Origin of the sequence: Streptococcus sp. HMSC066E07 (assembly GCF_001814695.1) — a bacterium.
GTDB lineage: Bacteria > Bacillota > Bacilli > Lactobacillales > Streptococcaceae > Streptococcus > Streptococcus hominis.
Genome location: NZ_KV817415.1, coordinates 1 through 46,890, shown reverse-complemented (window position 1 = coordinate 46,890; position 46,890 = coordinate 1). Strand labels below are relative to the sequence as shown.

The following is a 46,890-nucleotide window of genomic DNA, read 5'->3' as shown; positions in this document are numbered from 1 at the left end:
AAATCCTATTGGCTTATAATTTGAGCTATTTTGAGTTTAACTAGCACCATGGGTAAGAAACTATATTTTAGAATCTCACAATCACACTAGCAAAGAAAAAGATTACCAATATAACGATTAAAACCAGTAAATAGATAATCCGTTGTTTCCTCATTTGAAGTTCTTCTTTTTCTTCTGTCGTCATGGAAAAAACAGCCTTGTTTCGGTTTAATAAGTACAAAATCAAGCCTTCTCCCCGTTGACCGCCAGCTGCCAAAACTCCCCAGAACTTAGGATGCTTCATCCCACGCGAACTGCAGCGTCTAATTCAACTAGTTTAAACAATTGATACACAAACAGCCCATTTGTTACGACGAGTAAACCAATCAAGGTCAGCAGATAACTCTTAGAAATTGGAATGATAAAAATAAAGAAAAGAAACAAGAGACAAATATTACATATAAAGGCCAGCAAAATCTTTTTGTTGCTCTTTACAACGTTTGTCGAATCCTCTAAGTGCTGAATCATGCGCTCATATCCTTTCAGCAATTCATCCAAACTAACCTGATACAAATCACTTAACTGCAAAACATACAAAATATCCGGATAAAATTTTTCTGTTTCCCAATTTGAGATGGTTTGTCTAGATACATTTAATTTTTCTGCGACATTTTCTTGTGTCAAACCACTCATCTGACGTGCTTCTTTTAATTTTTTCCCAATTTCCATTATCCCTCTCCTATCTTTCTACCTTTATTTTACTATTTTCGTTTATAAAATCTAGCAAAATTTTTTACATTTAGAAAAAATCCTGCCAAATAAATTTGACAGAGGATGTAATGCTTAAAGCTTTAAACTAATTTTGATTGCTTTTTCCATCGCCTTTTAAAATATTCATCAAAAAGGAGCAAAGCGGTGGCCAGAACCAGTGAGACAAGTACGTAATTCACCCAGATCCGGTCTCCTTTTATAAGCGGAGGATGAGTCATCAATCCATAATTTCCACCAGTTACGGCATTGACACCAACTAAAAACAAATCCAAAGCAAATGTGTAGCCCACAATCTCATACTTCTTCAACAGCTGCTTGTCATAGTGGTTGATAAGATAAACCAGCGAATTAACCAGCAGGCAGTAATGCCCCAGAAGAAATGAAAAGCTGGTGAGATGCGGAAAATCATAAGGGTCAAAAACTGGGTAACCAATTGCAAAAATCGCCCCGCTGACACCTAAAAGTGCAAAATACTGCTTGCTTCGGCATTTATCTGGCAGCAGCAACATGGCAAACATAGCTAAGCGGCAATGATAAAAAGGCAGATTATTTACAAATGAAATATGGAAACCAAAATACCAAGAATAAAGTATAACTAATTGAAAAGCTTGTAAATATTTAAAAGTTTTCTGATACAGTGGGTTTTGCGCATAGCGAACTGAAATGTAAATGAGGAACAAGAGAATTCCTATCATCGTCACATAGCTCATAGCAGAAATGGGAGGTGGTGCTGTCTTTTGAGTTGTTAAAAAATCATTCAGATTCAGCACAGCTTAATTTTCCTGTCTTACTGTTTCTTCTTGTTCTTGTCTAATTTGTTTAAAAATCAAAGAAACCACGAAAATTGCTAAAATCAAGGTCAATGAAACAAAAATATAATTAGCAATCATTCCATGATTTCCAACTAAAGGTGGTACTTTCAAAAAACCATAATTTCCGCCACTCACCAGATTTACAAATATCAATAAAAGATTCATACTAAAGCTAATCTCTACAATTCGCCGTAAATTCAACTGCTCACTATCATAATGATTCAGCAAATACGTAAGAGAATTTCCCAAAAGAGCATAATGACCAATCAAATAGGAGACTAAAGTGATGTGAGGAAAAGCAAATGGGTCAAATAAAGGATAGACCAATGCACAAATAGGTCCAAACACTCCTAAAAGCGCAAAATACTGTTTATAGGTTGAAGAATCAGGCAGAAACAAAATAGCAAACATCGCCAATCTGCAATGATAAAAAGGAAGTGATTCAGAAATTGGTGACAAGGTCACAATATACCAGCCATAAAGCACTAAAATTTGTAAACCTTGTACAGCTTTCAAAAAGTTCTGATAGCGCCTGTTTTTATGATATTTTACAGCACTATACATGACATAAATGATTCCTAAAAACATCATTCCATACCAAAATGGAGTTAATTGAGGGGCCTCCGTTTTATGACTTGTAAAAAATTCTTGTAGATTCATCTCCTACTCATCCATCCTATTACTTAATTCTTTAATAACACTCAGCTTTCTTGTTGTGGCGACAATACCTAACTTCTTTTCAAGAAAATTATTATTTAACTTCTTTTTTCTGGCAGCTCTTGGTAAATACATATAAAGGCAAGCTTCTCCAACTGCAAATATTTCGTCTGTAAAGTTCATTGCTTGTAGTTCTGCCAATTGCTCCGTTGGAATGTGATTGTTTGTAAAAACGAGATGAATCCGTGACGAATCCAACTCCTCAGAAAAGGGATTTCCTAAAATAGCATTTTCTAAATCGGACTTTTCTTTTACGATAATGGATAAATTTGCACCAATGTTTTCCAATATCACCTGATGCATGTGTTGGGCTAATTCTTCAGCTGGTAGGCTTGTTTCGCAAATCACATTGCCTGATTGAATATAACTTGAAACATTATCTAAACCAGATTGTTCCAACATTTGAACCAAATCACTCATCTTAGGAATCCGATTTGGTCCTGTTGGCATCACGCCACGAAGGAGGGCAAGATACTGTACTTGACGGTTACTCTTCATTCTCCAATTTCTCCACTAGACTGGCTAAGTTCATAGAGTTACTTCCTTTTATCAGCAATTGGTCCGTTGGTTTGAGTGCTTCTTTAACAGCCTTGACTAAGTCAGAAAATTGATCTTTTTCAGCATTTTTTACAAAATAATGGGCTTTTCCAGGCGGGAAAATTTCCTTAGCATAGGCAAATAGAGCAGCCATGTCCTCTCCATAAAGGAAAATTTCTGAGAGAATTTCTGGATTTAGGCTAGTTATCATGGCACCGTGCATTTGTTTAGAATCAGCCCCCAATTCTTTCATATCAGCTAAAACTGCCAGTTTCCGACCTTTTTCATTAAACGGAATCGTTGAAAATGTCTCCAAAATCAAGCGCATAGCGGTTGGATTGGCATTGTAAACATCTGAAAGGATATCTGCACCATTTTTAGCTTTCTTCCATTCGGTTCGATTTCGTGTTAATTCAAGCGTGGCAAATGCTTTTTGGATCTTATCTTGTGTTACTCCTTCTTTCAATGCCACATAAGCTGCAATCATGGCATTTGTTGCATTGTATTTCCCAGTTACTGGAAGGTCAATGGCGTTATCTAAGAAATTGGTTTCAAAAGTTAAACTATCTTTTCGTTCTTCTAATTTCGTTAGGAAAATATCTTCGTCTGGACCAAAACGGACTACATTTTGCTGGCTCGGTAGAAAATCATTGATAATCTTGTCCGCTGGAACGATTAAAAGACCCCCCTCTTTCATGCCGTTGGCAATTTGCATTTTTCCTTTTGCAATTTCATGACGACTTTTAAAGAATTCTAAATGCGCTTCGCCAATCAGTGTCACAATACCTACTTTTGGCTGAGCAATTGTGGACAGAAGGTGAATATCCCCCATGTGATCTTGTCCCATTTCCAAAACCAATTTTTCGGTGTCATCTGGCATGTGTAAAACCGTATAAGGAAGACCAATTTCATTATTGTAGTTTCCTTGCGTTTTATAAGTCTTGTAAGTTGTTGACAAGAGGTGAGACAGCATATCTTTGGTCGTCGTCTTACCGTTAGAACCTGTGACCGCAAAGACATCTACCTTCATTTTTTCCAGATAATACTGTGCCAAACGCTGCAACGCTGCCAATACATCATCAACTAAAATATAAGGATAGTCGTCCAATTCTTTTTCTGACAAGGTTGCCACAGCACCATTTTCAAATGCTGTCGCAATAAAGTCATGCCCGTCACGTGCTCCTTTAAGAGGCAAAAATAAATCCCCTTCTTCAATCAATCGGCTGTCAAATTCTACATTTCTAAATGTACAATTCGGAAATTGATGAACATCATTTTTGGCTTTCAATACAGAAGCTACTTCATAGAACGTTAATTGCATTTTTCTCACCTATATGTCTTAAATTTCTCTAACTCTCTCATTATACCACAGAATAACCTACTTTTACACATACTAGCTAAAGACATACTAAAACAATAGAAAAAAGAACCTTTCGGCTCTTTCAATCTTGTCTTACAACAAATGTTTTTCATGTTTTGTAAACGTTTCTTGGGCTAAAAGGACTAATTTCTCAATCAAATCCGTATAAGAAATGCCCATATTTTCCCAAAGCAGCGGATACATCGACCATTGAGTGAAACCTGGCATCGTATTTAGCTCATTAAGGAGAATCTCGCCCTTATCAGTATAAAAGAAATCGCAACGAGATAAACCAACACCGCCGATAGCATGAAATGCTTTTTCAGCATATTGACGCATAGTGGCAATGACATCTTCTGAGAGTTTTGCAGGAATATCCATGGTGATTTTGTTGTCAATGTACTTGGCTTCGTAGTCATAAAAAGCAACATCTTTCACTACCTCACCTGGCAAACTGCTTTTGACTCCTTTATTTCCAAGCAAACCGACTTCAATTTCACGCGCATTGACACCTTGCTCAATTAAGACACGGCTATCATATTTGAAAGCCAGCTCAAGAGCAGAGCGCAATTCATCTTGATTTTCAGACTTAGAAATGCCGACGCTAGAACCCATATTGGACGGTTTGGTAAAAACTGGGTAGGTCAGATTGGTCTCTACTTCTGCAATCTTTTCGTCTATGTTTTCCCCTTCAATCACTGCTACATAGGGAACTTGCGGAATGCCAGCAGAAGCTAATACACGTTTAGTCGTGATTTTATCCATAGCCACACTCGACGAAAGAATATTGCAGCCAACATAAGGCATTTTCAACACTTCAAGAAATCCTTGAATAGACCCATCTTCTCCCATTGGACCATGAAGAACTGGGAACACAACTGCCCCTTCTTCGTAAACGTCACTCGGCTTAATTTTTTGACTCTCAATGACGGTATCATTGGTCATCAATTTTTCATCAGCAGCCGGTTTCTTTGAAAATTCTTGTGTCTTGATGAAATCACCTGCTTGTGTGATGAAATAAGTCTTCACAAAGAATTTATCATAGTCAATCGCACGCATGACACTCTCAGCTGATAAGACAGAGACCTTTCTTTCCGCACTGCGACCACCGTAAAGGAGAATAATTTGTTGTTTTGCCATTTTTATACCTAACCTTCTTATCTTAAAAGAAATCTACAAATTTAATCGCTTTTTAGTATATCATATTTTAGATTGTTTTTGAATAGAAAAAGAGCTTCCATTTTCTTTTAAAGGAAAGCTCTATTTTCTTTTTTACAATTCTGTGCGATTCTCAATAGCCCGAAGCAGCGTCACTTCGTCTGCATATTCAATGTCAGAACCAACTGCTAATCCACGAGCCAGGCGCGTTACCTTGATACCAGCTGGTTTTAACACCCGCGAGATATACATGGAAGTCGCTTCACCATCTGCTGTCGCATTGGTTGCCACAATTACCTCTGTTACCTCACTATCCATCAACCGTGTAATGAGACTTTTCAGATTGATGTCATCAGGCCCAACACCATTCATAGGAGAAATCAATCCCTGCAAAACATGGTACAAGCCATGGTATTCTTGAATATTTTCCATAGCAGAAACATCTCGGCTATCTTCTACAACCAAAATAGTAGATTGATCACGTGTCTCATCGGTGCAGATAGCACAAGGATCATCATCTGTTAGATTACCACAAATAGAACAATAGGTCAGCTCACGTTTTGCTGCAAGCAAATTTTTAGCAAATTCATTGACATCATCATCACTCATACCAATCGTATAAAACGCCAAACGCGTTGCTGTTTTTATACCAATTCCTGGTAATTTAGAAAAGCTATCAATCAATTTTGCAATCGGTGTTGGATAAAGCATAGTATCCTTTCTAATTCATTGGATGTTGTTGTTGATACAAGTTAATAATATCACGAGTTATACTATGGCTAACGGTTGACGATAAGTTTGTATTATGCGGGAACACAACTGCCACTGCAATCTGCGGGTTGTTACTTGGCGCATAAGCCACTACATTCGTATTAATGGCTTCCTTTCCACCCGCAAAGGTTTCTGCTGTCCCTGTTTTGGCGCTAATCGGCACTGCTTCACCTTGTGACAAAGTACGCCCTGTAGTAAATCCGCTTGTACCATGAACTACTTGATAAAAACCTTGTCGAATCAAATCCATATTCTCTTTTGAAATATCAACTTTATTCAGCTCTTTGGTTGACTTGGATTCAATCAGCTTTCCAAGACCACCCGTCTCATTATTGTCATAAATTCCTTCTACTAAGTGTGGTGCAATACGAGTACCGCCATTAGCCACCGTTGCAGCATATTGCGCCAACTGCATTGGAGTATAGTTATCAAACTGCCCAAAAGCATTGGTTAAGTAGTTCGCAAACGTATATTTCTTAGGTGTGTAACCTTCTGATTCACTTGGTAAATCAATTCCTGTAGATGCTCCCAAACCATATTGAGCAAAAGCTTTACGCAATTTGTCCATAGAGGAATCCAAATTCGTCAAATCAATTGCCATATTGGGCGTATAAGGCGTTCCCATCATATTTAAAGCTAGCTGAACCATATAAGTATTGGATGAATATTCTAGTGCCTCTAAAGCCGTAATTTGGCGAGCCCCATATTGTGTGAACCAAGAAGTGATGGCAGAGGAGCCTCCAAAAGAAATCGGTTGATCTGTCAGAACTTGGTTACCTGTGATAGCTCCAGATTCCCAGCCAGCTGTTAAAGTAGCTCCTTTCACCACAGAACCCGGCACAAAGTTGTTCATAATCGTTCCAAGAGAGTCTGTTGTTAGTTCTCCTGTATTGGTATCGTGCTTCAGACCAGCCATGGCTAAAATAGCACCCGTTTTAGGATTCATCGCAACAGCATAGACCCCTTCAGAATATGTCGCATTTCCGCTCGCTAATTCCGCACTAAAATACTTTCTCAAAATGTCTTCTACACCGTTCAGAAAAGCTAAATCTGTTGTTAATTTTAGATTATTTCCTTTACTACCATTGGAAATATTTTTCACGCTTTCCATATTTCCATTTTTATCAAGATTGATTTCTTTGACTGCGCGTTTTCCTTGAAGTGTAGATTCATATTGTTTTTCCAAATAACTCGTTCCAACACGATCATTAAGAGAATAGCCTTTTTTCAAATAAGCATCCACTTCTTCTGCGGGTAGCCCTGCCTTTTCACTTGAAACACTTCCGATGATAGAAGCCAAAGAAGTATCCAACACTTTCCTGTCCCAGCTAGTGGTAATACTGATACCAGACAGTTCTTTCGAGCTAGAGGCGATTGTCGCAATCTGATCAGCTGATAAATTATCCGTACGAATATTTCCCGTTTCAAAATTAGAAATAGCATTCATCTGACTAAACAAATAAATAGCTTTTTTATCTTCATCTGAGTAGTTTAACTTTGCTACATCAACATTCTTAACGGCATTATTATAAATCTGAGACTCTGCCAAACGATTTCCATCTGTACCATATTTTTTATTTTTAGGCAGCTGATTAACGACCTTCTTATAAACCTCGCTGTCTGCCAAATAATAATCTACTTGTTGACGCTCAGTAACATCTGCGTTGGAAATAGAAACCAATGGAAGCAATTTTTGAGCAATTTCTTTAATCTTTGCAGCCGTCATTTTGTTACTACGTGTGAAAGAAACGACTTGCTTGGTTGTATTCTCAACCAACGGTTTCCCACTCGAATCATAAATCTGCCCCCGAACCGAGCTGGTCGTCACCTTAGTCTTACTAGCTGTCGCTAATTTTTTTGTATAAAAATTCCTATGGACAACCTGCATATAGCCCAAACGCACAATCAAACTCATAAACAGTAAAATCACAATTCCAAATAATAAATTCAAGCGTCGTGGGATTGAATGGCTATTAAATGTTCTTTTTTTCTTAGACATGGTATCTCTCATTCTAGTCAAAATGCTATCTTTTATTGTACCATAAATCCACCTAAATGAAGTCGTGGAAAATGGAAAAAATTGATAAAATACACAGCTAAAAAATGAAAGCTTTGCATGATATTAAAAAGCCCTGCTTACGCAGAGCTTACAATATTTTATTGGGCTTATTTCCCAAGATAGTATTCGTTGACAAGATTCAATTTTTCATCAAATTCAAATACAAGCGGTGGGAAATTAGGAATTTCCACATTCATGATTTCATCATCTGATAATTGTTTGATATGTTTTACAAGGGCACGGATAGAATTACCATGTGCACCTACGAATACATTTTTACCGTCTTTCAAAGCTGGAGCGATTTTATCTTCCCAGAATGGAAGAGCACGTTCCAAGGTTACTTTCAAGTTTTCTGCATCTGGAATAACAGAGTCATCAAGGTTTGCATAGCGACGGTCAGTATGTGCTGAATATTGATCATCTTTTGCCATAGCTGGTGGCAATACATCATAAGAACGACGCCAAATATGAACTTGTTCGTCACCCCATTTTTCAGCTGCTTCAGCTTTGTTTTGACCTGTCAAACCACCATAGTGACGTTCATTCAAGCGCCATGATTTTTCAACTGGTACCCAAAGTTGATCTGCTGCTTCAAGAGCAAGATTTGTTGTTTTAATAGCACGTGTCAAAACAGATGTGTATGCTTGGTCAAACTCAATACCAGCTTCTTTAATCAATTTACCAGCATCAATAGCTTGTTGCGTTCCCTTTTCAGACAAATCAACATCAGCCCAACCTGTAAAGAGGTTTGCTTTGTTCCATTCAGACTCACCGTGGCGAGCAAAAACTAATTTTACCATTAGAAATTCTCCTTTGATTTTTGAAAACTGTCTCACAGTCACTACTATATTTTACAAAATTTTTTCAAAAAAATCCAGTATCAGTGGGAGAATATTTGATTTTTGATAATTTACTTTATTCAAGCGTATACATCAATTCCTTAACTATTTTTCGAGCACTCATGACAAATTCCGTACATCAAGACTTGTGTCTTTGTAATTTTATAACCTGTTTGTTCTTCAGCTTCGCGCTTCAAATCAGGTATATCTACATCTTCAAAGTCTGCAATTCGACCACATTTTTCACAGACAACATTCAGATGTTCGTGCCCCATAAAATCAAAATAAGTCGTTTTATCATGGCTAATCTTAATTTCTTCTACAAAGCCCTCTTCCACCAAAACTTTGAGATTATTATAAACTGTTGCTAAACTCATATTAGGAAAGTCAGGAAGTAAATCATGATAAATTGCTTCCGCACTTGGGTGTTCATGCGTCCGAATCATATAGTCAATGACTGCCTTTCTAGTCTCTGTAATACGGACTCCCTTTGTTTTCAATCGTTGAATAACGTTTTCATAATCACCTTGAACCGTGAGTTCTAAATAAGGATGTGACTTCATTTCCTACCTGCTCATAATTTTTTCCTTTATTATATCACGAAAATAGGAAAATGCGTATTTAGAATGATTGCAAATAAATGCAAATGATAAAGTTAGTCTCCTTATCTGCCCTTTTACAAGAAAAAAACCTATTGTTCAACGCCGAAACGTTGAAACAATAGGTTTTTTTAAAAATTGCATTATTTAACAGCGTCTTTAAGAGCTTTACCTGCTTTAAATGCTGGTACTTTAGAAGCTGCAATTGTGATTTCTGCACCAGTTTGTGGGTTGCGACCTTTACGAGCTGCACGTTCACGAACTTCAAAGTTACCAAAACCAATCAATTGAACTTTTTCACCAGCTGCAAGGTATTCAGTTACTGCTGCAAATACAGCGTCAACTGCTGCTGCTGAATCTTTCTTAGTCAATTCTGTAGCTTCTGCTACTTTTGCAATCAAATCTTGTTTGTTAGCCATTTAACAAATCCTCCAAAAAATTTTATGAGTTAGCAGTTACTAACTCTAACAAGTATTATCATATCTAAAAATTACTATTAGGTCAAGCACAAAACGAACTTTTTTCTATCTTTCCGAAAATATCCAACTTATTCATAGCGAATAAGAACTGCCCAAGCATTTTCCCCAGTATGTGTTTGGATAATAGAACCCGTTTCTAAAACAGGAATCGGAGCTGTCACAAATTGTTGCAACACCTGTTTCATCTCATTTGCCAACTCAGCAGTCCCTGCATACGAGATTCCAATCTCAGCCACTTTTTTATCTTTTAAGCCTTCAGCTAAATCATTGACCCATTTTTTAAAGGTTTTTACACCACGCCCCTTAACAATCGGTTGTAATTCGTGGTTTTTCATTTGCATAACCACTCGAATATTAAGCAGCGAACTGAGAAGACCAGTCACACGACTAATACGACCGCCTTTTACAAGATTTTCAAGCGTTGAAACACCAATATACAATTCTGTTTTTTCGCGCACTTCTTCGATTTTTGCTAAAATAGCATCAAAGTCTGCACCTTCTTTTGCTAGTTTTGCAGCTTCAACCACTTGAAACTTCAATGCTTGATCCGTAAAGGAGCTATCAATCACTGTTACATCCACATTTGCCAAGGTTGCACCTTGACGTGCAGCTTCGACCGTTCCAGATAAAGCATGCGACATATGAATAGATATGATTTTATCGGCAGTTTCTCCGAGTGTTTCAAAGATTTCTGCAAAAACACCAACTGGTGGTTGACTGGTCTTCGGTAGATTTTTACTTGACTGCATCAAATGAAGAAATTCTCCTTCTTTTAAGTCAGCGTCTGAATAAACAACACCGTCTACCATTACAGACAAAGGGACGATTGTAATCTCTAAATCCTCTACAACTTGCGGTTCAATCGTAATAGATGAATCCGTTACAATTTTGATTTTTGTCATGGTTTTCCTACTTTTATAAATTTTATCTATTTAATTTATTATATCAAAAAAATAACTTTTTGTGGAATAATTTTTCTGGATAAAATATGTAAAAGTTGTGTAAGAACCTCTTACTTTTCTAAATAGACATAATTATTAAATTTTCAGAAAATAATTGACAGTCTTTTATTTTTTTGTTAGCCTAGTGATGTATCATGCTGAAGCAATTGCTTTTAAGAAAGGGTTGATAAATGAAACAGACAAAATTTTTAGGAATTCTTTGTCTTGCTCAGGTTATGATTTCAATTACAGTTGGTTCTAGCCACTTTTCGTGGTGGCAACTGCTATATGGAGATAAGCAGACCGGGCTGCTATTTTGGGAGTCACGCTTGCCAAGGACAATTAGTATTCTCCTAGCAGGCTTTAGTATGAGCATTGCCGGGCTTCTTATGCAGACTGTTACACAAAATCATTTTGCTGCTCCTAGTACAGTTGGAACGGTCGAGGCTGCGAAATTTGGTATGTTGCTCAGTTTATTTTTCTTTCCGTCAGCCACATTAGCGCAAAAAATGCTATTTGCTTTTGTATCTGCTATTTTTTTTACAATTATTTTTATTAGATTTATCAGAAAATTCTCATTTAAAGAAAAATGGTTGTTACCGCTTGTCGGAATTATTTATAGTGGGGTGATTAGCGCAGCTGGAGAAATCATTGCTTATCGTTTTGATCTTGTCCAAAGCATGACTTCATGGACACAAGGCTCTTTTTCCATGATTCAGAAACATCAATATGAATGGTTGTTTTTAAGTTTAATCATCTTGATTGCGGTATGGAAACTATCAGCCACGTTTACCATTATGAATCTAGGGGAAAATGCCAGTCATAATCTAGGCATTTCCTTTTACCAAATGGAGGGAATGACGTTGTTTCTCATTGCATTGACAACAAGTGTGACGATGATTACAGTCGGCTCTCTTCCATTTATCGGAGTCATTGTTTCAAACATCATTCGGAAATTTTATGGTGACCATATCACGCGCATTAAGGGACTGACCGCATTAACTGGTGCCTGTCTCATCTTAGCCTGTGATATTGTAGCGCGTCTAGTCATTCGTCCTTACGAAGTCTCCGTCAGCTTGATTTTAGGAATTTTGGGTAGTTTGGCGTTCGTGTATCTTTTGTGGCGAGGTGCTGCTCATGAATAAAATGAAGAGTCAAACAAGAAATCGCTTACTTTTATTGCTTTTGGTAGCTAGCTTGAGTGGCTTGTTATATCTCATGCCAATGGACTATCCTTTAACAGGTTTTATTATGAAATTGCGCTTGCAAAAGTTACTAGCCTATCTCTTAGTCGCCATAGCTGGAAGTCTTGCTACAATCAGCTTTCAAGCAATCACAGAAAATCGTTTTTTAACACCAAGCATTCTTGGAATGGAATCTCTCTATGTCTTTATGCAGACGATTTATCTTTTCTTTGCTAGCAAATTCATCGGCAATACCAGTCACCCTTTGCTTGAGTTTATCTTAGTCTTACTCATACAGTGCGGCTTCTTTTTCTGCCTGCAACCTGCATTAAAAAAGCTACTCCAGCAAGGATTTCTATTTATTTTATTGATTTGTATGGCACTAGGGACGCTATTTAGAAGCGCTAGTACATTCTTGCAAGTGCTAATGGATCCTAACGAATATGATAAACTGTAGACAAAACTTTTTCCTTCCTTTCAACGAATGAATATGGATATTCTATCTGTCGCTACAATCATCATTGGACTAGCAGGTTTGTATTTGTTAAAGAAGAACGCTATTTTGGATGTTTTTCATTTGGATAAAAAGACAGCGACTATTTTAGGTGTAGAAGTTGAAAAAGAGCAAAAAAAGATACTATGGGCAATTGTTTTGCTGACTTCAACGACAACTGCTCTCGTTGGACCCATGATGTTCTTCGGCTTTATGATGTCCAATTTAGACTATCTGTTAATCAAAGAATACCAACACAAATGGTTGTTCTCAGTAGCAATTTTACTCAGTTTTCTTTCTCTGACCACTGGGCAAATGCTGGTAGAGCGCGTCTTTCAGCTCCAAATCAATGTCAGCATGGTCATTGAGCTTGTCGGAGGGCTATTCTTCTTTTATCTTTTAGCTAAGGAGGCAAAACGCTAGAATGCAATTTAAAAATGTTGGCAAATCATTTGGAAATCAAGCAATTTTAGAAGATATTCAACTGAATATTTCACCGAGCAAATTCACCGCCTTTATTGGACCAAATGGTGCTGGAAAATCAACGCTGCTTTCTATTATGAGCCGTTTGCTCAAGAAAGATCAGGGGTTTCTCAGTATCAAGGGAAAAGAAATTGAAGCGTGGAACTCAAAAGAGCTCGCCAAAGAATTAACCATTTTAAAACAAAAAATCAATTACCAATCTAAATTAACGGTTGAAGAATTGGTTTCTTTCGGTCGCTTTCCTTATAGTCAGGATCGTTTGACAAAAGAAGATTTCAAAAAAGTAGAGCAAGCACTTGAATATCTGGACATTCTTGATTTAAGAGACCGTTTTATTGATACACTATCCGGAGGTCAATTGCAGCGCGTTTTTATCGCTATGGTGCTCACTCAAGACACTGATTTTATCCTTTTGGACGAGCCACTAAACAATCTAGATATTAAGCAAAGTATTTCTATGATGAAAATCTTGCGTTCTCTCGTTGATGACTTAGGAAAAACGATTATCATTGTCATTCATGACATCAATATTGCCAGTCAATATGTTGATGAAATTATCGCCTTTAAAGACGGAAAAGTCTTTTACCAAGGCACAACCAATCAGGTCATGAGAAAAGAAATTTTAGATCCATTGTATGAAATGGACATTACCCTTGGTGAAATCAATGGTAAAAAAGTTTGTATTTATCTATAATATTAATTTTGGAGGATTTCTAATGAAAAAGAATACAAAAACACTACTTCTATCTCTCTTCACAGCTATTGCAGTTGTGCTACTCGCTGCTTGCGGAGCCACTAAACAGACCAATTCAAAAACGACAAATTCTTCATCTGCTTCTAGTGAAGTCACTGTCAAAACAGCAAATGGAGATGTGAAAGTCCCTACCAACCCTAAAAAAATTGTAACACTAGATTTAGGTGCAGCTGATACCATTCGTGCTTTAGGTAAAGAAAGCAGCATTGTCGGTATGCCAAAGAAAACTCTTCCTGCTTACTTAAAAAATTTACCAAGTAGCATTAAAAATGTAGGTAACATGAAAGAACCAGATATGGAAGCTATCGCAGCTTTAAAACCAGACTTGATTATTGCTTCTGGTCGTACAGCTCAATATGTCAAGAAACTCAAGGAGATTGCCCCTACTGTATTATTCCAAACAGACAACAAAGACTACTGGGGTTCTACCAAGAAAAACATCCTTTCTTTAGCAAGTATCTTTGGGGAATACGGAACCAAAAAAGCTAAAAGTGAATTAGCTAAATTAGACAAAGAAATTCAAACTGTTGCTGCTGCCAATGAAAAATCAAATAAAAAGGCTCTGACGATGATGTTAAATGAAGGTGCAATGTCTGCTTTCGGAGCTAAATCACGTTTTTCTTTTCTTTACAGCACTTTGAAGTTCAAACCAACAGATGCTAAAATTAAGGAATCAAGACATGGACAAGAAGTCAGCTTTGAAAGTATCAAACAAATCAATCCAGACATTATCTTTGTTCTGAACCGCACTCTTGCTATCGGTGGGGACAATTCGGCCAATAAAGACTTACTGAATAACTCACTGATCCAAGAAACAAATGCAGCTAAAAATAAAACTATTGTAAACTTGACATCTGACCTTTGGTACCTCAGCGGAGGCGGACTCGAATCAACAAAATTGATGATTGAAGATGTAAAAAATGTAGCTGGGAAATAATATAAAAGAGCTGAAGAAAACCTTAAATGGATTTCCTTCAGCTCTTTTATCGTCCCCAACTTCTAATCATCTTCTACCGCGAAACCATCATTTGTGATGAAATGATGTTCTAAAATTCCCTCATTTCCAAATAAAACTCCGTGGAGAACACCGCCATAGACAGCTCCGCCATCCATACCAATTTTTTGATCCTGCGTTTGCCAAAGGCGACTTGTCCCAGGCATCTCAGAAAAAAGATAAAAAGTCGGAGTATGCCCAAATACAATTATTTTCCCTGTTTGATTGAGACCTTGATGAAAGGGCTCACGTATCCAAACTTTTTGATAATCGCTTGTTTCATGCCAATCTTTTAAAGTTAAGTCAACTCCAGCGTGTACAAAAATATAGTTATCTGTTTCAACAAAGAAAGGCATCTGACGAATAAAAGACACGAGGTCTGGCGCCTCTTCCGACACGCGCTTTGCGTCTTCAACTCCATCAACAGGAGTATCTAAAGGTCGCCCCAAAATGGAATTGATTGTTGTATCTCCACCATTGCGACGATAATGAGCATAGCCACTCTCAGGATTGTCCAACCAAGTTAAAAACATGTATTCGTGATTTCCAGAAATACAAATCGCTCCTTGCTTTTCAACAAGTTCTTTCACACACTCCAAAACAGCGCGGCTATCTTCCCCACGGTCAATCAAATCCCCTAAAAAGATGAGTTGGCTTTTTCCATCCCATTTTTTGAGTAATTCTTTTAGCATTTTTGCTTTTCCATGTACGTCACCAATTACAAAATAATTTGTCATGATTACCTCCTGATAACAACTCATTTAGCACAAGCCAAAAGGTGTTTCATTTTTTCAAGAGCTCTCTAGCCTGCGTGAGGGCTGCTTGGGTCACATTTTCACCCGCCAACATTTTGGCAATTTCTTCGACACGCTCCTCATCTGATAACAAACGAACAGTTGAAACAGTCGAATGTTCATCAGATAATTTCTCAATGAAAAATTGATAATCCGCAATGGCAATCACTTGTGGCAAGTGCGAAATTGCGAGGACTTGTCCGTTTGAGCCAATTTTATGAATCTTTTGAGCAATAGCTTGTGCAACACGTCCCGATACGCCTGTGTCCACTTCATCAAAGACAATGCTAGTCTTGCCTTCCTTACGAGAAAAAGCAGATTTGATTGCCAACATCAAACGAGACAATTCACCTCCTGAAGCAACCTTAACGAGTGGTTTGTAATCTTCACCGGGATTAGTCGAAATATAAAATTCAACGTGTTCATTTCCTTCACGACTAAATTTCCCTTTGGTAAATTGAACTCGAAAATTCGCCTTTTCCATATAGAGGTCTTGCAGTTCTTGCTGAATCTCTGCTTCTAACTGCTGGGATAATTCGTGCCGAGCCTGACTAAGACTGCTTGCTAGAGAAACCAAGTCTTTTTCCAGCTTTTTCAGCTCTTTGTCCAAATCATCTGATGAAAGATTTTTCCCAGTAAGTAGAGCATATTCTTTAGAAATCTGCTCAAAGTAAGCTAGGACATCATCTACTTGACCACCGTATTTGCGAGTAATACTATAGATTAAATCTAGGCGATTTTCTACTTCTAAGAGACGGCCACCATCAAAATCCAAGTCTTCTAGAATATCCTCCAAACGCTTTGTCACCTCTTCCAACACATAGTAAGATTCAGAAAGGTTGGTCGCAATTTCTTTGTAAGTGGCGTCGTAGTCTTCAATAGCTTCCATGTCATTCATGGCAGATCGAACATTTGCTAAACTAGAAAATTCTTCATCATCCAGCATGGCATAAGCATTGGTCAAAGTGTCTGCAATCTGCTTATGATTGAGCAACTTATCACGTTCTTGATTTAAAGCTAAATCTTCACCTGCTTTTAAATTAGCTGCTTCAATCTCTGCAATTTGATATTCCAGCATGTCAATCCGCGCTTTATTTTCTTCTTGATTCTTTTGAATCGTCAAGACCTGCTTGCGCAACTGACGATACTGATCAAAAATCTGTTGATAATCAGTTTTGAGCTTGAAAAATGCGTCATCTCCAAACTCGTCCAACATGGCAATATGCAGCTGCGGTCGCATGAGTTCTTCTTGGTCGTGCTGACCGTGAATATCCACCAAATGCTGTCCAACGGCTCGTAAGACAGACAAATTAACCATTTGACCATTAATACGACTGACACTACGTCCATTTTGAAAAATTTCCCGCCGAATAATCAGCTCCTCTGTCATATCAAGTCCTTGCTGCTCAAAAATTTCAACCAAAGCCTTACTTTGTTCAATCGCAAACAGCCCTTCAATCTCTGCTTTTGATGCACCGTGACGAATCACATCTGTTGTCGCGCGGCTTCCTAGCATCATGTTCATAGCATCAATGATAATAGACTTTCCGGCCCCTGTTTCACCTGTCAAAACAGTCATGCCTTGCTCAAAATTGAGGGAAATCTCTTCAATAATTGCAAAATTTTTAATGGAAATTTCAAGTAACATAGGCTATCTACCAATTCCTGATTTGTTCCAATACCTGATGAGCCATTTCTTCACTACGGAAAATAAGGAGAATCGTGTCATCATCGGCTAAAATACTAAAAATGTCATTAGAGAAATCTTCTACAATTTGTCGCTTCACAAAAGCTGTGCTTCCAGGGACAAGATTGAGATTGATCATATTTCCCAATAGCTCAAACTTTAAGATATTATTGTCTGCTAACTTCAAACTCGTACTAGCTGATTTCGGTAGTTCATAAATATAAGTGTTATTTTTCAGCGGAATTTTGACAATGCCCAATTCTTTAATATCACGCGAAACAGTTGCCTGTGTTGCTGTAATTCCTGATTTCTTCAAATATTCTACAATTGCTTCTTGTGTTCCAACTTCATAGTCCGACACAAAATGTCTAATTTTTTCTAATCTTTCCTTTTTATTCATCTTTAAATTCCTTATGTGCTGTCTCTACGACCGTTGTAATCATTGTTTTTACTAGATTTTCTGGGTGAGAACTTTTTTCTAAATAGGCTAAAAATTCCACATTCCCATGCCCACCTTGAATAGGGGAGAAATCCAGACCTTGGACAGAAAATCCGGCTTCAACCATAAAGTCCGTTACTTTTTCTAAAACTGCTTGATGCACTTTTTTATCTTTCACAATCCCATTTTTGCCAATTTGCTCTCTTCCTGCTTCAAACTGAGGTTTGATGAGAGCCACAACTTTTCCATTTTCAGCCAAAATCTTATACAGAGCTGGCAAAATGAGACCAAGCGAGATAAAACTAACATCAATGGAAGCAAAGCTAGGTGTCTCCTCAAAATCAGCTACTTTGGCATAACGAAAATTAAACTGCTCCATGCTGATGACGCGTTCATCTTGGCGCAATTTCCAAGCCAATTGATTGGTGCCGACATCTACCGCATAGACCTGTCGTGCCCCGTTTTGTAGCATGACGTCCGTAAAACCGCCCGTTGATGCCCCAATGTCCAACGTGACCTGATTTTCAACTGAAATTTCAAAAATCTGCAAAGCCTTTTCTAATTTTAAACCACCACGGCTAACATATTTGAGCTTTTCACCTTTGAGTTTTAACTCAATGCCTTCATCAATTTTTTCGCCAGGTTTATCAAAACGCTCACCATTCGCAACAGCAACGACTAAGCCCGCCATCACACCGCGCTTGGCCTGTTCTCTTGTTTCAAAAAGCCCTTGCTTATAAGCTAGAACATCTACTCTTTCTTTCGTCATTGAGTTTTAAACTTTCTATTATCTTTCTGATAGCCGCGCCTGAAAAAGCAATCTCTGCTTCTACTTCTGCCAATAAATATTCTGTTTCCTCTAGCTGTTCTTCAAAGAATCGCTTTGCTCCATTCAAGCCCAAAATAGCTGGATAGGTGGCTTTTTCTGCTGCCACATCTTTCTGCGGTGTCTTGCCCAAGTCTTCAAAGTTTGCTGTGATATCTAAAATATCATCTCGCACCTGAAAGGCTAGTCCCAGCAGCTGACCTATTACTTTCAATTTTTCCTGCTGTGATTCTCCTACTTCAGCAATCAAACCCGCAGCAACAAACGGATAGGTCAGGAGTTTGCCAGTCTTATTGGCATGAATATTCTGTAGCTCTACTAAACTGATGTCCTTTCCTTCACCCTGCATATCAAGGACTTGACCTCCGACCATACCAAAAGTTCCAGCCGCTAATGACAATTCTGCAATCAAATTTACCTTGATTTGACTAGGTAGTGCCGCTTCTGCTATCAAGGCATAAGAATCCAAAAAGAGAGAATCTCCCGCTAAAATAGCCATTGCTTCGCCAAATTTCTTGTGGCTGGTCAAGCGACCACGACGATAATCATCATCGTCCATAGCCGGCAAATCATCATGAATCAAGCTACCTGTATGAATCATTTCAAGTGCTGCTGCCACTTGGAAATGTGCTTCTGTCAGTTCAAGTCCTAGACCTTCTAACAATTCTAAAAGTAAAAGAGGACGAATTCGCTTACCGCCTGCATTAACTGAGTAAAGAATCGCTTCTATCAAATCAGCAGATACTGCTTTTTTAGCATAAAAAGTCTCAATAGCTTGCCCAATTCTAGCTAATTTTTCGTCTTGTTTCATTCCATTTCCGTTTCTGTGCCATCAGCCTGCATAACTTTTACCAGCGTTTTTTCTGCCTGATCTAGTGTTTTTTGCAATTCTTTTGAAAGCTGCATCCCCTTTTGAAACTCAGAAATCGCTTCTTCCAAAGGAACATCTCCGTTTTCTAGCTTCTGTACGATAACTTCTAAGTCTGCTAAATTTTCTTCAAATTTCTTTTCTTTCGACATCTTTTACCTCAACTTCTATCTGACCATCTCGCATCAAAATGGTTAATTGATCTTTCTTATTGACTTTCTCAATAGATTCTAACACCTGTTCATCTTTTTTGACAATAGCATAACCCCGAGCCACAATTCGGCTAGTATCCAGCATGAGCAAAGCGTCAGACAGACGCTTGACTTCAGCCACTTTATGGTCATAAACAACTGCCATATTGCTACGCAGAAGCCGTTCCAACTGATCTACACGCTCTTGATAAATCTGAACCTGCCTTAAGGGAGCTAGAGCCTCTAAACGATGTTGTAAAAGTCTTGCTCGCTGCACTTCCTCGTTATAATATTCGCGAATTTTTTGCTTGAGCCGTAAATTTAGTTGATCTAATTTTTGCAGGTAGCTATCATATAGTCGTTCTGGTTGGCGAAAAATGACAGACTGACTCAGCTTAGCTAATCGCTCACGATTGTAAGTAAAACGATTAGACATGGCAGCTGCTAACCGATTTTGTTGCTGCTGCAAGTGTGCTAGGAGATCCAGCTTTGTTACAGGTGTTGCTAATTCAGCAGCCGCCGTCGGCGTTGCAGCGCGTCTATCTGCAACAAAATCTGCCAAGGTCGTATCCGTTTCATGCCCTACACTCGAAATGATCGGAATGTGCGATTCAAAAATTGCACGGACAACCACTTCTTCGTTAAATGCCCAAAGGTCTTCAATCGAGCCACCTCCTCGACCGATAATAAGGACATCTAAATCATTTCGCTCATTAGCACGACGAATATTTTCTGCTACTTCAGCAAACGCTCCTTCGCCTTGCACCTTCGTCGGATAAAGAATTATCTCAACTCCCGGAAAACGACGACTAACAGTTGTGATAATATCGCGAATCACTGCTCCACTAGGACTGGTCACTACTCCAATTTTCTTTGGAAATTGCGGTAAAGCTTGCTTAAAGCGCTCCTCAAAAAGCCCTTCCTCGCCTAGCTTTTTCTTGAGCTGCTCAAACTGAATCGCCAAAGCTCCGATACCGTCTGGCTCCGCTTTTTCAATGATAATAGAATAAGATCCACTCGGTTCATAGAGTTGAACACGACCGATGACATTAATCTTCATACCCTCTTCCAAGTCAAAACCTAACTTCTTATAAACACCACCCCAAATTGTGGCCTGAATGACTGCTTTTTCATCTTTGAGAGAGAAATATTGGTGATTAGGTCGCCTACGAAAATTAGAAACTTGCCCCGTCAGATAAACTCGTTCTAAATAAGGATCTTTATCAAACTTTAATTTTAAGTATTTGGTTAAGGTTGACACGGATAGATACTCAGACATTCCTCTCCTTTCATTTCCTGTAATGCTTCTTTATTCATAATTTTTATTATACCAAACAATCTATAAAAAATCATTTCCATCCCTCAACGAAAAAGGAAAGACTAGTTTCCCATATCTTAAGCAGAACCTAGCCCAACAAACTTGCTAAAATATACAAAAAATAGATATGTGCAGGATAGAAAATGTAGAAAAATAACTTCATACCACGACCTTTTTCACCGTTGTAAAAATACATTGGAATAACCGCAAAAACCATCATCCATTGTACAGACGTTGGATCTGTTGGATACACGAATAAAGAGACTAGTGTTAATACCGCCATTTATGCTATGCGGTGTCTGCGGAAGAGATAAAAGAGAAGACCAAGGTAAACCATGACATCCCCTCCTTCAACCACGAGAATGTTCGGAATAGCCATGATAAAAAAAGCAATAATTTGAACCATAAGAGGTGATATATTTTCACTAGCTAGATAACCCGATAGAAACAAAGCTGGCAGAGCCAGAAGAATCGGTAAATGAAAAAGGCCCAATCCTTTCCAGAATGAATAAAGTTTCTTTTCTTTCATACCCTCAACCATCAAATCCCAAGCACAGCTAGATATGCCCACTAAGAAAAAGGCGCCAAAAGCATTATTCGCCAGCCAAACTTGACCATTAGTGAAAAAGTGACTGACAATCATGTTCCCAATAATCATAAACCATGTCATAAAGAGCAACCGTTTCAAATAAGCTTTTCGATTATGCGTATAATAAAAACTATCAGCTGCCAAAAACATAAAAAGAGGAAAAACGATGCGCCCGAGCATTGTTAGCCACATCGGGGCGCCAAAAGCACCAAACATTTCGTGAATATGATCTAAAAACATAAGAAAAATGGCTAAAAATTTCAAGTTCGTTGCATTTGATACTTTCTTTAAAGATTGTAACATCATAAATTCTTCATTTCATTTTTTTCAACAAGCATTATCTTATCGAAAATTTCCCATTCTTTCCATTACATAAACTTACATTTTCAGAAAGAAAAGTGACATTTTTATAAGACAAAAAAATAAGGGCAAGATAAAAATCTCAACCTCATTAGATGCAATGGATTTTCATAAGATAGTGGATATTGAAAAAGTTCATTCTCCCTTTCAACTTGTACTAAGCCTCATGAGCTAAATATTACTTTTATAAATAGCTAATAAAAGTTAAACTTTCCAATTTTTTAAATGCTTTTGTAGGCTTTTTCATTATAACATATTTTCTTTTTTAGCTAGCTTCTTCATCCACTTAGGGATTTCTTTGCTGATTTCTGTTGGCAAGACTACATAGTTTTCTTTGCTTAACTCCTCTGCAATGGCTGAATGCAGATAGACTGCTGCTGCTACACGTTCCAGTAAAGAACTAGTCTTGAACTGCCCTACAAAGCCTGCAATCATGCCTGCAAGAGTATCTCCCATGCCACCCGTTGCTTGATAAGGGCCGCCTATGTTCAGTTGGAAATAATCTGCATTTCCACTTTGGAAAATAGTCGTTCCGTGCTTCTTTTGAACAACGATAGTTCCAACAGGAAAAGAATTAACAGCTTCTTGGCTTTTTTCAACCGTTTGCTCAGCTATCTTTAGTCCGCTCAACCGCTCCCACTCTTTTTGATGCGGGGTAAAAATCGTCTGTGCTTTTGGAAATGGCAGAGTTTCTTTGCTAAAGAGGGAAATAGCCCCACCGTCCATGATGAAAACTTGATGTTCACTGACAAGTTCCACTATCAACCGTAAAGTGGCTTTTTCAAGTTTACTTTCAGCTAAACCTGGTCCAATCAATACTACATCTGCTTTTTGGACTTGCTCGGACAATAGCTTTTTATCTTGTACATCAAAAGCCATTGCTTCTGGTAAATGAGCGTGAAGAGCTGCGATATTTTCTCTATCCGTCGCAACCATCACTAGACCAGCTCCGCTATGAACTGCCACTAAGGCTGCCATGATAATCGCTCCACCAAAAGGATACGTCCCGCCAATCAACAACAAACGACCGTAATCTCCCTTGTGACTATTGAGCGCACGTGGCTGAATAATCTTTTTCAATAATGTATAGCCTACTACTTCCATGTTTGCTCCCTTCACCTATGCCAGTAGAGAAGTGACACCCTTGTTTACCTTTGTTTTACCATAAAAGAAATAGACATGTCGCATTCTATTTCTTCAAACTCCGCTTGCAAGCTCGATAAGTTTGCTCCATGAGCATAGTAATGGTCATCGGACCAACCCCTCTTGGTACAGGAGTGATGAGACTCGCGATTTCAGATACTTCATCAAATTTCACATCACCAATCAACTTACCATTTTCATCACGGTTCATGCCAACATCAATCACGACCGCGCCTTCTTTGACAAAATCTTTAGTCACAAAATGCCCACGACCGATAGCGACAACTAAAATATCAGCTTCTTTTGTAATCTCTGACAAGTGATGTGTCCGTGAATGCGTCAGAGTTACTGTTGCATTTTTAGCAAGTAAAAGCTGTGCCATAGGCTTTCCGACAATGTTACTCCGTCCAATGACAACAGCACGTTTACCTTCTAATTCTACACCGTACTCATGAAACATTTCCATAATGCCAGCAGGTGTGGAGGGAATCATGACAGGATGACCACTCCAAAGGCGTCCCATATTCATTGGGTGAAAGCCATCCACATCTTTATCAGGGTCAATTGCTAACAGTACCGCCTCTTCATCAATATGCTTTGGCAGCGGCAATTGAACTAAAATCCCATGCCAATCTGGATCTTGATTGTACTTTTCAATCAAAATCAGCAGCTCTTCTTGGGTTGTTGTTTCTGGCAGACGCACCACTTCACTTCGCAGTCCTGCAGCCAAAGCTGACCGCTCTTTATTTCTCACATAGATTTGACTAGCTGGGTTATTGCCCACTAAAATCACTACAAGTCCAGGTACCAAGCCTGTTTGGTCTTTTAGTTTACGAACTTTCTCCGCTAATTGTGCTTGTAATTTTTCTGCCAAAGCTTTTCCGTCAATTATTTTTGCCATATAACTCTCATTTCTATTTTCTTCATTCTATTATAGCAGAAATTCATTCATTTGCCCTATAGACTTATTTTATAGAAAGTTATAGAGCGAAACCAACCTTGTCTTTCCCCCTTTTTCTACCATTTTATGAAAATTTACACAAAAAACAGAAAAAAAGGAGCCAAAAAACTTAAAATTACCTTAAACCTTAAAACTATTTTAAGGTAACTGCTTTAACATAGAACACGGTACCGATTTAGTTTAAAATATATAGAAGGGAAGAAAATTATGCAAATAGCCAAGCAGGCTTTGAATTACATCAGTAGAAAAAGAGTTAAAACTCTTCTTGTATTTCTGATACTTACTCTCATTTCAACTGCCTTAACTAGTAGCTTTTCTATTATGGGAACGACTAATAATATCGAAAAGAAAATCTATGACGCATCAAATACTGGCTTTACAATAACTAGCAAAACACTTGAACGACCACTTTCACTAAAAACAGCAGAAAAATTACTTGAGAATAAAGAAATTTCAAAATTCAACTTCAAATACGATGCTTTAGCAAGTTTGACAGATAAAACTGTTGTCAAGAAAAAACAAGGTGTTATAAGAGACAATCAAAACCCTGTCCTCAACAATCTGGTTGCTGCATTAGGAACAAGTGATTCTACTCTAGAAACAACCTTTGCAAGTGGTGTTTTCAAACTTGAACAAGGAAAGCCAATTCGTAAAGGCGATAAATCCAAGATTCTCATCCATGAAAAATTAGCTAAAAAGAACCATTTAAAGGTTGGAGATAAACTAAAACTAAAGGGAGCTTCCTTAAAGGATGAGGATGCTAAACAACTCCATGAAGTAGAGTTTGAAATTGCTGGTATCTTCTCTGGAAAAAAAGAAGAGAAACAAACAGGTTTAAGCTCAGATGCGACAGAAAATACTGTCTATATGGACTATGAATCGAGCCAATACTTACAGGACTACAAACCAGCTGATTATAAATTATCTGCAGCCGTTTATTTCGTATCAAATCCAAATCAAATTGATAAAGTCATCAATACAGTCAAAAAGTCAAAAATTGATTGGAAGCAAACTGATCTTGTTAAAAATTCTAAGGCTTTTGAAGCAGTTTCTTCTTCTGTTACCAGTTTCAAACAGATTATTAATGTTTTAACTTTCAGTATCATTATTGGAAGTATCATCGTTCTTTCCTTGATTCTCATGTTCTGGTTGAGAGAACGAATTTATGAAATCGGAGTACTATTATCTCTCGGTATTTCAAAAGCGATGATTATCTCTCAATTCATACTGGAACTGGTTATCATATCAGTATTTAGTATGGCACTAGCTTCTATTAGTGGCTCTTATATTTCCACTATGGTATTCAAAGGGTTTATAAAAGGCGGTCAACAACAAGATAGCTCATCTGCTATTTTTGAAAATATCGTTCCGCACTTACATACCTCTACTATTCTGATGACTTATGGAATACTGCTCATCATTATTTTACTTGCAGTAGTAGGTTCATCTTCTATTATCCTACATAAAAAACCAAAAGATATTTTAACCGATATAAGTTAAGGAGACAAAACATGACAATTTTAAAAATGGATTCAGTTAGTTACCAATACAATAGCCTACAAGAAAATGTATTGAATCAAATCACAGCTTCATTTGAAGAAGGAAAATTTTATGCTATTATAGGGAAATCTGGTGCAGGAAAATCAACCTTACTTTCCCTTCTTGCAGGACTTGATACTCCTACAAAAGGAAAAATCCTCTTTGAAGATCAAGACATCGCTCAAAAAGGCTATAACCATCACAGACGGAAACAAATCTCCCTGGTTTTCCAAAATTATAATTTAATCGATTACTTAACTCCGATGGAGAATGTTCGACTCGTGAATTCTCAAGCAAATAAAGATAGCTTACTACAACTTGGACTCAACGAAAAAGAAATCCATCGTAACGTATTACGATTATCAGGCGGTCAGCAGCAACGGGTGGCTATTGCACGTGCTTTGGCATCAGAAGCCCCTATTATCTTAGCCGATGAACCAACAGGGAATCTAGACGCTGCTACTGCCATGGACATTATTGACATTCTTATCACCTCTGCCAAAGAGAAGAATAAATGTGTCATTGTGGTGACACACAGCAAAGAGCTGGCTGATCAAGCAGATGTTGTCCTCGAATTAAAAAATAAAAACTTAGTGGAAGTCACTAAGAAAGCGAAATGATACACCAAGGAGAAGAAATGATATGTTACCAATAAAAAACGCTTTGGCTTATGTCTGGCGCAAGAAAATCAAAAGCTTGATTATCTTTTTCATCCTGCTAGCCATCTCTACCTTAACCTTAGGCAGCATTGCTGTTAAAAATGCGACTGACGCTGCTTCAAAAGAAACATTTAAAAATATTACCAGCAGCTTTTCCATGCAGATCAACCGTGAGGTCAATCCAGGAACACCACGCGGAGCAGGAAATCTTAAAGGCGAAGATATCGAAGCTGTGGAAAAAGTTAAAGGTATCTCTGGCTACATCAAACGAATGAATGTTGTCGCTGACTTAATTGATCACCAATTGGTTGAATCTGGAGAAACCGACTTTGAAAGCGAAGATAGAAAACAAAAATTCGGTCGTGCCATTATGGCAACAGGTATCAACGATTCATCGAAGGATGATAAATTTACCGCAGAAACCTTCAAACTAGTTGAAGGTAGACATATCAACAAAAATGACAAAAATGTTGCTTTAATTCATAAAGATTTTGCAGAAAAGAACAAACTTAAAGTCGGCGATACGATTAATATAAAATCGAATACTTATGACTATGATAACGTTCGCAAAGCTAATAAAACTACTAAAGTGACAGTTATCGGAATTTTTGACGGGAAAAATAAAGGAGGCGTTTCTAGTCCTCAAGAATTGTATGAAAATACCTTTATCACAGACTTAGAAACGACTAAAACTTTACAAGGTTCAACGGATAAAAACGCTATTTATCAAGATGCTACTTTCTTTGTAAATGGTAGCCAAGATATTGATAAAGTGATGGCGAAAGTAAAAGAAATATCATCTATTGATTGGGAAGCCTACACCCTTGTTAAGAGTACAAGCAACTTCCCTGCACTTCAATCTTCTATTAACGGTATTTACGGCGTTACTGGAAACCTCTTAATCGGAACTCTAATCTTTGGTGCAATTGTTCTGACGCTAGTATTGTTCTTATGGATCAATGGTCGTAGAAAAGAAATGGGAATCATGCTTTCAATGGGAATTAGCAAAACAAAGATTTTCTTCCAATTTATCACAGAAGTTCTCTTTGTAAGTATATTTAGCTTCATTGGTGCTTACTTTGCAGGTAGTGCTGTCAGCAAGGTGATGGGAAATAGCATTTTAAAACAAGTTACCAGTGGTATTGCTGAAAAACTAGCTCGAGAAGGTAAGAGCGCCAATCTTGGAGGCGGGGCTGAAGTGGATGGCTTTAACAAGACCCTCACTAGCCTCAATGTACATGTATCTCCTGATGATATGACCAAGGTGGTCATCTTTGGACTTGCCATTATCATTGTTTCCGTCCTCATTGCTTCAATCACGCTCCTTAGTAAGCAACCAAAAGACTTGCTAATGGGAGATAACAGCAAATAAGAGATCAATGAGTTCAGACAAAATCGGTCCGTCAGCTAAGTTGACGGACCGATTTATTTTATAGACAGCTGGACTGACTATCGGATGAAATGACGTGAGGTTCTCTTTGTCGACTTGGTCGATAAAATGAACCGCTTTGGATTGGTTGGCTCTGTCGACCCAGTCGAAAAGATAAATAACTTTTAGTTTACCACGTCGACCCGGCGGACGAGATGAACTACTTTTGGTTTGCTCCATCAACCCGGCAGACAGGATGAAACTGTTTTGATTGGCTCCGTCAGCTCGGCGGATGAGATGAAACTATATTGATTTAATTTACCCAATCACTCAGGTATATTATTTATGTCTCATTTTTTCTTTGATTTCACATTGGCAGTCGCAATTGCCACAACTTCCTTTTCCCTTAATGATATGGTGCATAGCTGCACCTGCTAGAAATAAAATAATAACAAATACAATAATCGTTGACATAGTTTCTCCTATACTGTTTGATGTGTCAGACTATCTAAAGTGATAACTTCTATTTTTTCTTTCCGTGGTTTTCTAAAGATGAAATAGAGACCAACTGCTACAACGAATAAAGCAAAAATAGTCCCAAAAGATATTCCTTTTCCATATAGCAACGCTTGACCAAACTGATAAATCACAAGACTAACATTATAAGCCAATAGCGTTTGGAAAGATATGGCAATCCACGTCCACTTTGCATTGCCCATTTCCCGATGAATCGCACCAATCGCTGCAAAACAAGGAGCACAGAGCAGATTAAAGACAAGGAATGAGTAAGCGGAAAGTGCCGTATAATGCTGTTGAAGATTGGTCCACAACTCTTTGGTAGTCTCTGTCGCGTCTGTCACTTTATACAAGATTCCAAAAGTCGAAATCACCGTCTCTTTAGCTAATAAGCCGGTAATAGCCGCAACCGTTGCTCGCCAATTTCCAAAGCCAAGAGGGCTAAAGATCCAAGCTAGCCCCTTTCCTAATGCCGCTAAGATACTATCTTCCGTCTCAACCGCCTGCAAGCCAAAGTTATAGGAACTAGCAAACCAAATGAAAATATTGGTCACAAAAATAATCGTTCCAGCACGCTTAATGAAGCTCAAAGCCTTCTGCCCTGCATAGCGCAAAACCGTTTTGACTTGTGGCAGGTGGTAACTCGGCAACTCCATGATAAAGGGCGCTACTGCTCCACCGAGACTCGTTGTCTTTTTCAGAGCAATTCCCGATAAAACAATGGCTCCCATTCCGACAAAATAAGCACTTGGTGCAATCCAAGGATTGCTGGGGAAGAAAGCTCCCGCAATCAAGGAAATAATCGGCAACTTGGCAGAACAAGGCATAAAGGTTGTTGTCATAATGGTAATTCTACGGTCACGTTCATTTTCAATGGTTCTACTCGCCATGACACCAGGAACGCCACACCCCGTCGAAATCAACATGGGGATAAAGGATTTTCCAGACAATCCAAACCGTCTAAATAGACGATCCATGACGAAAGCAATCCGGCTCATATAGCCGATGTCTTCCAAGATGCCCAAGCAGACAAACAAGACAAAAATCTGAGGCACAAAGCCTAGCACAGCTCCGCAGCCTGCGATAATCCCATCAATGATTAAAGATTGAAGCCAGTCAGCTACAGCTAATTGCTCTAGCAATGATTTAACACCATTTGGAATCCATTCTCCAAAGAGAACATCGTTTGTCCAATCCGTTCCCATCGTTCCAATCGTTTGAATAGAGAGGAAATACACCAACCACATAACAAGCGCAAAAATCGGCAAGGCTAAATAACGATTGGTCACAATACGGTCAATCTTATCCGACAAACTTAATTTAGTAACATCGGCTTGCAGAGCCATTTTGACTGCCGATTCAATAAACTCATAGCGCGCATTAACAACAATACTCTCTGCGTCTTCTGTGTAGATTTCTTCCGTAATCCGAATCGCATCTTCAATCTCTGTTTTTTGAAAATCAGACAATGCCAGCTGTTCAGATAATTCTTTATCACGTTCAAAAAGCTTAATGGCATAAAAACGAGCTTGTTTTTGAGGTACTGCATTCCCCAAAATACGGATAATTTCTGACAAAGCCGCTTCAAAATGATTGTCGTAAGCTGGATAAACTTCCTCCTCTGCCTGGTTCATCACTCGCATGGCCTGCTGCATGACTTGGTCAATCCCTGTCTTTTTCAAAGCACTAGTCGCTACGACCGGCACACCCAGTTGGTAACTTAATTTTTCTGTATCAATCCATTTTCCTTGTTTTTCAACGACATCGCTCATATTTAAAGCCAGCACAACCGGAATCCCCGTCTCAATCAATTGCAAACTCAAATACAGATTTCGTTCCAAATTGGTTGCGTCAACTACATCCAAGATCCCGTCTGCATTACCGCTTAAAAGATAATTTCTACTGACCATTTCCTCTGATGTATAAGGAGACAAGGAGTAAATTCCCGGTAGGTCTTGGATAATGATTTCTTTATTTTTGCGAAATAACCCACTTTTCTTTTCAACCGTTACCCCAGGCCAATTTCCCACATGCTGGCTACTACCGGTTAGAATGTTAAATAAACTAGTCTTTCCACTATTCGGATTTCCCGCAAGCGCTAATTCTTTCATCCTTTTGCTTCCTTTTCACCTTTCACAACACTAACCAGACTCGCTTCTGACTTTCTCAATGTCAAATCGTAGCCTCTCAACTTAATTTCTAGTGGATCACCTAATGGTGCAACCTTCTGCAACTGAACTTTTGTATTTTTCGTCAATCCCATGTCCATCAGCCTCCGTTTTAAAGCACCCTCTGCATGAATTGCTTCTATATACGCCACATCTCCAACAGCTAACTCAGATAAAGGAAGAGCTGAGCGATTGCTATCTTTCAGAACAACGTCCAACTTTTCCAAAATAGATTTGTCCAAAGCAATCCTAGCAGCTCGAACTAAGAGAATGGCTGTATCATTTGTTTTTGAAATGATTTGAATAAAACTGCCTATCTTAATCCCTAAATCTGCTAAATGACGGACGCTCGCTTCCTCCAGATCGATTCCGACAATTTCATATTCTGTTAATAATGTTATCCGAGATAAATCCATACTATCTCCTTTTCTGTTTGTCAAGAAATATGCTTACTATCACCATTAGTATACCACTTTTTTCTAAGAATTTCTGACAATTCTAAGGTAGATAGGCAAAAATTATTGCAAAATAAATACCCCTAAGCAGGTGCCTAGAGGATATCTTATTAGAGACTAGCAAATTAATACAACAATTCATAAATTTCCATAGCAATCAAATCAATGCTATCAAAAGTATAGGTTTCACGCGCTGCAACATCGCGAAGAGTGAATACTGAGCCATTTTCTTCATCATAGCTATAAGCTACTTCTGCTACAACAACCCCGTCACGTTCAAAATTACGTTTCAAATTGCCGCCATCTTTTGTCATAGCATCTAAACGATTGATAATTCTTACTAAATGTGATTCCATTTTCCTTCTCCTATTCATTTATACGTTACTATTTTACCACAAATGAAAGATGAAATACCAGTAAAAGCCCTGTTTTTGATAAATTTAACACAAAATGAAACGCTTCAGTACAAAAATCTGTCTTTTAACACTTTATTCTTGCAATGTTTTAGAATACTGATATAATAAGACTAAGAAGTTTGACTATTATTGACCAATTGGTATCAGTCAAACAAATTTTAAAAGAAAGAGGTAGCACATGCTTTGTCAAAACTGTAAAATAAATGAATCAACCATTCACCTTTACACGAATGTGAATGGAAAACAACACCAAGTTGACCTCTGTCAAAATTGTTATCAAATCATGAAAACAGATCCAAATAATGCCTTATTTCGTGGCATGACCAATATGAACAATCAAAATAATTTAGACCCTTTTGATGATTTCTTTAGCAATCTAGGGAATTTTCAAAATCATCAAGAACCGCAGACCCCTCCTACTCAATCTGGAGGCGGTTACGGCAATGGAGGTTACGGTTCCAATCAAGGTGGAGGTGCACGCCAGCAAGCTCCGCAACAGCCTAAAGGCCTCCTAGAAGAATTTGGTATCAATGTAACCGAATTTGCTCGGCGCGGTGAAATTGACCCTGTCATCGGTCGCGATGAGGAAATCGTCCGCGTCATTGAAATCCTCAATCGTAGAACGAAGAACAACCCTGTCCTCATCGGAGAGCCCGGTGTCGGTAAAACAGCAGTTGTCGAAGGCTTGGCTCAGAAAATTGTGGACGGTGATGTTCCACACAAACTCCAAGGAAAAGAAGTCATCCGTTTAGATGTAGTCAGCCTAGTGCAAGGAACTGGTATCCGTGGTCAATTTGAAGAACGAATGCAAAAACTCATGGAAGAAATCCGTTCTCGTCAGGATGTGATTTTATTCATTGATGAAATCCATGAAATCGTTGGAGCTGGTGCAGCTGGAGATGGGAATATGGATGCCGGTAACATCTTAAAACCTGCTCTTGCTCGCGGTGAGCTTCAATTAGTTGGTGCCACAACTCTCAATGAGTATCGCATTATCGAAAAAGATGCAGCACTGGAACGCCGGATGCAGCCAGTAAAAGTGGATGAACCAACGGTTGAAGAAACCATTACTATTTTAAAGGGCATTCAAAAAAAATACGAAGACTATCATCACGTTAAATATACAGATGATGCCATTGAAGCGGCAGCTGTCTTATCCAATCGTTATATCCAAGATCGTTTCTTGCCAGATAAGGCTATTGACTTGCTAGACGAAGCAGGTTCTAAAATGAATTTGACACTTAATTTTGTTGATCCCAAAGTTATTGATCAACGCTTGGTAAAAGCTGAAAATCTCAAGGCACAAGCTACTCGTGATGAAGATTTTGAAAAAGCTGCCTATTTCCGTGACCAAATTGCCAAATACAAAGAAATGCAGCAAAATAAAATGGCAGACCAAGATACACCTATTATCAGTGAAAAAACCATTGAGCATATCATTGAGCAAAAAACAAATATCCCAGTTGGTGACCTAAAAGAAAAGGAACAATCGCAACTGATTAGTCTAGCTGATGATTTGAAAGCTCATGTCATCGGTCAAGATAATGCCGTTGATAAAATTGCCAAAGCCATTCGCCGTAATCGTGTCGGACTTGGCTCTCCTAATCGACCAATTGGTTCCTTCCTCTTTGTCGGACCAACCGGTGTCGGTAAAACAGAACTTTCTAAACAATTAGCGATTGAGCTCTTTGGTTCAGCTGACAGCATGATTCGCTTTGATATGTCTGAGTATATGGAAAAACACAGCGTAGCCAAACTCGTTGGAGCACCTCCAGGCTATGTTGGCTACGAAGAAGCCGGACAATTGACAGAGCGCGTACGCCGCAATCCTTACTCTCTCATTTTACTTGACGAAGTAGAAAAAGCGCACCCAGATGTCATGCACATGTTCCTGCAAGTTCTTGACGACGGACGTCTGACAGACGGACAAGGGCGCACAGTTAGCTTTAAAGATACGATTATCATTATGACTTCAAACGCTGGTACTGGCAAAGTCGAAGCAAATGTTGGCTTTGGAGCAGCGCGTGAAGGACGGACTAACTCTGTTCTCGGTGAATTAGGCAACTTCTTCAGTCCAGAATTTATGAACCGCTTTGACGGTATTATCGAATTCAAGTCCCTTGATAAGAAAAATCTCCTAAAAATCGTAGACTTGATGCTTGAAGATGTTAATGAACGGCTTGCAACAAATGACATTCACCTCGACGTGACAGACAAAGTCAAAGAAAAATTAGTTAATTTGGGTTACGATCCGAAAATGGGAGCTCGTCCGCTCCGTCGGACAATCCAAGATCACATCGAAGACGCCATTACTGACTACTACCTTGAACACCCAAATGAAAAAGAACTCAAGGCTGTCATGACAAGCAACGGCAAAATTGTCATCAAATCAGCTAAAAAAACTGAAAACGAAACCGACAAAGAAATCCAAACACCAGCAGATGACAATGCTAATTAAACATGAAAGTCACTCCTTAGAAGTCTAGGGAGTGACTTTTTAGTTACTGAACACTGTATCTCAAAATTGTCTTTAGTTTCTCTGGAGTGGTGCGATTTTTATTGTTCAAATAAATTTCACGATGATATGCTGTACAGCGTTTTAACCCATTTTCTTGACAGAAAGCATCCATTTTCGCGAAGGTCTGTGGCTCATCGTCAAATGGTCCTACATGAAGCATTGCAACGCTGCTTCCTTCGCTTATTCGTTCAAAGCGAATCTCATTATAAAACGGATTTGGTTTTTTCACTTTTACTTTTACGAGAGCTGTTTCAACTATTTCATTTGTAATAAACTCTGGCTGGGCAATCATAATCGTATAAACTAAGTCGTCTTTTACCAAAGTCTTCTCTGATTCTGTTTGCTGCCAAATCCCTTCCAAAGGGTAAACGGTAAAATCAGTAAATTCCTGATGATGAGCAGTTTTTTTATACTCCATTTTAATCGCATAAGCGAGGGAATAAAGAGCAGAAACCCTTTCTGAAAAGTCAGCTTTATTTGGATTTCCTTGACCATTTAACATGATAAATGACTGCACAGGGTGTTCAATGACCACAGAATTTTTTGGAACTTGATAAAGTTTTTTATCTAATTTTCTCCATTCATATTTCATTTGTTTGCTCCTTTCATTTTTCTATCATGAGTATAACAAAAGAAACTTGTCGCTTGATGTCAACTTTTATATAAAAGTAAAATTTATTTGAAGATTTTTCTTCTGTTTTCCCATATTTTTTATAATAGATATTCTGTTTTTTCAAAATAATCAGAAAATTTCAATTTTTCTATTGTTTTTTTGGAATAAGATGTTATAATAGACAACAAGAAAAATAAAAAAGGAGTTACGTTATGTTGATGATAGCTATTATTATCATTATTTATAGTATTTTATCAAGGCGTAGCTACCGTTTTAAAATGGGATAATCATCTCCGTTTTTACATGACTCCGCCTTATTCTCATTTGGGATAGGGCGGATTTTATTTTTCAAAAATAAAGGAGTTTTTTATGACAAAAGAAAACACAACCGTATCACTTACCCCTAAATCATTTTTGCATAAAGTTCTAAACGGAACCGCAATTGGTGTTATCGTAGCCTTGCTGCCTAACTGTATCTTTGCCATTATTTTCTCTTTAGACTTTTTCAAAAATAATGCTTTCTTTGCAACTTGGAATGTGGCTAACGTTCTTTTCCAAGTCACTTTATCAGCCGTAATTGGAACGCTGGTTGCCTTGGAATTTAATTTCAAAGGAATGAAAGCTGCGCTTCTAGCAGCCATTGCTTTTGTTAGTTCTGGTACTTCTAGCAAACTAGCTGGAGCAACGGAGTTATTAGGATATCTCCAAAAGCAAAAAGCCCCTGCTGAAATTACCGCAACTGCAAACAAAATGGTTACTGGATTCTACACGACTGGTACAGGGGACATTATCAATGTCATGCTAATTTGTGCCCTCAGCGTCCTCGTATTGCTCTGGCTAGAAGGAAAATTTGAATCCTTTAATTTTGTTCTTCTTCCAATCGTTGGATCGCTTCTTGCGACTGTGGGGCTATTCACACTTCCTTATGTCAAAATGATTTCTAGCTTAATCGGGCAAGGAATCATCTACTTTACGGATCTTCAGCCTTACTTAATGAGTGTTCTCATCTGTGTTACTTTTGCTATCTTAATCGTGGCTCCAATCTCAACTGTTGCAATCGGTCTTGCCATTGGACTAAATGGACTCGCTGCCGGTGCTTCTGCTATGGGGGTCGGAACAACTTGTATCGTACTTGTTGTTCATTCATTCTTCGTCAATAAACCTGGTGTAACTGCTGCTGTCGCCCTTGGTTCAATGAAAATGATGATGACCAATGTCTTTGAGCACCCAATCTCTTATGTTCCTATTGTCGCAACCTCTGCTGTTACTGGTCTGTTGGTTCCGCTCTTCACCATTACCGGGACGCCTGCATCAGCAGGTTTTGGATTAGTTGGTCTGACTGGACTCTTCGCTTCTGTTACAGGCGGACTTCCCATGGGACTGGCAATCTTAGCTTGGCTTGTCATCCCAACAGTCGTTGCCATTCTTTTCCGTCTTCTCTTTGAAAAAGTGCTCAATTTATATACAGCAGATATTTTCAAATTTGAACCTTAAAATGCTTGAAAGCCTTGACAGCACTTGATTTCTGCATTATGATATTAGTAGCATATAAGAAAGAGTGGAAACGATATGACAGTCGCAACTTTTGGAGAAAAGCAAGAAGACGTTCAATATGTGAATCGCTATGGCGTTTATGCAGTTATTCCAGATGAAAAGCAAGAAAAGATAATTTTAGTGCAAGCCCCCAACGGCGCTTGGTTCTTGCCCGGAGGCGAGATTGAGCAAGATGAGGATCGCTTAACTGCCTTAAAACGTGAACTGATTGAAGAGCTTGGTTTTACTGCTCAAATCGGTCAATATTACGGACAAGCAGATGAATATTTTTATTCTCGCCACCGCGATACCTATTTTTATAACCCTGCTTACATTTATGAAATAAGCCAATATAAGCAATCGCATGCACCTTTAGAAGATTTTAATCAGCTCGCCTGGTTTCCAATCGAAGAAGCTATTTCCAAATTAAAACGTGGCAGTCATAAATGGGGAATTGAAATGTGGAAAAAGAATCATAAAGTATGAGAAATTGTTCACATTTTTTATGAAAAAGTGCTATAATAGGAATAGAATATAGGAGGAAGTCAGATGAAGCTTATTAACACGACAAACAGCCATGCACGCCTTGTACAAAGTCAATTAGAAAGTACAGATGCTACACTAGTTGAGACTTTTTCCGCTGGAAATACAGACGTCGTCTTTACGCAAGCACCTTTTCATTATGAAATTCTGATTTCAAATAAACACCGCGCTATCCGTGAACAAGAAGTTGAAAAAATTCGAGAATTTTTTCTGAAACGAAAAATTGATACAAAATCGATTGACGCTTCTCGAATTAAGACACTCTATTCAACGAACCTCATTGAAATATCCATCCCAACTAAATAAGCCCGTCAAGGCTTATTTTTTTGTTTAAAAAAGAGTGAATTCGCAACTAAGTGCTCAATCCACTCCCGTTTTATTTCTGTCTGACATAGTTCATCATGTCGTATGGTAATGTATTGGCGGTTTCTTTGAGAGAATAATTTTCTAAATTATTGACATTTTGACGGAGAAATTTTGCATAACTAGCTGAAATCAGCTTTTCGTGTTCGTATTCAAAAATAATCTTCCGCTCCAAATAATAACCTCGCAGCATTTCCTTGATATTATTCGGTTTGATACGCGTGATAACCCGCTCAATAAAAGCACCGCTTTCAATAATTGCTGTCTCACGGATACGCGAATCTTGCAAGAAATTGATAAGCGCAGTATTATAAACGCCCTTCAGATTTTCTAAACTGCCGATAATCACTTCTGTATTGGCTAGATACAGTTCGGCAATCTCTTCTCTTTCAGCCTTACTAGGCTTTGCTCTATCTTGATTGAGCCAATTACGGAAAGTAGAGCCAAACGTAACAATCTCATGTAGCAATAAGCGAGTCATTCTGAAAAAGCTAATCAAAAAATAAGTGAAGCGCGAAGCAAGATTGCGGTTGATTCTTTGCTCCATATTCCATAAATAACGTTGGTAAATGGAATAGGCACGGTTACTCATTTTTCTTTCTTCGTAGGCTTGTTCCAAACCGTCACTTTCAATACTCAGCATCAGCAATTGTAAATCTGTCAAATCTTTTTGAACAGATTTGCCTTCCTGCTCCAGAATAAGATGCTCGATTCGTCCATGATAATTATCAATAGCCGCATAAAGCGGAGCTTTGACTTTGGTATGCTTCAAATCTTCTTCTAATTCTTGGACAACGTCATTTAAAATAGCAATATGCATGAGGTAGTCTGATGATTCTTCCTTATTTTCTGATAAACGAGGCAACACTACCAGTCCTGTCAAAAAACTAAGCAATGTAACTCCAGCCACCAAGAAAAGCAAAAGAGGATATTCCTGCTCTAAAGCTGTTGGAATCAAGAGAATGGTTGCAATGGATACGGTTCCTTTTACGCCTGAAAAAGTTAACAGAGCAATATCTCTCCAATATTTCGACATTTTCTTTTTCAAACATAGGCTTCTCCAGAAATAAAAGCCATAAATCATGACAAAACGAATGACAAATAGCACAATCGTCAGCAAAAGAATCGTCAGAAGGAGCCAGAGATTATCATAAACTGGGCTTTTCAAAATGGGTTCAGCTATCGTTTCCAACTCAATTCCTAAAATGACAAAGACCGATCCATTCAGCATAAATGTGACAGTTTGCCAAATCGTATCTGTCACGGTATCAACTTGAGCCTCTAATAAAGTAATCCTTTTAAAACGACTAGCCTTAAAAATCCCTGCCACGACAACTGCAATAATCCCTGATACATGGAGTTCTTCGGCTAAAAAGAATGTCAGCAACGGTAAACTTAATTCTAACAACAACTCTCCTGCTGTGTCTGAGGCTCGCACCGTATACAGCAGCTTTTGCAACTGACGATTTAAAAAAGCAGTTAGACCACCCACAATAAAACCGCCAATGATTGAAAGGATAAGTGAGGTGCTGGCTTCCTGAGCTGAAAATTTCCCTGTTGTCCAAGCCGTCAGGGCAAATTGAAAGGCAACCAACCCGCTCGCATCATTTAGCAAGCCCTCCCCTTTCAAAATATTTTCTACACGTTTTGGAAAGGTAAAGCGCTCAGATAAGGACGCAAAAGCCACTAAATCAGTCGGACCCAAGGCGGCTCCAACCGCGATACACGCTGCAAGAGGAAGGGACACCCATAGCCAATGTGACAAAAAGCCAAGACTCAGAGTTGATAGAAAAATAACTGGAAAAATCAGATAAACAACAATCTTCCAGTGCTTAAGAATACTGGTAATATCGCTTTCTTCTGCTTCTCGAAACAGTAGCGGCCCAATGATTAAAGCTAGAAACAGCTCCGTCTCTAAATGAAACGTTCCAACTGGAATGAAAAATCCCAAGCCAATCCCTAATAGAATTTGTATGAGTGGCGTCGGCAAGCTTGGAAATAGCTTGTTGGTGGCATTTGAAACAATCAGAACAGATAAAAAGATAATAATATAAAGGAGTAAATCCACATTTTCCTCCTTTATTTTTGTTGACAGCATTTTTCAAAAAGCATCTTCTGCTCGGAGATTTTTTGCTCAATTTTCGATAAATCGCGATGCTCAATCATTTTTTGACAGCGCTCCATTTCAAGATTGACTAATTTTTTCTTAATCCGAAGCATTTTTTTGCTCATCTGCACATCATTTACTTGCTTTGCTAAGATTTCTCCATTGGTTGAATCTAGATATTGACTGCGTAAGCAGTTCAATTTTTCATGTAGATATTGCTTATCCATTTTTCTCTCCACTTAGGTCATTTTTAATTTCTCAATCATCACTAAAAAAGGGGGCTGATTGATTTGGTTGATTGTTTTATAAAGGGCGACAGTAAATTCCTGCTGCGGCAATTGACTGACAAAGTCTAAAACTGCATCTCGCTCCACATCACCACCTTCATGCCCATAATAAATCATGATTGCAATCCGACCACCAATTACTAAACGCTGACATAATTTTTCTAAGGCCTGTATCGTTGTATGTGGTTGCGTAATCACCGACTTATCTGCCGACGGAAGATAGCCTAGATTAAAAATAGCCGCTTTAATGCTTTCAACATATTGATCCACATTTTCGTGGCCTGTCAAAAGCAGTTCAACATTGTCCAATTTAGCTTCTGCCAAGCGCTTGGTGGTTTGCTCAATGGCTTGCTCTTGAATATCAAAAGCATAGACTTTTTTAGCCAATCGTGCCAAGAAAAGCGTGTCGTGCCCATTGCCCATAGTGGCATCAACGACAATGTCTTCATCAGTCACTACTTCCTCTAAAAAAGCATGTGCCATTTGTAATGGTCTTAACATATAAATCGTTGCTCCTTTGCTTTACACCCTTGAACGCTGCCGCGACGGTTCATTTCCTGTTCAATCGCATTGAGAACTTCCCATTTGTTGAGGCTCCACATAGGGCCAATTAACATATCTCGTGGCGCATCGCCTGTAATCCGATGAATGACGATATGCTTAGGGATTATTTCTAATTGGTCACAAACAATTGAAACATACTCATCTTGGCTAAGCAGCTGCAAGCGTCCTTCATGATAATCTCGTTGCATGCGTGTGTTGGTCATTAAATGCAAAAGATGTAATTTAATCCCTTGAATGTCATTGTCTGTCACACAGCGGCGAACATTTTCTATCATCATTTTGTGAGTTTCACCAGGTAAGCCATTGATTAAGTGAGAAACTATCTCGATTTTTGGAAATTTCCGCAGACGTTGAACCGTTTCAACATATAATTCATAGGAATGTGCGCGGTTAATCAATTGCGAAGTAGCTTCATAAGTCGTCTGCAAGCCCAGCTCTACCGTCACATGCATGCGTTCAGATAATTCTGCTAGATAAGCAATCGTCTCATCAGGCAGGCAGTCTGGTCTGGTTCCAATGTTAATACCTACAACTCCTGGCTCATTGATGGCTTGCTCATATCGCTCACGAATGACCTCCACCTTATCATGGGTATTGGTGAAATTTTGAAAATAAACTAGATATTTCTTGACTTCAGGCCACTTTCGATGCATAAAATCAATTTCCTTGTAAAATTGCTCACGAATCGGTGCTTCTGGTGCTACAATGGCATCACCTGACCCAGATACCGTACAAAAAGTACAGCCACCATGAGCTACCGTTCCGTCTCGATTAGGGCAATCAAAGCCAGCATCAATCGGAACTTTAAAGGTCTTCTCTCCAAATAGTTTTCGATAATAAGCATTTAACGAATTATATGGTTTCATAACTTTCATTGTACCACAAAATAAAACAGAACTCGCGTTCGGAGTTCCATTTACACTTTACTAATGTCCGTTGGCTTCCATTGGTGCTTTTTCAAATCCACACAGCCATTCGTTTTAAAAGTCACTCCTTCGGCCCAAAGGAGATGTCTCTGCTCCTCCCACGCTGGCGCTAAGCGTCCTGCGGAATTAACCACACGATGGCAAGGATACTTCCCATAAAGTCCAGCCTGAGACAGGACGCGACCTACCAAACGAGCATTTCTTTCTCGCCCTATCAAATGCGCAATTTGTCCATAGGTAGTCACTTTTCCCACAGGAATCTGCTCAACTATTGACAAAATTTGAAGAATCAGACGTTTATCTAAAACTTTTGCCACCCTGCCTCCTCTAAACTGTCTGCTAACAATCTATTTTTGCTTTCCTGCAAAACGCCATTGGAAGCGCACCTTATCATAGTATGGAAATTCAATATATAAAATCCCCACTCCTAATAAAGGGCTTCCTAAAACATCTGTCGGATGATGCACACCCAGATAAACACGTGACATTGCAATGAGAAGAATCATCGTAATCAATAAACCTTGCAATAAACGTTTTGTCTGTACGGTTTGCACTCGTTGGCTAACAATAATCAACAAAGTACCAAAGATTAAAGTCGAAGCCAAGGCATGTCCGCTTGGAAAAGAAAAACCACTTTCTACCACTAAATGTTGAAGTACAGGACGTGGACGTTGATAAACGCCCTTTAATAACTTGACCAACAATCCTGTTAACACCAGATTGCCTCCCAACAGCAAAGCCTCACTCCACCATTTTTTATAAAGGAAAATCCCAAGTAAAAGAGCAACCCAAGTTACAATAACAGGAGTATTGATCAGACTGGTCAAGCTAGAAAAAAACACGGTCAATGCATGTGGCAAATTGCCACGCAAAGTCGTTTGAAGTAGACTATCAATTCCTTTTAATTGACCTGAATGAAACTTAACAACGTATCCTAGAATTACAAAAAGCAAAAGGGCAAAAGAGCCCTTGGTTAAAAAAGTTTGTTTATTTTTCATATTTGATTAAAATCGGTTTTAAAAGCAAATGAATGAGCCAGAAGGCAACTGCAAAAACCACACCTTCTAATAGATTAAATGGAATGACCATTGCAAATAGATAGTTTGCCACGCCCAGAATCTTTGAAATATCAAAATTAGCAAACGTTGCGTATAGCGGAATTGCATAGATATAATTCAAAAGAAGCATTGCCACAGTCAATCCCAGTGTCCCCGCCACAGAAGCGATTAGAAAACGAACGGTGGTTTGCTCTTTTTTCCAAATCAAGGCAAAAGCAATTACGAAAACAGCAACCGCAATGATATTCATCGGCAAGCCAATATAAGTATTGACGCCTTGATTGTTCAGCAGCAGTTTGAGCGCCGAACGAACCAATAAAATGCTCAAAGCACCACCTAAGTCCAGCACCACTAATCCCAGTAGGATTGGTAAAATACTGAAATCTAGCTTTAAAAAGCTAGCCCCCGGTAAAATCGGGAAATCAAAGAACATCAGCAAAAATGAAATTGCTGAAAGAATGGCAACAACAGCCATTTTGCGTGTATGTGTCATAACAGGTTCCTCCAATTTATAAAAATTAGAGAAGTTGGAAGGCTTACTGAAGAATGGTTTCTCAAAATCAACGAAACCTTTGAAATAGTATAAGAAAATCTCCTTAAATAAAATTTAAAAGCTGTAATTTTAGACCTTCTTCATTGCCTTTCGTCTTCTCCCATCCAGACTGTACTGTCGGTTGTGGAATTGCACCACATCAGCTTACGCTCGCGGACTTAAAACAGCTATCCAGTTGGCAAAAATTTTGTTTTTAAATGAAGTGGCACTACAAAGATATACCATGAAACTCCAACGCTATATAAAAACAAAAGATTGTCAACGGCTGTAAATTACCGCCGGTCGGGAATTTCACCCTGCCCTGAAGACCCTTTAATCATAACAAAAAAAGCCTGCTAGAGCAAGCATTTTATCCGATGTCGTCCATTCTTTTAAGAAATCCTATTTTAATTTGTCATGTGCATAGTGATGTACTAGCTCCAAACCTGCAAAATTCTGTTGCCGCAAGGCTTCATACACCAGCATACAGACTGTATTTGACAAATTCAGACTTCTGACATGTTCATCATTCATCGGAATCCGCAGGGCTTTTTCAGAATGAGCACGCATAAAATCTTCTGGCAATCCCTTATCCTCACGCCCAAACATGAAATAGTGATTTCCAGCAGTTGCAAAATTTTCTTCTGCATAAACTTTCTCCGCAAACTTAGAAATCAAATACAATTGTCCGTCCATTTTACTCATGAACTCTTCTAAATTGTCATAATAAGTAATGTCCAGCTTATCCCAATAATCCAAGCCAGCTCGTTTCATCTTACGGTCATCAATCGGAAATCCCATTGGTAAAATGATATGAAGAGGCGAATTGGTCGCCGCACAAGTCCGTGCGATATTTCCTGTATTTTGAGGAATTTGTGGTTCAAAAAGAACAATGTGATTTTGAAATGTTGTCATATGTTATAGCCTTCTCATCTATCTTAGTGAACTGTGATTGCTACCAAGCAAAAAAATAGCCACACTGCCCGGAGTCAAGCTCAGCAGACAGCGTGGTTTAAGGCTCATTAACTTACATCACAACAGGTTTGAGGTAAATCAATGAGGGTACTTTCTTAGTATATCACTTTCTTAGCACATGTCAACAAAAAAAGCTTTATTTTTTCATATTTTCTAGATTTATATGACGAATTTTCAAGTTTTATCTTTTTATTTTCAATTACTAGACTCTTCTGAATAAAATATCTCTTTTTCTTTCTTCAAAACGATGAAATTTTTGCAAAAAAAGGGTATGATAGAGGGGGATACTTGGGAGGTATAACATGAAAATTATTGTCGTTGGTGGCGGTAAAGTAGGCTCTGCACTTTGTCGTTCACTTGTGGCTGAAAAACACGATGTGATTCTCATTGAGCAAAACGAAGCCGTACTGAATCGCATCACCAAGCGTTATGATATTATGGGCATTGTTGGTAACGGTGCCAATTTTAAAATTTTAGAGCAAGCTGATGTAGAGCATTGCGATATTTTCATTGCCATGACAGAGCATGACGAAGTCAATATGGTATCAGCTGTGTTGGCAAAAAGAATGGGAGCAAAAGAAACGATTGTCCGAGTGCGCAATCCAGAGTATTCTAATTCTTATTTTAAAGAAAAAAATATCCTTGGTTTCTCTCTCATAGTCAATCCTGAATTACTAGCAGCACGCTATATTGCAAATATCATTGAATTTCCAAATGCGCTCTCTGTTGAGCGATTTGCCAATGGACGCGTCAGCTTAATGGAATTTAAAGTTAAGCAAAATAGTGACCTCTGTCAGATGACCATGTCTCAATTTCGCAAAAAATTTGGCAATGTCTTGATTTGTGCCATTAACCGCAATGGACAATTGCTCATTCCAGACGGTGAAATTACCATTTTGCAGAATGATATTATCTATGTCACCGGAAATCGGGTAGAAGTCATTCTTTTCCATAATTTCGTGCGACCCAAAGTCATTAAAAGTTTGATGCTCATTGGTGCAGGAAAAATCGCCTACTATCTACTTAATATTTTAAAAAATAGCAAAATCAAACTAAAAGTGATTGAAATCAATCCAAAACATGCTGAATGGTTTAGTCAAGAATTTCCACATTTACATATCGTTCAAGGTGACGGTACTGCAAAAGATATTCTTCTGGAAGAAAGTGCGCAGCACTATGACGCTGTTGCCACTTTGACTGGTGTCGATGAGGAAAATATCATTTCATCTATGTTCCTTGAAAGCGTGGGTGTGCAAAAAAATATCACGAAAGTCAATCGGACTAGCTTGCTTGAAATCATTGATAGTCAGGAATTTTCAAGCATTGTAACACCAAAGAGAATTGCTGTTGACACGATTATGCACTTTGTCCGCGGACGTATGAATGCTCAATATTCTGATTTACAGGCCATGCACCACCTTGCCAATGGACAACTTGAAACTCTGCAATTTCAAATAAAGGAAGAAAATAAAATGACTGGAAGACCACTTTCCAGCCTCAAACTGAAAAAAGGTGTCTTGATTGCTGCCATTATCCGAAATGGAAAACCTATTTTCCCAATGGGGGAAGACCACATTCAAATCGGTGACCAAATCATCGTCACAACTCTGATCCAAAATATCACACAAATATATGATTTGTTAGAGAGGTAAGCCATGAATAGAAGTATGATTCGTTTCCTCCTCTCAAAATTGTTAATCATTGAAGCAGGGTTACTGCTAATTCCACTCATTGTAGCGTTTATCTATCATGAACCCAATCAAAACCTGCTCTCAATTTGCACCACAATTGGTATTCTCTTAGCAGTCGGATTTTTAGGTATCTCTTTTAAACCTAAAAATCATCACATTTATGCCAAAGAAGGGGTCCTGATTGTCGCCTTATGCTGGATACTTTGGTCCTTTTTTGGAGCTCTTCCTTTTGTTTTTTCGGGACAAATTCCTCATCTCATTGATGCTTTCTTCGAGATCAGTTCAGGCTTTACAACAACTGGAACTTCAATCTTACCAGACGTTTCTGTTTTGTCGCATTCCCTCCTCTTTTGGCGCAGTTTTACCCACTTAATCGGAGGTATGGGAGTACTTGTCTTTGCTCTTGCTATTATGGAAAATAATAAAAATAGCCATTTGGAAGTGATGCGAGCAGAAGTTCCTGGTCCTGTTTTTGGGAAAGTTGTCTCTAAATTAAAGGACACTGCACAAATTCTCTATTTGCTGTATTTAGCACTTTTTGCTATTTTTGTAGTGATTTATTATCTGGCAGGAATGCCTTTATTTGATAGTTTTATCATTGCCATGGGAACAGCGGGAACAGGAGGTTTCGCAGTTTACAATGATGGTATTGCTCACTATAACAGCTCTCTCATTACGTATCTAGTCAGTTTTGGAGTACTTATCTTTGGAGTGAATTTCAATCTCTATTACTTTTTACTATTGAGGAAATTTAAAGCATTCTTTGGCGATGAAGAATTGCGAACTTATCTCATTATTGTAACATCTGCAACTATATTCATCTGTCTCAATGTTTTCCATATTTATCAAAATCTTTCCCAGACCTTAGAAGTTTCTCTTTTTCAAGTATCTAACATTATCACCACTACCGGTTTTGGGCTTGGTGACATTACATCTTGGCCACTCTTTTCTCAATTCATCCTTCTCATTCTCATGTGCATAGGAGGGTCCGCTGGTTCAACCGCCGGCGGTTTAAAGGTGGTTCGTTGCTTAATGCTGGTTCGCATTGCTAAAAATCAAGTATTGTCCACCCTCTCACCAAAGCGGGTATTGACTCTGCACGTCAATCATAGTGTCATTGACAAAGACACCCAGCATAAAATCTTAAAATATCTTGTTCTGTATACGATGATTATCATCTTTCTCATTTTTATCGTCAGTTTAGACAATAATAACTTGATGACAGTCGTCAGTGCTGTTCTTAGCTGTTTCAACAACATTGGACCAATGTTAGGAACAACTGATAGCTTTGCAATCTTTGGTCCTATTTCCAAACTCTTACTCTCTCTTGCCATGATTGCAGGGCGTTTAGAAATTTACCCAATGATCCTGCTCTTTATGCCACAGACATGGTCAAAACGATAGCATATCACCTGAAACTCACTGGTCATAGAACTAACATCTCAGACTGTAGACAAATCACCATTTTGGTAGGTTTGTCTTTTATTTTTTAGTGGAAATGCTTCTTTGCTAATTTTTTATTTTCTTTTATCAGCTAAGTCATAAATAAAATCCGTAAGAAACCTGAATTTCCTACGGATTTCGTTTGTATATTCTTTTATAAATACAAGATTTTGTAAGTTAACAGTCTCACAATGTTAAAATTCAAGAGCAAATATTTTGACAGGGTTAAATTCTGGGTGATAAAATAGTTCAAAATAAAAACGTTTTCAAATAAGAAATAATTTTATTCTGTAGCTTCACCAGCTCTGTTTATTAAACTACAAATGATTAAGGAGTACAGAACAATGCCTTTAGAAGTAATTACTAAAGAAGTATTTAAACAACATTATCAAAAGGCGAGAAGAAAATCCTTTATCCAATCCTTAGAAATGTCTATTCTATTGAAAAAAGAGGGTATAATGTTGAGTTCATTGGCTTCTTTACTAACAATCAATTACAAGTATCAGCAT

49 protein-coding genes, 1 pseudogene and 1 riboswitch are annotated in these 46,890 nt (G+C 38.3%); of the genes and pseudogenes, 13 read left to right on the top strand and 37 right to left on the bottom strand.

Translation table 11 applies throughout. From position 1 onward, the window contains the following. Positions 1-67 precede the first annotated feature (67 nt). The 13 genes from HMPREF2984_RS01625 to HMPREF2984_RS01565 form a co-directional block, all read right to left on the bottom strand. The gene (locus HMPREF2984_RS01625) at positions 68-283 is read right to left on the bottom strand and encodes a hypothetical protein (RefSeq protein ID WP_049534539.1); all 216 of its coding nucleotides are present in this window, start codon (positions 281-283) and stop codon (positions 68-70) included. Further along, a complete protein-coding gene (locus tag HMPREF2984_RS01620; RefSeq protein ID WP_003041390.1) occupies positions 280-708 on the bottom strand; it encodes a helix-turn-helix transcriptional regulator in 429 nt (142 codons plus the stop codon). Before HMPREF2984_RS01620 ends, HMPREF2984_RS01625 begins: the two co-directional genes overlap by 4 nt. Positions 709-830: 122 nt before the next feature. After that, positions 831-1,511 (bottom strand): YwaF family protein, encoded by a 681-nt coding sequence (locus HMPREF2984_RS01615; protein ID WP_070670141.1) that lies wholly within the window; start codon positions 1,509-1,511, stop codon positions 831-833. Positions 1,512-1,523: 12 nt separating this feature from the next. Continuing rightward, complete coding sequence (locus HMPREF2984_RS01610) at positions 1,524-2,222, bottom strand: YwaF family protein (protein WP_070670137.1); 699 nt, start codon at positions 2,220-2,222, stop codon at positions 1,524-1,526. Between the two features lie 3 nt (positions 2,223-2,225). Next, the gene (locus HMPREF2984_RS01605; protein WP_070670135.1) at positions 2,226-2,777 is read right to left on the bottom strand and encodes a DUF1697 domain-containing protein; all 552 of its coding nucleotides are present in this window, start codon (positions 2,775-2,777) and stop codon (positions 2,226-2,228) included. Beyond that, the gene (gene murF, locus HMPREF2984_RS01600) at positions 2,767-4,137 is read right to left on the bottom strand and encodes a UDP-N-acetylmuramoyl-tripeptide--D-alanyl-D-alanine ligase (RefSeq protein WP_070670133.1); all 1,371 of its coding nucleotides are present in this window, start codon (positions 4,135-4,137) and stop codon (positions 2,767-2,769) included. The genes HMPREF2984_RS01605 and murF overlap by 11 nt, the downstream gene beginning before the upstream one ends. 132 nt (positions 4,138-4,269) lie before the next feature. Beyond that, the gene (locus HMPREF2984_RS01595; RefSeq protein ID WP_049534549.1) at positions 4,270-5,316 is read right to left on the bottom strand and encodes a D-alanine--D-alanine ligase; all 1,047 of its coding nucleotides are present in this window, start codon (positions 5,314-5,316) and stop codon (positions 4,270-4,272) included. A 132-nt stretch (positions 5,317-5,448) separates the two neighbouring features. Next, positions 5,449-6,045, bottom strand: a complete 597-nt coding sequence (recR, locus tag HMPREF2984_RS01590) for a recombination mediator RecR (protein ID WP_003030149.1) — start codon at positions 6,043-6,045, stop codon at positions 5,449-5,451. Positions 6,046-6,055: 10 nt separating this feature from the next. Further along, complete coding sequence (pbp2b, locus tag HMPREF2984_RS01585; protein WP_180363928.1) at positions 6,056-8,116, bottom strand: penicillin-binding protein PBP2B; 2,061 nt, start codon at positions 8,114-8,116, stop codon at positions 6,056-6,058. Positions 8,117-8,271: 155 nt separating this feature from the next. Beyond that, positions 8,272-8,964, bottom strand: coding sequence for a phosphoglycerate mutase (locus HMPREF2984_RS01580; protein WP_022525049.1), 693 nt, complete (start codon positions 8,962-8,964; stop codon positions 8,272-8,274). Between the two features lie 140 nt (positions 8,965-9,104). Next, positions 9,105-9,566: a Fur family transcriptional regulator gene (locus tag HMPREF2984_RS01575; RefSeq protein WP_049534552.1), complete on the bottom strand. Its 462-nt coding sequence runs from the start codon at positions 9,564-9,566 to the stop codon at positions 9,105-9,107. 179 nt (positions 9,567-9,745) lie between these two features. Beyond that, a complete protein-coding gene (locus HMPREF2984_RS01570) occupies positions 9,746-10,021 on the bottom strand; it encodes an HU family DNA-binding protein (protein WP_003023726.1) in 276 nt (91 codons plus the stop codon). Between the two features lie 128 nt (positions 10,022-10,149). Then, the gene (locus tag HMPREF2984_RS01565) at positions 10,150-10,983 is read right to left on the bottom strand and encodes a DegV family protein (protein WP_049534555.1); all 834 of its coding nucleotides are present in this window, start codon (positions 10,981-10,983) and stop codon (positions 10,150-10,152) included. A gap of 230 nt (positions 10,984-11,213) precedes the next feature. Between HMPREF2984_RS01565 and HMPREF2984_RS01560 the strand changes: the two genes are divergently transcribed. The 4 genes and pseudogenes from HMPREF2984_RS01560 to HMPREF2984_RS01545 all read left to right on the top strand — a co-directional run bounded on the left by HMPREF2984_RS01560 (position 11,214) and on the right by HMPREF2984_RS01545 (position 14,873). After that, on the top strand, positions 11,214-12,167 hold the full coding sequence (locus tag HMPREF2984_RS01560; protein WP_070670129.1) for an ABC transporter permease: 954 nt from the start codon (positions 11,214-11,216) through the stop codon (positions 12,165-12,167). Then, positions 12,160-13,122, top strand: a pseudogene (locus HMPREF2984_RS01555) (iron chelate uptake ABC transporter family permease subunit). Before HMPREF2984_RS01560 ends, HMPREF2984_RS01555 begins: the two are co-directional and overlap by 8 nt. A gap of 1 nt (position 13,123) precedes the next feature. Then, on the top strand, positions 13,124-13,876 hold the full coding sequence (locus HMPREF2984_RS01550; RefSeq protein WP_070670127.1) for an iron ABC transporter ATP-binding protein: 753 nt from the start codon (positions 13,124-13,126) through the stop codon (positions 13,874-13,876). A gap of 22 nt (positions 13,877-13,898) precedes the next feature. Then, positions 13,899-14,873 carry a siderophore ABC transporter substrate-binding protein gene (locus HMPREF2984_RS01545; RefSeq protein WP_059221337.1) on the top strand — a complete coding sequence of 325 codons (975 nt, stop codon included), beginning with the start codon at positions 13,899-13,901 and terminating at the stop codon, positions 14,871-14,873. 62 nt (positions 14,874-14,935) lie between these two features. On the opposite strand, the gene HMPREF2984_RS01540 is transcribed toward HMPREF2984_RS01545, so the two are convergent. The 11 genes from HMPREF2984_RS01540 to HMPREF2984_RS01490 all read right to left on the bottom strand — a co-directional run bounded on the left by HMPREF2984_RS01540 (position 14,936) and on the right by HMPREF2984_RS01490 (position 24,046). Then, entirely contained in the window at positions 14,936-15,667 is a 732-nt protein-coding gene (locus HMPREF2984_RS01540) for a metallophosphoesterase (protein ID WP_003041302.1), read from the bottom strand. A gap of 46 nt (positions 15,668-15,713) precedes the next feature. After that, entirely contained in the window at positions 15,714-17,372 is a 1,659-nt protein-coding gene (gene recN / locus HMPREF2984_RS01535) for a DNA repair protein RecN (RefSeq protein ID WP_049534561.1), read from the bottom strand. 7 nt (positions 17,373-17,379) lie between these two features. After that, entirely contained in the window at positions 17,380-17,811 is a 432-nt protein-coding gene (locus HMPREF2984_RS01530) for an arginine repressor (protein WP_003030168.1), read from the bottom strand. After that, positions 17,804-18,619, bottom strand: a complete 816-nt coding sequence (locus HMPREF2984_RS01525) for a TlyA family RNA methyltransferase (RefSeq protein WP_049534564.1) — start codon at positions 18,617-18,619, stop codon at positions 17,804-17,806. Before HMPREF2984_RS01525 ends, HMPREF2984_RS01530 begins: the two co-directional genes overlap by 8 nt. Next, positions 18,585-19,487 carry a polyprenyl synthetase family protein gene (locus tag HMPREF2984_RS01520; RefSeq protein ID WP_003041356.1) on the bottom strand — a complete coding sequence of 301 codons (903 nt, stop codon included), beginning with the start codon at positions 19,485-19,487 and terminating at the stop codon, positions 18,585-18,587. Before HMPREF2984_RS01520 ends, HMPREF2984_RS01525 begins: the two co-directional genes overlap by 35 nt. Beyond that, entirely contained in the window at positions 19,484-19,696 is a 213-nt protein-coding gene (locus tag HMPREF2984_RS01515; RefSeq protein ID WP_003041167.1) for an exodeoxyribonuclease VII small subunit, read from the bottom strand. Before HMPREF2984_RS01515 ends, HMPREF2984_RS01520 begins: the two co-directional genes overlap by 4 nt. Further along, positions 19,674-21,014: an exodeoxyribonuclease VII large subunit gene (gene xseA, locus HMPREF2984_RS01510; RefSeq protein WP_070670125.1), complete on the bottom strand. Its 1,341-nt coding sequence runs from the start codon at positions 21,012-21,014 to the stop codon at positions 19,674-19,676. Before xseA ends, HMPREF2984_RS01515 begins: the two co-directional genes overlap by 23 nt. A 127-nt stretch (positions 21,015-21,141) precedes the next feature. Continuing rightward, a complete protein-coding gene (locus tag HMPREF2984_RS01505; protein WP_142350436.1) occupies positions 21,142-21,336 on the bottom strand; it encodes a TraX family protein in 195 nt (64 codons plus the stop codon). Next, the gene (locus HMPREF2984_RS01500) at positions 21,337-21,948 is read right to left on the bottom strand and encodes a TraX family protein (RefSeq protein WP_070670123.1); all 612 of its coding nucleotides are present in this window, start codon (positions 21,946-21,948) and stop codon (positions 21,337-21,339) included. Between the two features lie 300 nt (positions 21,949-22,248). Continuing rightward, entirely contained in the window at positions 22,249-23,106 is an 858-nt protein-coding gene (locus HMPREF2984_RS01495; RefSeq protein WP_070670121.1) for an NAD(P)H-hydrate dehydratase, read from the bottom strand. A gap of 85 nt (positions 23,107-23,191) precedes the next feature. Further along, on the bottom strand, positions 23,192-24,046 hold the full coding sequence (locus HMPREF2984_RS01490) for a bifunctional methylenetetrahydrofolate dehydrogenase/methenyltetrahydrofolate cyclohydrolase (RefSeq protein ID WP_070670119.1): 855 nt from the start codon (positions 24,044-24,046) through the stop codon (positions 23,192-23,194). A gap of 267 nt (positions 24,047-24,313) precedes the next feature. Between HMPREF2984_RS01490 and HMPREF2984_RS01485 the strand changes: the two genes are divergently transcribed. The 3 genes from HMPREF2984_RS01485 to HMPREF2984_RS01475 are packed head-to-tail and all read left to right on the top strand — an operon-like array spanning position 24,314 to position 27,676. After that, positions 24,314-25,606: an ABC transporter permease gene (locus tag HMPREF2984_RS01485; protein WP_070670117.1), complete on the top strand. Its 1,293-nt coding sequence runs from the start codon at positions 24,314-24,316 to the stop codon at positions 25,604-25,606. 11 nt (positions 25,607-25,617) lie between these two features. Next, positions 25,618-26,265 carry an ABC transporter ATP-binding protein gene (locus HMPREF2984_RS01480; RefSeq protein WP_070670115.1) on the top strand — a complete coding sequence of 216 codons (648 nt, stop codon included), beginning with the start codon at positions 25,618-25,620 and terminating at the stop codon, positions 26,263-26,265. 22 nt (positions 26,266-26,287) lie between these two features. Then, the gene (locus HMPREF2984_RS01475) at positions 26,288-27,676 is read left to right on the top strand and encodes an ABC transporter permease (protein ID WP_021001940.1); all 1,389 of its coding nucleotides are present in this window, start codon (positions 26,288-26,290) and stop codon (positions 27,674-27,676) included. A gap of 336 nt (positions 27,677-28,012) precedes the next feature. On the opposite strand, the gene HMPREF2984_RS09320 is transcribed toward HMPREF2984_RS01475, so the two are convergent. The 4 genes from HMPREF2984_RS09320 to HMPREF2984_RS01455 form a co-directional block, all read right to left on the bottom strand. Continuing rightward, positions 28,013-28,147 carry a FeoB-associated Cys-rich membrane protein gene (locus HMPREF2984_RS09320; RefSeq protein WP_003030194.1) on the bottom strand — a complete coding sequence of 45 codons (135 nt, stop codon included), beginning with the start codon at positions 28,145-28,147 and terminating at the stop codon, positions 28,013-28,015. 8 nt (positions 28,148-28,155) lie between these two features. Further along, on the bottom strand, positions 28,156-30,300 hold the full coding sequence (gene feoB / locus HMPREF2984_RS01465) for a ferrous iron transport protein B (protein ID WP_003030196.1): 2,145 nt from the start codon (positions 30,298-30,300) through the stop codon (positions 28,156-28,158). Then, positions 30,297-30,773: a FeoA family protein gene (locus HMPREF2984_RS01460; RefSeq protein ID WP_003030197.1), complete on the bottom strand. Its 477-nt coding sequence runs from the start codon at positions 30,771-30,773 to the stop codon at positions 30,297-30,299. Before HMPREF2984_RS01460 ends, feoB begins: the two co-directional genes overlap by 4 nt. Before the next feature lie 164 nt (positions 30,774-30,937). Continuing rightward, positions 30,938-31,168: a DUF1797 family protein gene (locus tag HMPREF2984_RS01455; protein WP_003023686.1), complete on the bottom strand. Its 231-nt coding sequence runs from the start codon at positions 31,166-31,168 to the stop codon at positions 30,938-30,940. Positions 31,169-31,406: 238 nt separating this feature from the next. Between HMPREF2984_RS01455 and HMPREF2984_RS01450 the strand changes: the two genes are divergently transcribed. Continuing rightward, positions 31,407-33,686: an ATP-dependent Clp protease ATP-binding subunit gene (locus HMPREF2984_RS01450; protein ID WP_070670113.1), complete on the top strand. Its 2,280-nt coding sequence runs from the start codon at positions 31,407-31,409 to the stop codon at positions 33,684-33,686. A gap of 43 nt (positions 33,687-33,729) precedes the next feature. On the opposite strand, the gene HMPREF2984_RS01445 is transcribed toward HMPREF2984_RS01450, so the two are convergent. Next, positions 33,730-34,338, bottom strand: a complete 609-nt coding sequence (locus tag HMPREF2984_RS01445; protein ID WP_070670111.1) for a GyrI-like domain-containing protein — start codon at positions 34,336-34,338, stop codon at positions 33,730-33,732. A gap of 390 nt (positions 34,339-34,728) precedes the next feature. On the opposite strand from HMPREF2984_RS01445, the gene HMPREF2984_RS01440 reads away from it, so the two are divergent. From HMPREF2984_RS01440 to HMPREF2984_RS01430, 3 genes are all read left to right on the top strand, one after another. Beyond that, positions 34,729-35,853 carry a PTS sugar transporter subunit IIC gene (locus HMPREF2984_RS01440; RefSeq protein ID WP_070670109.1) on the top strand — a complete coding sequence of 375 codons (1,125 nt, stop codon included), beginning with the start codon at positions 34,729-34,731 and terminating at the stop codon, positions 35,851-35,853. A 75-nt stretch (positions 35,854-35,928) separates the two neighbouring features. Continuing rightward, complete coding sequence (locus tag HMPREF2984_RS01435; RefSeq protein WP_070670107.1) at positions 35,929-36,378, top strand: NUDIX hydrolase; 450 nt, start codon at positions 35,929-35,931, stop codon at positions 36,376-36,378. Between the two features lie 63 nt (positions 36,379-36,441). Next, complete coding sequence (locus tag HMPREF2984_RS01430; protein ID WP_003023675.1) at positions 36,442-36,741, top strand: DUF1827 family protein; 300 nt, start codon at positions 36,442-36,444, stop codon at positions 36,739-36,741. A 70-nt stretch (positions 36,742-36,811) separates the two neighbouring features. Here HMPREF2984_RS01430 and HMPREF2984_RS01425 read toward each other — a convergent pair whose 3' ends face one another. The 8 genes from HMPREF2984_RS01425 to HMPREF2984_RS01390 form a co-directional block, all read right to left on the bottom strand. After that, a complete protein-coding gene (locus HMPREF2984_RS01425) occupies positions 36,812-38,866 on the bottom strand; it encodes a cation:proton antiporter (protein ID WP_003030218.1) in 2,055 nt (684 codons plus the stop codon). 11 nt (positions 38,867-38,877) lie between these two features. Further along, complete coding sequence (locus tag HMPREF2984_RS01420) at positions 38,878-39,132, bottom strand: hypothetical protein (protein ID WP_070670105.1); 255 nt, start codon at positions 39,130-39,132, stop codon at positions 38,878-38,880. Positions 39,133-39,144: 12 nt separating this feature from the next. Beyond that, positions 39,145-39,693 (bottom strand): tRNA 5-(aminomethyl)-2-thiouridylate-methyltransferase MnmM, encoded by a 549-nt coding sequence (locus HMPREF2984_RS01415; RefSeq protein WP_003041422.1) that lies wholly within the window; start codon positions 39,691-39,693, stop codon positions 39,145-39,147. Beyond that, a complete protein-coding gene (locus tag HMPREF2984_RS01410; RefSeq protein WP_070670103.1) occupies positions 39,687-40,631 on the bottom strand; it encodes a tRNA modification radical SAM protein MnmL/YtqA in 945 nt (314 codons plus the stop codon). The genes HMPREF2984_RS01415 and HMPREF2984_RS01410 overlap by 7 nt, the downstream gene beginning before the upstream one ends. A 41-nt stretch (positions 40,632-40,672) precedes the next feature. Then, complete coding sequence (locus HMPREF2984_RS01405) at positions 40,673-40,999, bottom strand: MGMT family protein (protein ID WP_070670101.1); 327 nt, start codon at positions 40,997-40,999, stop codon at positions 40,673-40,675. A 30-nt stretch (positions 41,000-41,029) separates the two neighbouring features. Beyond that, positions 41,030-41,680 carry a phosphatase PAP2 family protein gene (locus HMPREF2984_RS01400; protein WP_003030223.1) on the bottom strand — a complete coding sequence of 217 codons (651 nt, stop codon included), beginning with the start codon at positions 41,678-41,680 and terminating at the stop codon, positions 41,030-41,032. Then, positions 41,670-42,233, bottom strand: a complete 564-nt coding sequence (locus HMPREF2984_RS01395; RefSeq protein WP_049534573.1) for an ECF transporter S component — start codon at positions 42,231-42,233, stop codon at positions 41,670-41,672. The genes HMPREF2984_RS01400 and HMPREF2984_RS01395 overlap by 11 nt, the downstream gene beginning before the upstream one ends. 148 nt (positions 42,234-42,381) lie before the next feature. Beyond that, positions 42,382-42,606: riboswitch (FMN riboswitch) on the bottom strand. A 68-nt stretch (positions 42,607-42,674) separates the two neighbouring features. Then, a complete protein-coding gene (locus HMPREF2984_RS01390) occupies positions 42,675-43,187 on the bottom strand; it encodes a tRNA (cytidine(34)-2'-O)-methyltransferase (protein ID WP_021001954.1) in 513 nt (170 codons plus the stop codon). 362 nt (positions 43,188-43,549) lie between these two features. On the opposite strand from HMPREF2984_RS01390, the gene trkA reads away from it, so the two are divergent. Continuing rightward, complete coding sequence (trkA, locus tag HMPREF2984_RS01385) at positions 43,550-44,899, top strand: Trk system potassium transporter TrkA (protein ID WP_003030226.1); 1,350 nt, start codon at positions 43,550-43,552, stop codon at positions 44,897-44,899. Positions 44,900-44,902: 3 nt separating this feature from the next. Further along, positions 44,903-46,342 (top strand): TrkH family potassium uptake protein, encoded by a 1,440-nt coding sequence (locus HMPREF2984_RS01380; RefSeq protein WP_070670099.1) that lies wholly within the window; start codon positions 44,903-44,905, stop codon positions 46,340-46,342. The last annotated feature ends 548 nt before the right edge of the window (positions 46,343-46,890 follow it).

What these genes read in the sequence shown, in the direction of transcription:
- HMPREF2984_RS01525 (WP_049534564.1), bottom strand. Translation starts at nt 18,619, where the DNA reads ATGACGAAAGAAAGAGTAGATGTTCTAGCTTATAAGCAAGGGCTTTTT.
- HMPREF2984_RS01445 (WP_070670111.1), bottom strand. Translation starts at nt 34,338, where the DNA reads ATGAAATATGAATGGAGAAAATTAGATAAAAAACTTTATCAAGTTCCA.
- HMPREF2984_RS01415 (WP_003041422.1), bottom strand. Translation starts at nt 39,693, where the DNA reads ATGTTAAGACCATTACAAATGGCACATGCTTTTTTAGAGGAAGTAGTG.
- trkA (WP_003030226.1), top strand. Translation starts at nt 43,550, where the DNA reads ATGAAAATTATTGTCGTTGGTGGCGGTAAAGTAGGCTCTGCACTTTGT.
- feoB (WP_003030196.1), bottom strand. Translation starts at nt 30,300, where the DNA reads ATGAAAGAATTAGCGCTTGCGGGAAATCCGAATAGTGGAAAGACTAGT.
- murF (WP_070670133.1), bottom strand. Translation starts at nt 4,137, where the DNA reads ATGCAATTAACGTTCTATGAAGTAGCTTCTGTATTGAAAGCCAAAAAT.
- HMPREF2984_RS01455 (WP_003023686.1), bottom strand. Translation starts at nt 31,168, where the DNA reads ATGGAATCACATTTAGTAAGAATTATCAATCGTTTAGATGCTATGACA.
- HMPREF2984_RS01400 (WP_003030223.1), bottom strand. Translation starts at nt 41,680, where the DNA reads ATGAAAAATAAACAAACTTTTTTAACCAAGGGCTCTTTTGCCCTTTTG.
- HMPREF2984_RS01460 (WP_003030197.1), bottom strand. Translation starts at nt 30,773, where the DNA reads ATGGATTTATCTCGGATAACATTATTAACAGAATATGAAATTGTCGGA.
- HMPREF2984_RS01595 (WP_049534549.1), bottom strand. Translation starts at nt 5,316, where the DNA reads ATGGCAAAACAACAAATTATTCTCCTTTACGGTGGTCGCAGTGCGGAA.
- pbp2b (WP_180363928.1), bottom strand. Translation starts at nt 8,116, where the DNA reads ATGAGAGATACCATGTCTAAGAAAAAAAGAACATTTAATAGCCATTCA.
- HMPREF2984_RS01495 (WP_070670121.1), bottom strand. Translation starts at nt 23,106, where the DNA reads ATGGAAGTAGTAGGCTATACATTATTGAAAAAGATTATTCAGCCACGT.
- HMPREF2984_RS01475 (WP_021001940.1), top strand. Translation starts at nt 26,288, where the DNA reads ATGTTACCAATAAAAAACGCTTTGGCTTATGTCTGGCGCAAGAAAATC.
- HMPREF2984_RS01515 (WP_003041167.1), bottom strand. Translation starts at nt 19,696, where the DNA reads ATGTCGAAAGAAAAGAAATTTGAAGAAAATTTAGCAGACTTAGAAGTT.
- xseA (WP_070670125.1), bottom strand. Translation starts at nt 21,014, where the DNA reads ATGTCTGAGTATCTATCCGTGTCAACCTTAACCAAATACTTAAAATTA.
- recN (WP_049534561.1), bottom strand. Translation starts at nt 17,372, where the DNA reads ATGTTACTTGAAATTTCCATTAAAAATTTTGCAATTATTGAAGAGATT.
- HMPREF2984_RS01610 (WP_070670137.1), bottom strand. Translation starts at nt 2,222, where the DNA reads ATGAATCTACAAGAATTTTTTACAAGTCATAAAACGGAGGCCCCTCAA.
- HMPREF2984_RS01410 (WP_070670103.1), bottom strand. Translation starts at nt 40,631, where the DNA reads ATGAAAGTTATGAAACCATATAATTCGTTAAATGCTTATTATCGAAAA.
- HMPREF2984_RS01565 (WP_049534555.1), bottom strand. Translation starts at nt 10,983, where the DNA reads ATGACAAAAATCAAAATTGTAACGGATTCATCTATTACGATTGAACCG.
- HMPREF2984_RS01420 (WP_070670105.1), bottom strand. Translation starts at nt 39,132, where the DNA reads ATGGATAAGCAATATCTACATGAAAAATTGAACTGCTTACGCAGTCAA.
- HMPREF2984_RS01450 (WP_070670113.1), top strand. Translation starts at nt 31,407, where the DNA reads ATGCTTTGTCAAAACTGTAAAATAAATGAATCAACCATTCACCTTTAC.
- HMPREF2984_RS01390 (WP_021001954.1), bottom strand. Translation starts at nt 43,187, where the DNA reads ATGACAACATTTCAAAATCACATTGTTCTTTTTGAACCACAAATTCCT.
- HMPREF2984_RS01540 (WP_003041302.1), bottom strand. Translation starts at nt 15,667, where the DNA reads ATGACAAATTATTTTGTAATTGGTGACGTACATGGAAAAGCAAAAATG.
- HMPREF2984_RS01395 (WP_049534573.1), bottom strand. Translation starts at nt 42,233, where the DNA reads ATGACACATACACGCAAAATGGCTGTTGTTGCCATTCTTTCAGCAATT.
- HMPREF2984_RS01560 (WP_070670129.1), top strand. Translation starts at nt 11,214, where the DNA reads ATGAAACAGACAAAATTTTTAGGAATTCTTTGTCTTGCTCAGGTTATG.
- HMPREF2984_RS01520 (WP_003041356.1), bottom strand. Translation starts at nt 19,487, where the DNA reads ATGAAACAAGACGAAAAATTAGCTAGAATTGGGCAAGCTATTGAGACT.
- HMPREF2984_RS01440 (WP_070670109.1), top strand. Translation starts at nt 34,729, where the DNA reads ATGACAAAAGAAAACACAACCGTATCACTTACCCCTAAATCATTTTTG.
- HMPREF2984_RS01625 (WP_049534539.1), bottom strand. Translation starts at nt 283, where the DNA reads ATGAAGCATCCTAAGTTCTGGGGAGTTTTGGCAGCTGGCGGTCAACGG.
- recR (WP_003030149.1), bottom strand. Translation starts at nt 6,045, where the DNA reads ATGCTTTATCCAACACCGATTGCAAAATTGATTGATAGCTTTTCTAAA.
- HMPREF2984_RS01605 (WP_070670135.1), bottom strand. Translation starts at nt 2,777, where the DNA reads ATGAAGAGTAACCGTCAAGTACAGTATCTTGCCCTCCTTCGTGGCGTG.
- HMPREF2984_RS01545 (WP_059221337.1), top strand. Translation starts at nt 13,899, where the DNA reads ATGAAAAAGAATACAAAAACACTACTTCTATCTCTCTTCACAGCTATT.
- HMPREF2984_RS01505 (WP_142350436.1), bottom strand. Translation starts at nt 21,336, where the DNA reads ATGGCGGTATTAACACTAGTCTCTTTATTCGTGTATCCAACAGATCCA.
- HMPREF2984_RS01430 (WP_003023675.1), top strand. Translation starts at nt 36,442, where the DNA reads ATGAAGCTTATTAACACGACAAACAGCCATGCACGCCTTGTACAAAGT.
- HMPREF2984_RS01500 (WP_070670123.1), bottom strand. Translation starts at nt 21,948, where the DNA reads ATGATGTTACAATCTTTAAAGAAAGTATCAAATGCAACGAACTTGAAA.
- HMPREF2984_RS01580 (WP_022525049.1), bottom strand. Translation starts at nt 8,964, where the DNA reads ATGGTAAAATTAGTTTTTGCTCGCCACGGTGAGTCTGAATGGAACAAA.
- HMPREF2984_RS01570 (WP_003023726.1), bottom strand. Translation starts at nt 10,021, where the DNA reads ATGGCTAACAAACAAGATTTGATTGCAAAAGTAGCAGAAGCTACAGAA.
- HMPREF2984_RS01575 (WP_049534552.1), bottom strand. Translation starts at nt 9,566, where the DNA reads ATGAAGTCACATCCTTATTTAGAACTCACGGTTCAAGGTGATTATGAA.
- HMPREF2984_RS01480 (WP_070670115.1), top strand. Translation starts at nt 25,618, where the DNA reads ATGACAATTTTAAAAATGGATTCAGTTAGTTACCAATACAATAGCCTA.
- HMPREF2984_RS01380 (WP_070670099.1), top strand. Translation starts at nt 44,903, where the DNA reads ATGAATAGAAGTATGATTCGTTTCCTCCTCTCAAAATTGTTAATCATT.
- HMPREF2984_RS01530 (WP_003030168.1), bottom strand. Translation starts at nt 17,811, where the DNA reads ATGAATAAAAAGGAAAGATTAGAAAAAATTAGACATTTTGTGTCGGAC.
- HMPREF2984_RS01620 (WP_003041390.1), bottom strand. Translation starts at nt 708, where the DNA reads ATGGAAATTGGGAAAAAATTAAAAGAAGCACGTCAGATGAGTGGTTTG.
- HMPREF2984_RS09320 (WP_003030194.1), bottom strand. Translation starts at nt 28,147, where the DNA reads ATGTCAACGATTATTGTATTTGTTATTATTTTATTTCTAGCAGGTGCA.
- HMPREF2984_RS01490 (WP_070670119.1), bottom strand. Translation starts at nt 24,046, where the DNA reads ATGGCAAAAATAATTGACGGAAAAGCTTTGGCAGAAAAATTACAAGCA.
- HMPREF2984_RS01550 (WP_070670127.1), top strand. Translation starts at nt 13,124, where the DNA reads ATGCAATTTAAAAATGTTGGCAAATCATTTGGAAATCAAGCAATTTTA.
- HMPREF2984_RS01485 (WP_070670117.1), top strand. Translation starts at nt 24,314, where the DNA reads ATGCAAATAGCCAAGCAGGCTTTGAATTACATCAGTAGAAAAAGAGTT.
- HMPREF2984_RS01435 (WP_070670107.1), top strand. Translation starts at nt 35,929, where the DNA reads ATGACAGTCGCAACTTTTGGAGAAAAGCAAGAAGACGTTCAATATGTG.